This is a genomic window from Mesorhizobium sp. M0119, assembly GCF_040322615.1.
GTDB lineage: Bacteria > Pseudomonadota > Alphaproteobacteria > Rhizobiales > Rhizobiaceae > Mesorhizobium.
Window position 1 is genome coordinate 1 of sequence record NZ_JAMYTU010000018.1, and the last position, 55928, is coordinate 55928.

Sequence of the window (55928 nt, forward strand, 5' to 3'; positions counted from 1 at the left end):
CCCGGCGGCGAGCCGCCCCGGACCACCGCCCGGGGCCCGGTCCCAGCGCGCGGAATGGGCCGTCGCCCACACGGCCTCGGCTGCAGCCTTGTCGATGCGGCCGCCGAGCGCCGAGAGCGCGGCTCGGGTCTCGGCGTCGTAGACCGAAAGCCGGCCACCGCGGTGGAAATTATGCTGCCCTGCCGGTGGCCCACCGACGGCGTCGATCCGGTAGAGCGCGACCAGAAAGCCGGCCAGCGAACGGGCGAACTCAGTGAGATCGGCAATCAGTTCACCAGCCGCCGGTCTGCCGCCAAGCCAGCGATAGACGGACCAAGGCCATGGATAGCCTTCCCCGGGCGCGCCTTTGGCCAGCGGCACGGGTATCGGCAGAGGCAGGTGAGGCGCCAGGCGGGGCAGCCAGCGATGCTCCTTCTCGACCTGGGCGACATAGGCGGCAGCGCTCGGCAGCCGCACCGACATGCGATCACCCAGCCGGAACGTGCGGTTGTCCCAGCCGCCAGGCTCGACCGGCTCTACCGGCAGGTCCGCCCATTCGGGGAACTGCGCGGCAATCAGCCGGCGAACAAGTGCGGCATCTATCGGCATGCCTGTTGTTCGTTCATTGGGCGGCATCGGGCTTGCTTCGGTCTTCTGGATAGCCGGCGGTCCATATTTTTGTTTTTCGCATTCTTGCGGCGCCAGTGATTTCACTTGGCTGCAAATGCTCTAAGCTTTGCGTTCCCAGCGCCGGTCGGGCGTTTGCTGCCAGTAGGTCACGGTGTGGCCGGCCTCCTTCATTGTCTTCCAGTGCGTGCGTGCCGCCTCGACCTGAGCCGCATCGTGGCCGTCGAACAGGAACACGGCGCGCTGGTAGCCGCCAAGCTCCGGCGGCACCGCCCCATCGACCAGGAAGCGTATCTGCGCCTGGTTCGGATTGTCGGGGCCGACGGTGAGAAGCACCGGCTGCTCGGCGGGATGGGCTTCGCGGTCCGTTGCGTGGGCCAAGAACGAATCGTCCCGGAAAGTCCACAGATGCTGGTCCAGCGCGTCGCGCCGTTCCTCGGTGCCGGTCTGCACCACGGCGCGCCAGCCACGATCGATACTGCGCTCCAGGAGGCCGGGCAGCGCATCCTCCAGCGTCGATTCGGTCAGGTGATAAAACAGAATCTCGGCCATGCGTTTAGTCTACATTGTCGGAGTCCGCCCCAGCCGCTCATTGCTCGTAATGATCGCGCACCAGCCGGTCGAGCAGCCTGACGCCGAAGCCGGAAGCCCATGACTGGTTGATCTCGTTGGAGGGCGCGCCCATCGCGGTGCCGGCAATGTCGAGATGCGCCCAGGGCGTGTCCTTGACGAAGCGCTGCAGGAACTGCGCGGCGATGATGGCGCCGCCATGGCGGCCGCCGATGTTCTTCATGTCAGCATTTTTGGAATCGATCAGCTTGTCGTATTCGGCGCCGAGCGGCATGCGCCACACCCGCTCCTGCGTCGCCTGTCCGGCCGCCGTCAGCCGGTCCGCCAACTCGTCATTGTTGGAGAACAGGCCGGCATAATGCTGGCCGAGCGCGACCATGATGGCGCCGGTCAGCGTCGCCAGATTGATCATGAATTTCGGCTGGAAGCGGTCGTTGCAGTACCACAGCGCATCGGCCAGCACCAGGCGGCCCTCGGCGTCGGTATTGAGCACTTCGATGGTCTGGCCCGACATCGAGGTGACGATGTCGCCCGGTCGCTGAGCGTGGCCGTCGACGGCGTTTTCGACCAGCCCGACAATGCCGACGACACTGACCTTCGCCTTGCGCGCGGCCAGCGCGTGCATCAGCCCGGTGACGGCAGCAGCGCCGCCCATGTCGCCCTTCATGTCCTCCATGCCCGAGGCCGGCTTGATCGAATTGCCGCCGGTGTCGAAGGTGACGCCCTTGCCGACGAAGGCGACCGGGCTTTCCTTGGCCTTGCCGCCGTCCCACCGCATGACCGCGATGCGGGCGCCACGCGGCGAACCCTGCGCTACGCCCAGCAGCGAACCCATGCCGAGCTTCTTCATCTCCTTCTCGGCCAGGATCTCGACCGTGACGCCGAGCGCCTCCAGTTCGGCGATCCGGGCGGCGAATTCCACCGGTCCCAAAACATTGGCCGGTTCATTGACCAAATCGCGCGCCAGCAAGACGCCGTCGATCACCGCCGATTCATCGGCGAAGGCCTTCTTTGCAGCTGCCGGATCGGCGGTGTGAATAGTCACCTTGACCGGCTTTTTTGGCTCGCGCTTGTCGTCACCATTGTTCTTTTTGGTCTTGTACTTGTCGAAGGAATAGCTGCGCAGCAGGATGCCCGCTGCAAGCTGAACGGCTTGCCTGCCGCTGACGGCCGCACCGGGAAGATCGAGCACGACGGCCACTTCGGTTGCCTTGCGAAAAGACGCGGCAATCGTGCCGCCGAGCTTCAGCCAACCGTAATCATCGAGATTGGAGCCCTTGCCGGCACCGACCGCCACCAGCCGCTCGAGCGATGTCCCTTCCGGTGCCAGCACTTCGACCAGGCTGGCGAATTTGCCGGTGAAGTCGGCGACCGGAAAAGCCCGCTCGAGGGTCTTTGCCGGATCGCAAGCCCTGGCGGCATCGCTGAGGCCGCCCTCGTCGGCCACCAGAAAGAAAACGCTGCCCTTTTTGGGCGCGGCGAATTTGGCGAAGGCGATCGAGGGTCTCGAATTCATGATGTCCTGCTTTCGGGAAGTGCGTTGGATTATCGCGGGAGGCGTTCGATTGGGCAGATCGGACCGAAGGTGCCGTGTTGTTGCGTCAGTGACCGGCGGGTTGAAACAGCTCGATGACATTGCCCGATGGGTCTTCGAGCAGGGTCTGGGAACCGCCGACGCCCGTTATGATATCGTTGCGAAAGACAAGTCCAGCACTCTTGAGGCGCGCAACCTCTTCTTTCAGGTCCGGAACCACCAGCAGGATTCGGTTCCAGCCTCCCGGAACCGGCTGCCGGCCATCCGGCATCGCCCGTGCACCCGAACTGCCGGGTCCGCTTAGAAGGAGCCGTAAAGCGCCGCGTGTGACGGAAGCAAAAGCCGGTCGCGCGTCCTGTTCGACGGCGAAGCCAAGATATCCACAGTAGAAGTCGATCGAGGCGGCGACATCATCGACCATGTAGCGAATGCTGACTGGCGTCATGATCATTGACCTTTCGGTTCGAGCACGTTTCAACAGGCGTGTCTGTTGCGGGCGGAACAGTCGGCACAGTCCTGCTCATCATCGCTGCTTGACAATCCGCGCCGCTATCGCCCTGGCCTGAATGCGGGCATTGGCGAAACAACCGCGAATGCTCGGCCGCATGCCGGCAAACCACAGGCCGGGCAATTTCGGATCGGCATCGCCGCCGTTGAAAAGCGGAACGCCCTTGCCGTCGAGCACGCCGAGCTTGCCGACCATCTGCTCCAGACCGGTGCGATAGCCGGTCGCTGCAATGACGATATCGGGCGTGATCAACCTGCCGTCATTCAGTATGATGCCGTCCTGGGTAAATTCCCGCAATGGTGGCACCACCACGATCGTGCCTGCCTTGATGGCGCGAACCGCGCCGTCATCGGCTGCGATCGCGGTGTAGTCGGCGCTCAGACGGCTCGCACCGCCTATGGGAGCCGGCGGAAGCCCAAATTTCGTCAGGTCGCCGAAAACCAGGCGCTGGGTTGTCGCCATCACCGCATCGGCAATCCGCATCGGCAAACGCGCCATGACAGGCGAAAGCCTGTGGACGGCGATCTTGCCGATGCGTTTCGGCAGCAGCGACGGGCCGTTGCGGGCCGACAGCCAGATGCTTTGGGCGTCTGCATTCGCAAGATGATTGAGTGCGTCGAACCCCGAATTGCCGGCACCGACCACCAGCACCTTTTTGCCGGCATAGTCCTTCGCCTTGCCAAAATCGGCCGAATGGATGATCCGGCCGGCAAAATCGTTCATGCCTTTCCACGCGGGAATAAACGGCTGCCGGTCGCGCCCGGTGGCGACGACGACATGGCGCGCCAGACGACGTCCGGCGTTCGTCCGCACGGTCCAGTGATCGCCATCGAACGTGATCTCTTCAACGGCAACGCCGAATGCGATCGGCAGACCATGCGCCTGGCTGAAATCGTTCAGATGGCGAATGACGGCCGATTTGTGCGGAAAAGCCGGGGTGCCTGCGGGATAGCCGACGCCGGGCAGCGTCGAGAGATCGCGATGTGTATTGAGGTGCAGCCGCTGGTGCCGCCGATGCCAGGGTTCGGCAAGCCGGCTCTCCTTTTCCAGGACGAGCGTCGGTACGCCGGCCTTCACCAAGGCGTAGGCGGCGGCAAGGCCGGCCGCGCCGGCGCCGACCACGATCGCGCCGTCAAAGACGGTTTCCCGACCGGTTTGACTGCACAATTTTTCCGCTTCCATGCTGGGGCTCAACAGATCCTGACCCGTCTTATCACGCCGCGGCGGTCGCGACCGGCGCGACATTTGGTCGTTTTGCCGCATTTGACAAGACTTTGGCCGAAATCGCTCCCATATGCGATATCGAACCATCTACGATTCGTCGCGGCACGGCCCCGCTTCCCGCCGCAACCTGTTGTTAACCAACAATGTTCGCCCTTTCTTATCCATTGCCGCCGACACTCCGGCCCAGCGGAATTTGCGATACGGGACAGAACCCAGATCGAACCGTCAAACTGAGCCAGTTGTGCAGCCGGCGCCGGACGACTACCTTGTTCCAAGGCATGATGCCGTTCGAAATCGCCGAGAAAAGCCTTCATGAAGGTCGTTGAACGTTACATCATGCGCCGTGCTTTCGCGGTATTCGCGCTGGCGCTCGTCTGGACGCTGGCGATCGTCTGGACGACTCAGGTGCTCGCCCGCATCGACCTCGTCACCGATAGCGGTCAGTCGGCCCTCACCTTCTTCGAAGTCGCAGCGCTGATCATCCCGACGATTGTTCCGATCGTCGTGCCGTTCGCCCTGGTGGTCGCGGTCGCTCAGATACTCAGTGTGATGAATTCGGATTCGGAGCTCGCCGTCATCAATGCCGCCGGCGCTTCACGCTGGACCATCGTCAGGCCGATCATGCTTCTGGCACTCGCAGCCAGCGTTTTTTCGTTCGCCGTCGACAATGGCGTCGACCCTTACGCACGCCAGAAGAACCGCGAGTTGATTGCGTCGTCGCGTGCCGATCTGTTGTCGTTGATCATCCAGGAAGGCACCTTCCGCAAGATCGACGACGGCCTGTTCCTGCAGGTTGGCGAACGGCTTCCCGACAATCGCCTCGGCGGCATCTTCGTCGCCGATTCGCGCGAAGAAGGCGTCAATCTCGTCTATTATGCCAAGACCGGTAGCATCATCGAACGCGGCGACGAGAGGGTGCTGATGATGAATGACGGCGTCATCCATCGCAAAACCATGACCGGCGACCTCTCGGTGATCCGGTTCACCTCCTATGCCTTCGACCTGTCCGCTTTCATGTCGGCCTCATCTGACATCTTGCTTTTGCCGAAGGACCGGACGACCCAGTATCTGCTCAATCCCAGTCCGAATGACAAGCTGTACCAGCAAAAGCCGAACAGGTACCTGGCCGAGCTCAACCAGCGTTTTTCCGAGTGGTCCTATTCGCTCGTCTTCGCGCTGATCGCGCTTGCGGTCGCCGGAGATGCGCGCTCGCATCGCGAGGCGCGTGTGCACCCGCTGATCACGGCAATCGCGATTGCGCTGTTCGTGCGCTGGCTGGGGTTCTTTGCTGCCGGCAAGGCCGACAAGGTGCCGCAATATGCCTATATGGTCTACGGCGTCCCGATCGTGGCATCGGCGATCGCCATCTGGTTCATTGTTTCCAACCGGACCATGGAACTGCCGGTTGCCTGGGCAGATTGGATAACCAATCTTGCCGGCCGCTTCAGTGACGGCTGGAGCGCCATCAAGCTCCGTTTTGCCAGGCGTGGCGCATCCGGACAGGGGGCCGGCTGATGGGCTGGACTCTGGGTCGGTACTTCTTCTTTCGCTATGTGACGATCACCATCTGGTTCTTCATCGGCCTCTTGGCGCTGGTGTTCCTGATCGATTTCACCGAGCTTTCCGGCCGCACGACCGGCGTGCCGGGCTTCACCTACGCAACTGCGTTCGCCATTTCGGGACTCAGGATGCCGATGATCATGCTGCAGACGGTGCCGTTCGTCGGCCTGTTCTCGGCGATGGCGACGTTGGTGTCGCTCAACCGCAAATATGAATTGGTCATCGCCCGTTCCGCCGGCGTCTCCGCATGGCAATTCCTGCTGCCATGCAGCATCGGGGCGCTGCTGTTTGGAGCCTTGTCGGTCGGCGTCATCAATCCGATAGCCGCGCACGCCTATTCCTGGTCCGAGGAGATCGAGACCCAGCTCCGTTCGGGCAAGTCGAACAGCGTCTCGGCTGATGCCGCGCCCTGGATCAGGCAGAAAACCAACTCCGGCGACACCATCATCGGCGCGCGCGCCATTCTCAACCAAGGCCTGGAGATGGCCGACGCGGTCTTCTTCAGCTTTAGCCCGCAAGGCGACATCATCGAGCGCAAGGATGCGGCGCGCGCCTTTTTGCGGGACGGCTACTGGGAATTGCAGGACGTGAAGGTGTTCCGGGACGGCACCATCCAGTCGTTACCCAGCGATCGGCTGCCGACCAATCTCAAGCCGGAATTCGTGCAAGAACGGTTGGCGCGCCCTGAGACCATTCCCTTCTACGATCTGCCCGGCAAGATCGAGGTGGCCCGCTCCTTCGGCCTCAAGGCAAATGCCTTCGCCATGCAATTCAATTCCCTGATTGCGCTGCCTTTCCTGCTTGTCGCGATGACGCTGATTGCGGCAACAGTATCAATGCGATTTGCGAGGATGGGGCAGTCGGCAACGATGATTCTGGGTGGCATCGCGGCCGGCTTTCTGCTTTATGTCGTTTCGGTGCTGGTCAAGGCATTCGGCGTAGCGGGATTCGTACCCACTGCCGTAGCGGCTTGGGTCCCGGTTGTCGTGGCTATGTTCTTCGGGGTGACATTCCTGCTATACAAGGAAGACGGCTAGTGAGGGAGGCGGTTTTGCGCAGCCATAGGCACGCCGGTTTGGCACGCCTCTCTGCGGCGAGCGCCTTGGCATGCCTGCTCGCCGGCGTCGCCCCGGTTGCTCCGGCTTTTGCCCAGGACGTCAGTGACCTGGCAACGAAGGTTCCGAGCGGCACGCAGATGCTGCTGGCAGCCGATACGCTGGTCTACGACAACGATAAGCAGACCGTGACGGCCGTCGGCGGCGTCCAGATCGACTATGGCGGCAACCGTCTCGTCGCCCAGCGGGTCGAATACAACCGCAATACCAAACGCCTCGTCGCCAGCGGCAATGTCGAGCTCGTCAATAGCGACGGCACCAAGATCTATTCGCAGCATGCCGACATCACCGACGATTTCGCGGACGGCTTCGTCAACGCGTTGCGTGTCGAGACCATAGACAAGGCGTATTTCGCCGCCGAAAGCGCGGAGCGCATGGGCGGCGTGCTGACGACGTTCCACAATGGCGTCTACACCGCCTGCGAGCCGTGCGAGGACCAGCCCGACAAAGCGCCGACCTGGCGTATCAAGGCCAGGAAGATCATCTGGAACGGCGAGAAGAAGACGGTTCGCTTCGAGAACTCGAATTTCGAGTTCTTCGGCTTTCCGCTGGCCTATCTGCCGGCTTTCGAGATCGCCGACCCAACGGTCAAGCGCAAGAGCGGCTTCCTGATCCCCGGCGTCGCCTACAAGAGCGATCTCGGCGTCGGTGTTAAAGTCCCCTATTATTTCGCGCTCTCGCCGACCTACGATCTCACTGTCACCGGCAGCGGCTATACCAAGCAAGGTTTCCTCGGTGAGGCCGAGTGGCGGCAGCGCTTCAACAACGGTCAGTACAGCCTGAAGATTGCGGGTATCCGGCAGGAGAATCCCGACGCCTTCATCGACGACAATGGCCACAACGTGAATTCGGGTACAGCAGGCGACCCGAACAGGTTCCGCGGCATGATGGGCACCCAGGGCCAGTTCGCCATCAACCCGCGCTGGGACTTCGGCTGGGACATCCTGCTGCAGAGCGACAAGAATTTCGCGCGCACCTACGACATCGATGGCTTCAACGATAGCGTGCACCGCTCCGAGGTGTACCTGACGGGGCTCAACGATCGCAATTACTTCGATGTGCGCGCCATGCACTTCGACGTTCAGGAAGACACGCTCGCCAGCGATCCGACCGCACGCGCCGCCAAGCAGCCCTGGGTGCTGCCCTCGCTCGACTATGCCTATATCCCCGACATGCCAGTGGCCGGCGGGCAGCTGTCGTTCGACATCAACGCGCGGGTCATTGACCGCGACAGGCTCGATACGGCTCTTGCAAATTCGGGCATCCCTTCGTCCGTCAACAACGTCCGCGGCATCGACGGTCAATCCGGCCGCCTTACCGCGGAAGCGGAATGGAAGCGCACCTTCACCACCGATGGCGGGCTGCTGCTGACACCGCTCCTGGCGCTGCGCGGCGACGCCGGCTACGTCAACGCCTCCTCGGCCTCGCTTGACGCCATCAACCAGATGGCGACCAATCTCGGCGTCGAGGACGATATGCGTTCATCGCTTGCCCGCTATATGGCGACCGCCGGCCTTGAGATGCGCTGGCCGGTGCTGTTCTCGATGACCAGTTCCAGCCATGTTTTCGAACCGATGGCGCAGGTATTCATGCGTCCGAACGAGCAATATGTCGGCGGGCTGGCGGTCCCCAACGAGGACGCCCAGAGTTTCGTCTTCGACGCCACGACGCTGTTCGAGCGCGACAAATTCTCGGGCTATGACCGCATGGAAGGCGGCACACGCGCCAATGTCGGGCTGCGCTATTCCGGCGCATACGACAATGGCTGGGGCACCAATGCGGTGTTCGGCCAATCCTACCAGCTCGGCGGCCAGAACTCGTTCGGCACGCCGGACCTGGTCAATGTCGGCGCCTATTCAGGCCTTGAAACTGCAACCTCCGACTATGTCGGCCTTGTCGGCTTCAACAGCCCCAGCGGGTTTTCCGGCTCGGTCAGCGGCCGTTTCGACGAGCAAAGCTTCGAGATCCGCCGCGCTGAGGTAAAGGCCGCCTTTTCAGGCCTGCCGGTATCGCTGAGCGCCAAATACGCCTTCATCCAGGCGCAGCCGCTCTATGGCTTCTCGACCGATCGCCATGAGGTTACGCTCGGCGCCTCGACACATCTTGCTGAGAATTGGCGCGTCTTTGGCACCGGCACATATGATCTGGAGCAGAGCGTTCTGGTCAAGGACGGGGTCGGCTTTGCCTATAGTGATTCATGCTTTACCTATTTGATGACGTTTTCGGAAAGACGTGACCTGAACACCAAGGAAGTATCGCAGAACGTCGGCTTCAACCTGTCGTTCCGTACGCTCGGCGATTTCGGCTCGTCGCAACGCTCCATCGACACCATCCAATAACGGGCAGCGGTCGGCAACGGGGCGGCTGGCGGACGACATTGTTTCGCCGCATAGAGCAGGCACGAATTTTGACGGCCTGAACTGGGATAGGTTGGGCCGAATCGGGATGGAATTGGGATGCTTTCGATGAGGAAATACCTCTTTTCGGCAGGGTTCGCGCTGCTGGTGGCGTTCTCGACCACCGCAGTGACGCAGCCAGTTTTCGCCACCGAGATCAAATACGTCGTCAACAACATACCGATCACCACCGGCGACATCCAGCATCGGGCCGCTTTCCTGCGCCTGCAGCACAGAAAGGGCGATGCCGGCCAGGAAATGATCGACCAGACGCTGCGTCTGGCCGAAGCCCGGCGGCTCGGCATCCGCATCAGCGACGCGCAGGTCGATGCCGCTTATCAGCGTTTCGCTACCAGCAACAAGATGCCGCTCAAGCAGCTTGACGGCGCGATGGCGCAATCCGGCGTCACCAAGGAGCATTTCAAGGACTTTATCCGGGCGCAGATGGCCTGGAACCAGGCGCTGACCACGCGTCACCGTTCTAGCGACGGCGGCGGCGCAATGGGCGAGCAGGACCTCGTCAAGCGCATGCTCGAAAAAGGCGGTAGCAAGCCGAGCGCCACAGAGTACATGTTGCAGCAGGTCATCTTCGTGGTGCCGGCCGCCGAGCGAAGCGCGACGCTGGCCAAACGCAAACGCGAAGCCGACGCCATGCGCGCCCGCTTCAACGGCTGCAACACCACGCGCGAATTCGCCAAGGGCCTGATCGATGTCACCGTTCGCGATCTCGGCCGGGTGCTGGCGCCGCAATTGCCGGCGGACTGGGCCGAGCAGATAAAGGCTACAAAGGTCGGCGGCGCCACCACGACGCGCGAAACCGACCGCGGTGTCGAATTCATCGGCATCTGCTCGTCGCGCGAAGTGTCAGACGACAAAGCCGCGCAGATGGTGTTCCAGAGTGAAGGTTCGAGCGACAAGAACGCCGACGAACTCTCGAAGAAATATGTCGAGGAGTTGCGGAAGAAAGCCCGCATCATCGAGCGCTGAAGTCGCGATCGCCGTGCCTGACGCAGAGCTTCCGCTGGCGTTGAGCGTCGGCGATCCGTCCGGCGTGGGGCCGGACATCGCCATCGCCGCTTGGCAGGCCCGCGATAGCGCTGGCGTTCCGTCTTTTTATCTCCTTGCCGATCCGGCACTGATTGCTGGGCGGGCGCACAGGCTCGGCACCAATATCGCGATTGCCGAGACGACGCCGGCGCTAGCGCCGGGGGTGTTTTCGCGCGCGCTGCCGGTGGTGGCGCTTGCTGCCCGTTTCGTCGACAGTCCCAGCCGCCCGGATCCAGCCAACGCCGCCGGCATCATCGAGGCGATCGACCGCGCCGTTGCCGACTGCCTGGCCGGCCGCGCTGCCGCGGTCGTCACCTGCCCCATTGCCAAGAAGCCGCTCTACGATGCCGGCTTTCGCTTTCCCGGCCACACCGAATATCTGGCGCATCTGGCATCGCTTCACACCGGCACTGAAGTGACACCGGTAATGCTGCTTGCCGGCCCGGACCTGCGCACCGTGCCGGTCACCATCCACATCGCACTGGCCAAGGTGCCGAAGGCGCTGACGACCGACCTGATCGTCGCCACCGGCCGCATCGCCGCCGCCGACCTTGCAACCCGTTTCGGAATTGCCAAGCCGCGGCTCGCCATTGCCGGCCTCAACCCGCATGCCGGCGAAGGCGGCGCCATGGGCACCGAAGACGAGCGGATCGTGCGCCCGGCGATCAACCGGCTGAGGCAGGAAGGGATCGACGCCTTCGGGCCATTGCCGGCCGACACGCTGTTTCATGCTCGCGCCCGCGCCGGCTACGACGTGGCGCTCTGCATGTATCACGACCAGGCGCTGATCCCGGCCAAGACGCTGGCGTTTGACGAGGCAGTCAACGTCACGCTCGGCCTGCCCTTCGTCCGCACCTCGCCCGACCACGGCACCGCCTTCGACATTGCCGGCAAGGGCATCGCCCGTGCCGACAGCTTGATTGCGGCGCTGAAACTCGCTCGCATGCTTGCCGATACCGGGAAAAGGCCGTAGGCCCCTGAGCCCAATGAGCCCAATTCGATGGCCTTAACCCGTAGAGCCCAGCCCGATGAGCCCAGTCCGATGAGCATAGACGGCCTGCCGCCACTGCGCGAGGTGATCGAGCGCCACGGGCTGCAGGCGAAAAAGGCGCTCGGCCAGAATTTTCTGCTCGACCTTAACCTGACAAGCAAGATTGCGCGAACCGCCGGCGACCTGAGCGACGTTACGGTTATCGAGGTCGGTCCCGGCCCGGGCGGGCTGACCCGGGCCCTGCTCCTCAACGGCGCCCGGCGGGTCGTCGCGATCGAGCGGGACGAGCGCTGCCTGGCGGCCTTGGCCGAGATCGCGAACCATTATCCGGGTCGGCTCGAGATCGTAGCCGGCGATGCGCTGAAAACTGACTTTGCAGCGCTTGCCAAAGGCGTGCCGGGAAGCGGCGGGTCGGCGAAAATCGTTGCCAACCTGCCTTACAATATCGGCACCGAATTGCTGATCCGCTGGCTGACCGTCACCGAGTGGCCGCCTTTCTACACATCGATGACGCTGATGTTCCAGCGCGAGGTCGCCGAACGCATTGCAGCCAGCCCCGGCAGCGAGGCCTATGGCCGGCTCGGCGTGCTGGCAGGCTGGCGGACGGAGGCGAGGATTGCCTTCGACGTGCCGCCGCAGGCGTTCACGCCGCCACCCAAGGTGACGTCCTCGGTGGTGCATCTGGTGCCACGCGCCAGCCCCTTGCCGGCAGAGGTGAAACGGCTCAGCCGCCTCACCGAGGCGGCGTTCGGCCAGCGCCGGAAAATGCTGCGGCAGAGCGTGAAAAGCCTCGGCGGCGAGGCACTGCTCATCCGCGCCGGCATCGATCCGACCAGGCGTGCGGAGACGCTCAGCGTCGAGGAATTCGTTCGCCTGACCAACGCGGTGTGATGCCGGGACGCGTCCGCGTGGAATTTCCGCTCTCATGGCATAGATAGCCGGACAAACCTTGCCCGGAGACAAACAGTGGCCGCCTATGTCATTTCCGACGTCGCGATCCGTGACGCAGAGGCTATCGAAGCCTATCGCGCCCGCGCGGCTGCCTCCATCGCCCAGCATGGCGGGCGCTATCTGGTACGCGGCGGCGAGGTGGAAATGTTGGAAGGCGACTGGTCTCCCGGGCCGCTGATCATCGTCGAATTCCCCGACATGGACACGGCGCGGCGTTGGTATCGCTCCGCCGAATATGCCGCGGCATTGGAACTGCGCGACGCCGCGCTCAGTCGCAATCTGATCCTGGTCGCGGGGACAGCGCCTTGATCAATCCGTCTTTTCGTCGAGCAGCCCCGAGACGAAATCGAACAGGCCTGGCCGGCGATCGCGTCTGAGGCGTTCGGCCGTGACGATGCCCCGCACCTCGGCGAAAGCGCGGTCGAGATCGTCGTTGACTATGACGAAATCATATTCCTTCCAGTGCTCGATCTCGTTGCGGGCATTCTTGAGCCGCGTCTCGATGACCGCTTCCTGGTCCTCGGCGCGACGCTTCAGCCGCGCCTTCAATTCCTTCATCGATGGCGGCAGGATGAATATCGAGACGATATCGGCGCGCATCTTCTCCTTGAGCTGCTGAGCGCCTTGCCAGTCGATGTCGAACAGCATGTCGCGGCCTTCGGCCAGCGCCTGTTCAGCCGGCTCGCGCGGCGTCGCGTAGCAATTGCCGTGCACCTCCGCCCATTCGAGCAGCGCATCGGAATCGCGCAGCCGCTCGAACTCGCGCATGGTGCGGAAGTGGTAATGGACGCCCTCGATCTCGCTCCCGCGGCGTGGCCGCGTGGTGACCGAGACCGACAATTCCAGGCTGGAATCGCTCTCCAGCAGATTGCGCGCAATCGTCGACTTGCCGGCGCCTGACGGCGACGACAAGACCAGCATCAGCCCGCGGCGCCGAATGCGGGAACCCACATCCCTAGCGGTCATGGGGCTTGGCAGTCATGTGGCTTGGCATCGGGATCATTCCAGATTCTGGACCTGTTCGCGAAACTGGTCGACGACCGCCTTCAGCTCCAGCCCGATGGCGGTGACCGCGGCGGCATTCGACTTGGAACACAGCGTATTCGATTCGCGGTTGAATTCCTGTGCCAAGAAATCGAGCTTGCGGCCGATGGCGCCACCGCCGTCGAGCAGCGCCCGGCCCGACGCCACGTGCGTCTTCAGCCGGTCGATCTCCTCGCGTATGTCGGCCTTGGTGGCCAGGAACGCAGCTTCCATATGCAGCCGGCTGGCGTCCAGGTTGGCGGACGCGTCCATCAACAGGCGGATCTGCTCGGCGAGCCTTTCGCGGATCGTGGCCGGCTCGCGTGATGGATCGGCCTCGGCCCGCAGCGTCAGCGCCTCGATGGCATCGATATGGCCGGACAGCAGGGAACGAAGGGCGGCACCTTCGCGCTGGCGCGCCTGCTGCAGCCCGTTCAGTGCTGCTTCCAGCGCCGACAGTATTGCGGTATCGAGCGCACTGCGCGCCTCTTCGGTTTCGATGGTTTCGGGAATGTCGAGGACGCCGCGCAGCGCAAGCAGCCCGTCGGCCGCCGCAGGGGCTACTCCGAACTGCTCCTGCAGTCGCTTGGCCAAGCCCGCCAGATCCTTCAGGAAAGCCTCGTTGACCACGGGTTGCGCTTGAGCGCCGGCGGCGCGGCCAATGGTCAGCGTCATCTGGAAATTGCCGCGCGCAAAACGCTTTTGCACCGTCTGCCGGGCGGCCGGCTCCAGCCGGTCGAAACCTTGCGGCAGCCGCAGCCTGACCTCGACGCTCTTGCCGTTGACGGACTTGGCTTCCCAGGCAATCGAAGTGCCGTCGTGTTCGGCGACACTGCGCGCAAAACCGGTCATGCTCTGCAAGTTCATGTTGCCGTGCGTCCCCTTGCCGAATGTCCCTCAAGCCGGAACGATTTCTCCGGACAGGATCATCTGAATTTCAATGCCATAGCAGCCCTTGCACATCCACCCGGACATGCACAGGGCCAACCTGATGGCGTCCGGCCCTACTGGGCGGCGGTGGCGCCCGCATCGTCAACGATGGCTCCCGCCGGCGTGTCGGCTCCGGTATTGGTTGCCCCGGCCTTGGCGGCGTCCTGCGCCTGCTTTTTCAGCAGTGTCCGGTAGCGAGCGACATTCTCGTTATGCTCATCGAGCGTCGCGGCAAAGACGTGGCCGCCGCTGCCGTCGGCAACGAAGTAAAGATCGCTGGTCTTCGACGGATTGGCGACTGCCTCCAGAGCCGCACGGCCGGGATTGGCGATCGGCGTCGGCGGCAAGCCGTTGATCAGATAGGTGTTGTAGGGCGTCGGCTTCTGAATGTCCGACTGATAGATCGGGCGGTCGATGGGTTTGCCCTTGCCGCCGAACAGGCCGTAGATGATGGTCGGGTCCGACTGCAGCCGCATACCTTTGGCCAGCCGGTTGAGGAAGACGGCGGCTACGCGCGAGCGTTCATCGCCCTTGCCGGTCTCCTTCTCGACGATCGAGGCCAGGGTGACAAAATCCTCAACGTTGGCGATCGGCAGATCCGGCGATCGGCGCTGCCAGACTTCGTCGACCAGCTTCTTCTGGTCGGCCAGAAGCTTGTCGACCATCTGCTGGCGTGTTGCGCCGCGGGTGAAGCGCAGCGTGTCGGTGGCCAGGCTGCCCTCAGGTGGAGTGGTCGACGGCATATCGCCGGTCAGCGCGTCCTGCTCGGCGATCCGTTGCAGCGCCTGCTCGACCGTCAGCCCCTCGGGGATAGTCAGCGAATACATCACCGACTTGCCGCTCTTCAGCAGTTCCATGATATCGTGCATCGAGGCCTGCGGCTTGATCTCGTATTCGCCGGCCTTCAGGGCGGAATCATTGCCGAAGGCGCGCACGCCAAGGCGGAAAATGCGGGCGTCGCTGATCAGCCCTCGCCGCTCAAGCTGGTCGGCGATCTCCTGGACGCCGCTATTCGGCTTGACCAGGAAAGTGTCGCCATTGGCCGACGGGCCGGGCTCGTTGAACTCCTGCTTGCCGAAATACAGCGCAACGCCTGCCGCCAGAACCATCAGCATCACCGAAGAGATGACGAAGTTCATGAACACGACGAACTGGCTGCGCGAGGCACGCGAGCGCTTCGGCGGCGGCGTGCCGGCCTCGGGCCGCAACGCCTCGCTGGCCGTCTTCGGCACGATCGGGCCGGGCGTTGCTGCCCGTTGCCCGAATTCCCCGTTATCGGCCGGATTTGTGTTCATAGCGCCCTACCATCTGATCTTGCGACGAATCCCCTCGGGCAGAGTAGGGGCGAATATGGCAAAATTGACGGCAGACGGAAACCGGCGGAGCGGTCAGCCATTGTAGCGCTGGAAGACGAGCGAGGCGTTGGTGCCACCGAAGCCGAAGGAGTTGGATAGGGCCACGTCGATCTGCCGGGCTCGCGGCTTGTGCGGCACCAGGTCGATCGCCGTTTCGCGCTCCGGATTGTCGAGATTGATGGTCGGCGGCGCGATGTTGTCGCGAATGGCGAGGATCGAAAAGATCGCCTCGGCAGCACCAGCCGCGCCCAGCAGGTGGCCGATCGACGATTTGGTCGACGACATCGATATCTTCGAGGCGGCGTTGCCGACCAGCCGCTCGACGGCGCCGAGTTCGATCGTATCGGCCATGGTCGAGGTGCCGTGCGCGTTGATGTAGTCGACATCGGCCGGCGTCAGCTTCGCCCGGTTCAGCGCCGCGGTCATGCAACGGAAAGCGCCGTCGCCGTCTTCGGCAGGCGCGGTGATGTGATAGGCGTCACCGGTCAGACCGTAGCCGGTGACCTCGGCATAGATCTTGGCGCCGCGGGCCTTGGCGTGTTCGAGCTCCTCGAGCACGACAACACCGGCGCCCTCGCCCATGACGAAGCCGTCGCGATCGCGATCGTAGGGGCGTGAGGCCGTTTGTGGCGCGTCGTTGCGCTCGGTGGAGAGCGCGCGGCAAGCGGCAAATCCGGCGATCGAAAGCCTCGTCACCGGCGCTTCGGCGCCGCCGGCGACCATAACGTCGGCATCGCCCCAGATGATCAGCCGGGCGGCATCGCCGATGGCGTGCGCACCGGTCGAGCAGGCGGTGACGACGGCATGGTTGGGCCCCTTCAGCCCATGCCGGATCGAGACCTGACCGGAGACGAGGTTGATGATCTGGCCGGGGATGAAGAACGGGCTGATGCGGCGCGGACCGCGCTCCTTGAGGATCATCGCATTCTCGGCGATGCCTTCGATGCCGCCGATGCCCGAACCGATCAGCACGCCGGTGGCGCACTGTTCCTCATGCGTCTTCGGCTGCCAGCCGGAATCCTTGAGTGCCTCGTCGGCGGCCGCGATCCCGTACAGGATGAAGTCGCCGATCTTGCGCAGTTCCTTCGGCTCGAGAACGGCTTCAGGATTGAAAGTGGCATTGGAGCCGTCACCGCGCGGAATGACGTGGGCGACCTTGCAGGCAAGGTCTTCCACCTCGAATTCGGTGATGCGCTTGGCTGCGCTGCGGCCGGTCAGAAGCTCCTTCCAGCTGTGCTCGAAGCCCATGCCGAACGGCGAAAGCAGCCCAAGGCCCGTGACGACGACACGCCTCATCGCAGGTCCTCCCCGGTGATGACTGCAAATAGCGTCAGGCGGAGGCCTTGTCGATGTATTTCACCGCATCGCCAACAGTCAGGATGGTCTCGGCCGCATCGTCCGGGATCTCGACACCGAATTCTTCTTCGAACGCCATGACAAGTTCGACCGTGTCGAGGCTGTCCGCGCCCAGATCATCGATGAAGCTCGCCTGCTCCGTCACCTTGTCGGCATCGACGCCAAGGTGCTCGATGACGATCTTCTTGACGCGCTCTGCGGTGTCACTCATTTGGGCATCCTCGTCTTTTGGTTGTCTGTCTTCGTTAGCGGGCAGAATGCCGCTAATCAAGCTGAAAGATGGTCCTGCCGGAAACGCAACGGAACAGGACCGGTTTTTGCCCGAACCGCCGGGTTGCGGGCGGCATTACACGAAAAATCCCGTGCATCCAAGACGGAATGAAGCGTTTTCCCAAGTGTTAGATCATTGCCATGCCGCCATTGACATGAATGGTCTGGCCGGTGACGTAGGCTGCCTCGTTGGAAGCTAGGTAAGCGACGGCAGAGGCGACTTCGGCGCCCGTGCCCATGCGCCGGGTCGGGATCGCCGCCATGATCGCCTCTTTCTGCTTGTCGTTGAGCTTGGCGGTCATCGCCGATTCGATGAAGCCCGGGGCGACGCAGTTGACGGTGATGTTGCGGGTGGCGATCTCCTGCGCCAGCGATTTGGAAAAGCCGATCATACCGGCTTTGGAGGCGCAGTAATTGGTCTGGCCGGGATTGCCGGTGACGCCGACCACTGAAGTGATGTTGATGATGCGGCCATGCCGGCGCCGCATCATCGGATGGGTAAGCTCGCGGGTCAGCCGGAACACGGCGGTCAAGTTGACCTCGAGCACGCTATCCCAGTCGGCATCAGCCATGCGTACGAACAACCCGTCCTTGGTGATGCCGGCATTGTTGACCAGGATGTCGACGCCTTCGAGATCGGCCTCCGCCTTCTGGCCGAGCGCCTTGACGTCGTCGCGATTGGAAAGATTGGCCGGGAACAGCTTGACCCGGTCGCCCAGTTCGGCGGCCAGCGCCTCCAGTTTCTCGATACGTGTGCCGTGCAGGCCGACGATGGCGCCCTGGGCATGCAGCACGCGGGCAATCGCCTCGCCGATGCCCCCCGATGCGCCGGTGACGAGCGCCTTGCGGCCGGTCAATTCGAACATGTTTTATCCTCTTCCCAAATCGTACTGGCCAATCATAGGAGCTGGCGAGTTCGGCTATCTGTAAACGTCGCCGCGGTGGCCTATGGTTACCACCAGAATGACGAGCCGGTTATCCTGCACATCGCAAATGATGCGATAATCCCCGACGCGATATCTCCAAAAGGTTGCGAGCGGGCCCTTCAGCGGTTTGCCGAGTTCACGCGGGTTGTCGAGAACGGCAATGCGGTTTTCAATAAAATCACGGATACGGTGACGTGTCTGCGGATCCAGTTTTTCGACAAATTTTCGCGCCGAGCGGGCATACTCAAGCGTCCAGGCCACGCCAGAAGTCCTCGGCTCTCATGACGTCTTCTTCACCACGCCTGATCCGCTCAACGACTTCGGCAGCCAAGTAGTAATCCTCCAAGTCCTCCAGACCACGTTCAATGAGCTCGCGCAGATAGTAGGCCTTGCTGCGACCAGTCTTGGCCGCGAGAAAATCCAGGCGCTGCTCGACTTCAGGAGAAAGGCGGATCGATGTGGGCATGCCGCACCTTGTTGCGATACATGTATTCATGTAGCCGCAAGCACCGATGAATTCAAGCTACGTGGTCACACCAAGGCGGCAAGTACCGTCTCGACCTCCGCCGCCGATCCGATGCTGCTGGTGGCGATGTCGCGATTGATGCGCCGCGCCAGCCCCGACAGCACCTTGCCGGCGCCCACTTCGTAAAGTGTGCGGACGCCGTTGCTGCCGAACCACTCCACCGTTTCGCGCCAGCGCACGCGCCCGATCACCTGTTCGACAAGGCGGCGGGCGATCTCGTCGGGATCGCTCGTCGGGGTCACCGTAACATTGGAGACCAGCGGCACGGCGGGCGCACTCTTAGTCACGGCGGCCAGCGCCTCCCGCATGATCTCGGCCGCCGGCTTCATCAATGCCGAATGGAAGGGCGCCGAGACCTGCAGCATCAGCGCCCGCTTGGCGCCCTTCTCCGTGCATAGTTTCGCCGCCAGTTCGACCGCCGGCCTGGCGCCGGAGATCACCAGCTGGCCGCCGCCATTGTCATTGGCGATCTGGCAAACCAAGGCTCGCGCGGGATCTTTGGCGGCGCCTTGGGCGGCCACTGCGCAAGCGCCCTCGACGTCGGCCTGTTCCAGCCCGATGATCGCCGCCATGGCGCCCTCGCCGGCCGGTACCGCCGCCTGCATGGCGTTGCCGCGGATGCGCAACAGCCGGGCGGCGTCGGCGACTGAAACGAAACCGGCGGCCGCAAGTGCCGAATATTCACCGAGCGAGTGGCCGGCCACATAGGTGACCTTGCCTTTCAGGGAGAAGCCGCGCGCCTCCAGCGCCCGGATTGCGGCAAGCGACACCGCCATCAGTGCCGGCTGGGCATTGGCGGTCAGCGTCAGCATCTCTTCCGGGCCTTCCCAGATCAGCTTCGATAGATTTTCGCCGAGCGCGTCGTCGACTTCCTCGAAGATCCGCCGCGATTCCACAAAGGCGTCGGCGAGATCCTTGCCCATGCCGACAGCCTGGCTGCCCTGCCCCGGAAAGGTGAATGCGATGGCCATCGGCGGCTCCCAGCTGCTGGTTCACGTTGCCTGTGACGCAAGGCGTGCGGCCAAGTCAAGTCCAACCTTGACCTCGTAATGTCGGCCGAGTGCCTGTTTCGGCAGGCTTTTTGGCGATCACTCATGATGAAAACCGCTCACGATTTGTTTGCTGGCTCTTCTTATTTCCGCCGCAGGCGCTAGGCTTTGCGTGACAGTTCGATGACAATCGAGTGACGCTTTTGTTGCGGGCCGGGGAACTATTGAAGTGGCAAAGACCAAGCAGAGCGCAGCCGAGGCGGCGCCACAGTTTCTCGAAGGCGATCCGTCGACCGGCTATCTGCCGGCGCGCAGATGGCCTGTCATCCGCTATGGCCTTATCAGCTTGCTGGCTGCGGCCGTCCTGGTGTTTGCCATCGAACTGATCGTGCGCGGCAACTTTGCCGGCACCATCGATTTCTTTCTGCAGCCTTTCAAACCCGGCTGGACCACGATCATCATTTTTGCGCTGATCCTCATCGGCCTCGACGCCATGCTCGGCCGCAGTCATCAGAGCCTGATGATCGTCGCGCCGCTGACGTTGTCGCTGGCGTTCGTCGGCCACCAGAAGTCGCTCTATCTCGGCGATCCGCTCTATCCGACAGATTTCCTCTATTCCCGGCAGATCGTGGCACTGATGCCGCTTCTGGTACGCGATCGCCCGGGAACCGCCATTGCCCTGGCGATCGGCATCGTCGGCGGGCTGTCGCTGCTCGTCTATGGCTGGCGGCTCTGGCGCCGCCGCGTTCCGGCGCTCAGCCACAAGGGCCGCCTTGCCCGGCTGATGCTGACGGTGCCGCTGATCGCCTTCTTCGTCTCCATCATGGACTACGCCACTTTCTCGTGGACGCGCGACCGGCTGCAGATCATCCCGATCATGTGGGACCAGAAGGAAAACTATGCCTCAAACGGTTTTGCGCTCGCCTTCGCGCTGAACGTCCCGATGGCCCACGTCTCGGCGCCGCCCGGCTATTCCGACAAGGCAATCGAAGCGATCGGCAAACCGCAGGTAACGGCCTCGGTACCCGCCGAGAAGCCCGACATCATCGTCGTCATGAGCGAGTCCTTCTGGGATCCGACCAAGCTGCCCGGCGTCACCATCACACCCGACCCTATCCCCAATGTGCGGGCACTGCGCACGGGCTCCATGTTCTCGCCCGAATTCGGCGGGATGACGGCCAACATCGAGTTCGAGGCCCTGACCGGCTTTTCCAACGCCTTCCTGCCGGCGGGCAGCATTCCCTACCAGCAATATGTGCGGACACCGACCCCCTCGCTCGCGACCTTCCTGAAAAGTCAGGGCTACCGGGCGCGTGCCATCCATCCCGGAACCAACTGGTTCTGGAACCGGGGGGCCGTCTATGCCGATTTCGGCTTCAACGACTTCAAGTCCGAGGAGACGTTGCCGCCCATGCAAAAACGCGGACCGCTCGCGTCGGACGCAGCGATGACCGACGAGATCATCCACGAAGCCGATACCAGCGCCGAGCCGGTCTTCTTTTTCGCCGTCAGCCTGCAGAACCACGGACCGTATGAGCCGTATCGCTATAACAATCCGACCCACAAGGTGCAGGCGCCGATCAGCCAGTGGGCGCGTGAATCGCTGTTGAGCTACGCCGAAGGCTCTTCCGACGCGGACCGCGGCCTCGAGCGCCTGATCGAATGGGCGAAGAAACGCGAGCGGCCGACCGTCATCGCCTTCTTCGGCGACCATCTGCCGCCGCTTGGGCCGGTCTACGTCGAGACCGGCTTCCTGAAGGACAATGTTGCGCCGCGCAAGGAGGCGGCCGACCAGATGCTGCTGCACCACCAGACGCCGCTGATCGTCTGGTCGAACCGCAGCGGCCCGGCCGAGGATCTGGGCGCCGTCAGCCCGGCCTTCCTGCCCTACCATATCCTCAAGACGGCCGGCATCAGCCATCCCTATTACACCGGCTTCCTCGGCCAGTTGCGGGACCGTTATCGCGTCATCGACCGTAATTTGCTGCTGGCACCGGGAGGCGATGCCACCCCCGATTGGTCGCGTCAGAAAGAGATCGACCCGGCAATCCGCGACTTCCGTCTGCTGCAATACGACATGATGTTCGGCAAGCGCCATGCGGCGCCCGATTTCTTCCCCGAAACCACAGGCAAAGTGGCTGCGCACACGAGCTGAGCAGCGGCGGCGGGAGAGCGGCCTGTGGCCGGCGACATTGGTCTGGAAATAACGGTCGAAGACGTCCTTGCGCGTAGCGTCGATGTCGCCGAGATGCGAAGATGCAAGCCACGCCCGCCGGTGCTGGAACTTCGCATGGTGGTTAAGGTCCGGTTTCAGGAAATCCGTAAAACACCCGCCATCGAGGCCCGTTACGCTCTGGGACGGTGAAGCCGTTTGCTCTGTGGTTTGGCCTTGCTTTGCGGTCAAATTCCTGTATAGACGCCGCAATCTGCCGGTCCTTGCTGGGGGCTGAACGGAGGGCCGGAGGTTTTTCGAAACCTTCGCGTGAAGCCAGAAGCGCTTCCGCCTCCCGTGTCTCCGCTCTCGACCGTCTCGTCATGCTCCTTTCTTCCCCGCCTTCGCAAGGATTGCGGGTCAGAGAAGTTGCAGAGGCTTTTGCCGCCGGGAACCGGGAGAGAAACGAAGAAAGGCACGAACACTATGGCTCTATACGAACATGTGTTTCTTGCCCGGCAGGACCTCTCGCAGCAGCAGGTCGATGCGCTTGTCGAACAGTACAAGGGCGTCATCACCGCGAATGGCGGGTCCGTCGGCCGGGTCGAGAACTGGGGACTGAAGTCCCTCACCTACCGGGTCAACAAGAACCGGAAGGCATATTATACACTCATGGACATCACCTGCCCGCCGGCCGCGCTCAATGAAATGGAGCGCCAGATGGGCCTGTCCGAGGACGTGCTGCGTTTCCTGACCATCAAGGTCGATTCGCATGAGGAAGGTCCGTCGGCAATGATGCAGAAGCGCGAAGAGCGCTCGGAACGCGGCGGCTTCGGCGACCGCGACCGTGGCGATCGTGGCCCGCGCTCATTCGGCGACCGCGATCGCGGTGACCGTGGTGATCGTCCGCCGCGCAGCTTCGGCGATGGCGGTGCCGATCGTGGCCCGCGCCGTCCGCGCGAAGGCTTTGAAGGAGCCGCAGAATAATGGTCGACATCAACCAGATCCCAACCCGGCGCCCCTTCCACCGTCGCCGCAAGACTTGCCCGTTCTCCGGCGCCAACGCGCCGAAGATCGACTACAAGGACGTGCGGCTTCTGCAGCGCTACATCTCCGAGCGCGGCAAGATCGTGCCATCGCGTATCACCGCCGTCAGCCAGAAGAAGCAGCGCGAACTCGCCAAGGCGATCAAGCGCGCCCGCTTCCTCGGCCTGCTGCCCTACGTGGTCCGCTAACACTTCAGGCGGGCGGTTCGCCGCCCGCTTTTTCACCGGCCACGACGGGCGTAGCCGGATCGAACACCAAATCCCGGGTTGGATTTCGACAAGAGATCCTAACTGCCGCGACAGGCAGGACAGCGACACAGGCGGCGACGCCCCAGCTTCCTGACCTGTTCCAGACAACTCGGCGCCGATCCTGAGGATAGCGCCCAAGCGAAGGAACAAAACCATGGAAGTCATTCTTCTCGAACGCGTTTCCCGCCTCGGCCAGATGGGCGATACCGTCAAGGTCAAGGACGGGTTCGCCCGCAATTTCCTGCTGCCGCAAGGCAAGGCGCTGCGCGCCAACGAAGCTAACAAGAAGAAGTTCGAGGGACAGCGGGCCCAGCTCGAAGCCCGCAACCTGGAGCGCAAGTCCGAAGCCGCGCAGATTGCAGAAAAGCTCGACGGCAAGAGCTTCATCGCCGTGCGCTCGGCCGGCGAAACCGGTCAGCTTTATGGTTCGGTCTCGACGCGCGACATCGCCGAGCTGGTGACGGCGGAAGGTTTTTCGGTCAACCGCAACCAGATCCTGCTCAACCAGCCAATCAAGACCATCGGCGTCACCAATGTGGCGATCGCGCTGCACCCGGAAGTCGAGGTTACCATCACGCTCAACATTGCCCGCACGGCCGACGAAGCCGAGCGCCAGGCCAAGGGCGAAACACTGACCACCGCCGAAGCCATCTACGGCGAGGACATCAACGATAATGCGCGGCCGGAAAACTTCTTCGATCCGAATGCGGAGTTCGAAGGCGGCGAAGACAACGGCTGATCGTCATTTCGTCGGCATTCGCCGGCTAATCGCTATTCTGGACCAATGCCCGGGCCTCTACCCGGGCATTTTTATGCCAAATGGAACTTTTCGAACCCCTATATCTTGATGCAGAATAGGACAGCATGTCTGGCCGAGAGGGGACAATTGGTCATGAATATTCTGCTGAAACGCGTTCTCGACCGCCTGGTCCGCATAGGCAATCTCAAGGTGACAGGGCCGCAAGGCTCGATGGTGACTTTCGGTGACGGCAGCGGCGAGCCGGTGCACATGCACATTAAGACAAGGCATGCCGAGCGCGCAATAACCTTCGATCCGATGCTGGCGGTGCCGGAAGCCTACATGGACGGTGAACTCGACATTCTCGAGGGCGGCGTGCTGGGGGTGATGCGGATTGCCTTCCAGAACATGGGCAGCGGCGGTATCGATGCCACCTGGTCGAAGGCGATCGAAGGTCTGCGCCACGCCTTCCGGCGCCTGCAGCAGATCAACACGGCGTCGCGGGCGCGCCGCAACGTGCAGCGCCATTACGATCTGTCGGGCGACCTCTACCGCCTCTTCCTCGATGAGGACATGCAATATTCCTGCGCCTATTTCGAGCAGCCGGACATGACGCTCGACGAGGCACAAGCGGCCAAGAAGCGCCATATCGCCGCCAAGCTCAGGCTGAAGGCCGGCCAGACGGTTCTTGATATCGGCTCCGGCTGGGGTGGGCTTGGGCTCTATCTAGCCAAGGCGTTCGACGTCGACGTGCAAGGCGTGACGCTGTCGACCGAGCAGCACGGCGTCGCCACCGACCGCGTCCATGCGCAAGGCCTGCAAAACCGGGTGCATTTCGACATCAAGGACTATCGCGAGCTCAATGAGCGTTTCGACCGCATCGTCTCCGTCGGCATGTTCGAGCATGTCGGGGTCAATCATTTCCGCACCTTCTTCGACAAGTCGGCGACGCTGCTGAAGCCGGACGGCGTCATGCTGCTGCACACGATCGGCCGCTCCGGCGTGCCGTGGGCAACCAGCGCCTTCATCCGCAAGTACATCTTCCCGGGCGGCTACATCCCGTCGCTATCCGAAGTGATGCCGGCCATCGAAAAATCGGGGCTCGTCGTCATCGATATCGAGGTTCTGCGGCTGCATTATGCCGAGACACTGAAGCATTGGGGCGAGCGCTTCGCGGCCAACCGCGACAAGGCCAAGGCGATTTATGACGAGCGCTTCTGCCGCATGTGGGAGTTCTATCTTGCCGCCTCGGAAGCTGCCTTCCGCTGGCAGGATCTGGTGATCTTCCAGATCCAGATTGCCAAGAAGAACGACACGCTGCCGATGACGCGCGACTACATGGCCAGTTGCGAGAAGGCGCTGGAGATGCGCGATCTTGGACGTCGCGAAAAGGCTCCGGTGGCCAAGCCCACTCGCCGCCGCAAGGTGGCGGATCCGGAGTAGACTGCCGGCATCACGCCATTGCCGCTTGTCATTGCCGGCCGGCACGCTGAAAAGGGTCCCGTCAACGCAGGACCTTTTTTCATGACCTACCTCCTCTACGTCGCCGCCGCACTTGCCGAGATCGCCGGCTGCTTTTCGTTCTGGGCGTGGTGGCGGCTGGACAAGTCGCCGCTGTGGTTGGCGCCCGGTCTCGTCTCGCTCGTGCTATTCGCGTGGCTGCTGGCGCTGGTCGACACCAGCGCGGCGGGCCGGGCCTATGCCGCCTATGGCGGCATCTACATTGCCGCCTCGCTGGCCTGGTTGTGGCTGGCGGAAGGCGTGCACCCCGACCGCTGGGATCTTGCCGGTGCCGCGATCTGCATCGTTGGCGCCTCGGTCATTCTGCTCGCACCTCGGACTGCCTAAGCGATGGAACTGCCCGTCCCGCTTAGACAAGGCGTCGACCGCCTTCTCGAACAGGTGCCGTTGCCGATGCTTAAGCAAGCGGCAAAGACGCTGTCGGACCGCTACCGCGCAGAGTTGCGCGACGGTCGCCTGCACATGGCCGAAGACATGGCGGTGAAGGCCTATCTGGCAACGCGGCTACCGGCGACCTATGCGGCCGTTCGCGCCAGCCTCGATGCGGTGGGCGAGTCTCGGCCCGACTATGCTCCGAAGACCTTGCTCGATGTCGGCGCTGGCCCTGGCACGGTGCTTTGGGCCACAATCAATCTCTGGCCGGATCTCGAACAGGCGGTGCTACTCGAGGCCGGCGCCGCGGTACGAAGGGTCGGCGAAGCACTTGCCGCGGATTCGATCACGGCCAGGACCGCCTGGCGGACCGGCGACATCACCATCGACCTGGTCGATCTGGAGCCGGCCGAGCTGGTGACTTCAGCCTATGTGCTGGATGAGATCGCGCCGGCATCGCTGGCAAAACTCGTCGACCGGCTCTGGCAGCTGACCGCAGACACGCTGCTGGTGGTCGAGCCGGGCACGCCGGCCGGCTGGCAGCGTATTCTTGCCGTGCGGCGGCAGCTGATCGAGGCGGGCGCGCACGTGCTTGCGCCCTGCCCGCATGAGGCGCCCTGCCCGCTCGTCGCCCCCGACTGGTGCCATTTCGCCCGCCGCGTCGCCCGCTCGCGCCTACACCGTCTGGCCAAGGATGCCGAGGTGCCGTGGGAGGACGAGAAATTCATCTTTGTCGCGGCCTCCCGCCATCCGGCCGCTCCGCCTCGAGCGCGAGTGATCGCACCGCCGAAGTCGGGCTCCGGCAAGGTCTTGCTGAAGCTTTGCGAACAGGATGGGGGTGCTGCCGAGCGACTGTTCACCAAGCGCGACGGCGAGACGTTCAAGGCCGCGCGGCGACTGGATTGGGGTGATGCCTTGCCGGAATGACCGGCAGCTATTTTCCTGTTTTGTTCTCGCCTGAGAACGGCTAGGCTCGCCATCTTGATTCGAGTCAATCGAGATTCTTTCCACCGAAAGATCCTGGCTGTGAATCGCGGGCATCAAAGTTGGTTGGTTGGGGACTGATGCAGATAAGTCATCACTGACTTGTCTCGTTCTGATATCGAGAGACGGGGATCAGGACCGGGGACATCATGGCAGAGGCAGCACGAAAATTCGGCGTGGCGGAAACACCGCTCTATCGCGAGGCGCCGAACAATATCGAGGCCGAGCAGGCGCTGCTCGGCGCCATACTGGTCAACAACGATGCCTTCTACCGCGTCTCCGACTTCCTGAAGCCCGGCCATTTCTACGAGCCGCTGCATAGAAAGATCTTCGAGGTCGCGGCCGAGCTCATCCGCATGGGCAAGATCGCGACGCCGATCACGCTGAAGACCTTCCTGCCGGCCGACGAGAAGGTCGGCGACATGACGGTGGCGCAATATGTCGTGCGGTTGGCGGTCGAGGCCGTCACCGTCGTCAACGCCACCGACTATGGCCGCGCCATCTACGATCTGGCGACGCGGCGCGCGCTAATCACTGTCGGCGAGGACATGGTGAACATCGCCTATGACGCGCCGGTCGACATGTCGCCCTCCGACCAGATCGAGGATGCCGAGCGGCGCCTGTTCGAATTGGCCGAAACCGGCCGCTACGATGGCGGCTTCGAGAGCTTCACCGATGCCGTCAAGACCGCCGTCGACATGGCCAATGCGGCTTATATGCGCGACGGGCATTTGTCGGGCGTTGCTACCGGCTTGCGCGATCTCGACCGCCGCATGGGCGGCCTGCAGTCGTCCGACCTGATCATCATTGCCGGCCGCCCCGGCATGGGCAAGACCTCGCTCGCCACCAATATCGCCTTCAACATCGCCGAGGCCTATGTCCCGGCGCAGCAGGCGGACGGCTCGTTCAAGGCGGCCAATGGCGGCGTCGTCGGCTTCTTTTCGCTCGAAATGTCATCCGAACAGCTGGCCACCCGCATTATTTCCGAACAGACGGAAATCCCGTCGTCGAAAATCCGGCGCGGCGAGATCAGCGAGATGGATTTCGAAAAGCTGGTCGCCTGCTCGCAGACAATGCAGAAAATCCCGCTGTTCATCGACCAGACCGGCGGCATTTCTATCGCTCAGCTGTCGGCCCGCGCGCGTCGCCTGAAGCGCCAGCGCGGCCTCGACGTCATTGTTATCGACTATATCCAGCTGATGCAGGGATCGAGCGCGAAATCCTCGCAAAACCGCGTCCAGGAAATCACCGAGATCACCACCGGCCTCAAGGCACTAGCCAAGGAGCTGGCGGTGCCGATCATCGCGCTGTCGCAGCTGTCGCGCCAGGTCGAGAGCCGCGACGACAAGCGCCCGCAGCTTTCGGATCTGCGCGAATCGGGCTCCATCGAGCAGGACGCCGACGTGGTGCTGTTCGTCTACCGCGAGGAATATTACCTGAAGAACCGCGAGCCGAAGCCGGGCACCGACGAATACATCAAATGGGAACACGAGATGAACGAGATGCGCGGTAAGGCCGAGGTCATCGTCGCCAAACAGCGCCACGGCCCAACGGGATCGGTCAGCCTCGCCTTCCAGGGCGAATTCACCCGCTTCTCGGACCTTGCGGAAGAGCATCATTTGCCGGATCGGTTCGAGTGACCTCTTGATACAGGTCTCATTCCTTCGCACCCCCCTCTGTCCTGCCGGACATCTCCCCCTCAAGGGGGGAGATCGGATGTCATTTCGGCTTTCGGCAATCGTCAATGCTGCTAGATGTACGGCAATATCGGAGCTGCCAATCTCCCCCCTTGAGGGGGAGATGTCCGGCAGGACAGAGGGGGCCGCTGTCCCGCTGACCTGTCTTTCAATTGCCGCAGGCCGCGCCTGATGGCCAAATCCCGCATTCAGTTCATCTGTCAGAATTGCGGATCGGTGCATCAGCGCTGGGCTGGCAAATGCGATGCCTGCGGCGAGTGGAACACGCTGGTCGAGGAAGGTACGTCAGGCGGTATCGGCTCCGGCCCGGCCAATACGCGCAATGCACGCAAGGGCCGCGCGGTGGTGCTGACCAGCCTCTCCGGCGACATCGAGGACGCGCCGCGCATCGTCTCCGGCATCGGCGAACTCGACCGGGCCACCGGCGGCGGCTTCGTGCGCGGCTCGGCGCTGCTGGTCGGCGGCGATCCCGGCATCGGCAAGTCGACGCTGCTCACCCAGGCCGCGGCCGCGCTGGCGGCAAAGGGCCACCGCATCGTCTATGTCTCGGGCGAAGAGGCGGTCGCGCAGATCAGGCTGCGCGCCCAGCGGCTCGGCGTCGCCGACACCCCGGTCGAGCTCGCCGCCGAAACCAATGTCGAGGACATCCTCGCCACCATCGCCGATGGCAAGCGGCCGGATCTGGTCATTCTCGATTCGATCCAGACGCTGTGGACCGATATGGCCGATTCGGCGCCCGGCACGGTGACCCAGGTGCGTGCCGCCGCCCAGGCGATGATCCGCTACGCAAAATCCACAGGGGCGGCGATCGTTCTGGTCGGCCACGTCACCAAGGAGGGCCAGATCGCCGGACCGCGCGTCGTCGAGCACATGGTCGACGCGGTGCTCTATTTCGAGGGCGAAGGCGGCCACCACTACCGCATCCTGCGCACGGTCAAGAATCGCTTCGGGCCAACCGATGAGATCGGCGTCTTCGAAATGTCGGACAAGGGCTTGCGGGAAGTCGCCAACCCGTCCGAGCTTTTCCTCGGTGAGCGCCATGCGAAGTCGCCGGGTGCCGCGGTTTTCGCCGGCATGGAAGGCACACGGCCGGTGCTGGTCGAGATCCAGGCGCTGGTGGCGCCATCGACGCTGGGCACACCGCGCCGCGCCGTCGTCGGCTGGGACGGTGCCCGGCTGTCGATGATCCTGGCGGTTCTGGAAGCCCATTGCGGCGTCCGCTTCGGCACGCACGACGTCTATCTCAACGTTGCCGGCGGCTACCGCATTTCGGAGCCGGCGGCCGACCTGGCGGTGGCGGCGGCACTGGTTTCCTCGCTCACCGGTCTTGCCCTTCCCGCCGATTGCGTCTATTTCGGCGAAATCAGCCTTTCGGGTGCGGTGAGGCCGGTTGCGCATGCGCAGCAGCGCCTCAAGGAAGCCGAAAAGCTGGGTTTCGGACGCGCGGTTCTGCCCTTGGGCAGCGAGGAACTTGTTGGTGGTAATGGGGTCGGGGGGATCGGAGCCGGCGCTTTCCAGCCCACCGAGCTTGCCGATCTCGTGGCGCGCATAGCCGGCTCTCGGCGCAGCCGCGCCGACGAGCAAGAGTGATGCGGCTCGTCGAGTCGTGAAAAAGAGATCGGAGTGGGGCGAAAAACATGCCGATTACGCTGCTTGACGGAATTCTCGTCGGCTTCACCCTGGTCTCGGCGATGCTCGCTATGGTTCGCGGCTTTTCGCGCGAGATCCTGTCGATCATCTCCTGGGCAGCCGCCGCGGCCGCCGCCTTCTTCTTCTACAAGCCGGTGCTGCCTTACATTCAGCCCTATGTCGACAACGAAAAGGCCGCCATGGCGGCGGCCGCCGGTATCGTCTTCATTGTCGCGCTGATCGTCGTTTCGGTCATCACCATGAAGCTCGCCGACTGGATCATCGATTCCAGGATCGGCGCGCTCGATCGTACACTTGGCTTCCTCTATGGCGCGGCGCGCGGCATCCTGGTCGTCGCTGTCGCGCTGCTTTTCTTCAATTGGCTGGCCGGCGCCAAGGCTCCAGGCTGGATTGCCAACGCCAAGTCAAAGCCGTTGCTCGAATCGATCGGCGCCAAGCTCGAAAGCCTGCTGCCCGAGGATCCGGAAAACGCCATCCTCAACAAGCTCAATCCGAATCAGCCGGCCACCGAGACGCCTCTGGCCCCCGACGCGCCTGCAGCGGAAGCCCCTGCCGCCGGCGACGACGCCACTGCTCCGGCACCCGACGACAGCGATGCGCCGCCGGCCGACAATGCGCCCGCGACGCCGGCACCTGCAAACCCGGCGCCGGCAAACTGATTTCGACAGACTTGCGAGGCTCAAGACTGTCGATCATGTGAACGCCGCACGACGTGCGTTGCTTTCGATGCGCTATGACCTTATATGGCGACTTTAGCGGAGCTTGAGCCCCAATGGCAGCCTCAGTGGCAGACGCAGACGACGTGCTTTCCGCCGAAGCCGACGACCATTTCCACGACGAATGCGGCGTGTTCGGCATTTTCGGCCGGCAGGACGCCGCAGCCATTGTAACGCTCGGTCTGCATGCGTTGCAGCATCGAGGCCAGGAAGCGGCCGGCATCGTTTCCTATGACGGCACCCAATTCCATGTCGAACGCCATGTCGGCCTGATCGGCGACACCTTTACTAAGCAGCGTGTCATCGACAGCCTGCAAGGCAACCGTGCCATCGGCCACACACGCTATGCCACCACCGGCGGCGCCGGTCTGCGCAATATCCAGCCTTTCTTCGCCGAACTTGCCGATGGCGGCTTTGCCGTCGCCCATAACGGCAATCTCACCAACGCCATGACCGTTCAGCGCGCCCTGCAGAAGCAAGGCGCCATCTTCTCTTCCACCTCCGACACCGAAACGCTCCTGCACCTGGTTGCCACCAGCAAGGAGCGCGACCTGAATTCGCGCTTCATCGATGCGGTGCGCCAAGTCGAAGGCGCCTTCTCGCTGGTGGCGATGACGTCCAAGAAGATGATCGGGTGCCGCGACCCGCTCGGCATCCGCCCGCTGGTGCTCGGCGATCTCGACGGCGCCTGGATTCTCGCCTCCGAGACCTGCGCGCTCGATATTATCGGTGCGCGTTTCGTGCGCGACCTGAAGCCCGGCGAAATGGTCGTCGTCACCAGCAAGGGCATCGAAAGCCTGTTCCCGTTCGAGCCGCAGAAGACCCGCTTCTGCATCTTCGAATATGTCTATTTCGCGCGGCCGGATTCGTCGGTCGAAGGCCGCAACGTCTATGAAGTGCGCAAGCGCATCGGCGCCGAGCTGGCGCAGGAAAGTCCGGTCGAGGCCGACATCGTCGTGCCGGTGCCGGATTCGGGCACGCCGGCGGCGATCGGCTTTTCGCAGGCCGCGGGCATTCCGTTCGAGCTCGGCATCATCCGCAATCACTATGTTGGCCGCACCTTCATCCAGCCCGGCGATTCGATCCGCCACATGGGTGTCAAGCTCAAGCACAACGCCAACCGCCGCATGATCGAAGGTAAGCGCGTGGTGCTGGTGGACGATTCGATCGTGCGCGGCACCACCAGCCAGAAGATCGTCCAGATGGTGCGCGATGCCGGCGCCAAGGAAGTGCATATGCGCATCGCTTCGCCGCCGACGCGCGCCTCCTGCTTTTACGGCGTCGACACACCGGAAAAGTCGAAGCTGCTGGCGTCGCGCATGTCGGTGGAGGAGATGGCCGAGTTCATCCGCGTCGATTCGCTCGGCTTCCTGTCGATCGACGGGCTCTACCGCGCCGTCGGCGAGGCCGGCCGCGACAACGAGCAGCCGCAATTCTGCGACGCCTGCTTCACCGGCCAGTATCCGACCCGGCTTGCCGACTTCGAAGGCTCCGACAATGTGCGCACGCTGTCGCTACTGGCGGCGGGCGGGTCTTAGGATCACACCACTATCGTGAATGTCGCCGGTGTGAAGACGTCTTCGGGATCGCTTTGTCGCACCCCCCTCTGTCCTGCCGGACACCTCCCCCACTTGGGGGGAGATCGGCTTTCATTTCCACTTTCGCCAATCTCCAATCTTGCAGGTCGAGCGGCGTCGGCGCGACAGGCCAATCTCCCCCACTTGGGGGGAGATGTCCGGCAGGACAGAGGGGGGCGACGTAGAGCGCTAACCGTCGGAGTTGCCCAGTGACCCCTCCCCTCGATCTCTCCGGCCGCGTAGCGGTCGTCACCGGCGCCTCGCGCGGCATCGGCTATTTCATCGCCAGGGAGCTTGCCGCCGCCGGTGCGCATGTAATTGCGGTTGCCCGCACCGTCGGTGGGCTGGAAGAACTCGACGACCAGATCAAAGCGGGCGGCGGACAAGCGACGCTGGTGCCGCTCGATCTTGCCGACATGGCGGGGATCGACCGGCTGGGCGGCGCCATCCACGAGCGCTGGGGCAAGCTCGACATACTGGTCGCCAACGCCGCTGTGCTCGGCGTCATCGCCCCGATCGGCCATGTCGAGGCCAAGACATTCGAGAAGGTGATGACCATCAACGTCACCGCAACATGGCGGCTGATCCGCTCGGTCGACCCGCTGCTGCGGCTTTCCGATGCCGGCCGCGCTATCGTGCTGAGCTCCAGCCTTGCCCACTCTGCACGCGCCTTCTGGGCGCCTTATGCGGCGTCGAAGGCGGCGGTCGAGGCCATGACGCGCTCCTGGGCGCATGAAACCGAAAACCTGCCGCTCAGGATCAACGCCGCCGATCCAGGGGCGACGCGCACCGCGATGCGGGCGCAGGCCGTACCCGGCGAAGATCCTGAAACGCTGCCGCACCCTTCGGAGATCGCCAAGCGTATCGTGCCGCTGGCTAGCCCCACGCTCAAGGAGACGGGGCTGATCTTCCAGGCCAAGTACAACCGCTTTGTCGCCTACCGGCAGCCGGAGTAAGCGGCCTAACATCACGCGGCTGTGATGCCGTGGCTTAAGGCCGCGCTTTGGCCCAGCTTTCGCCGCTGGGCCGGAGTTGCTAGGATCATGCGACTCCCAAAACAAGCAGAGCGAGGAAATACCCATGGCGGCACCGAGCGTAGCGTTAGTCTGGTATCTGGTGATCGCCGGCCCGCAAGGCGGCATGGTCGTGTTGCCCAGCACATTCGACACCCGCGAACAGTGCACCTTCGCCATAACCGAATACCAGAAGCAACCGACGCCGGCCGGCTGGTCGGTGCAGTGCGTGCCGAGCGCCTCGCCCTTCGCCGACGAGGGCGACGCCGAGGAGCCGTCGGCGCAGTAGGCGCGTGATCTCCCCCCTTGAGGGGGAGATGCCAAGTTTTGGCAAAGAGGGCAGGCCAGAGGGGGTCGCCACGCGTGAAGCGCCGGCCTCCATCTGCTGGAGCGGGCCGAGCCCGGTCGGACCAACCCCCCTCTGCCCTGCCGGGCATCTCCCCCTCAAGGGGGGAGATCAGCAGCCTCAGCGTCGTGCGCTTACCGTCAGCTCCGGCTTCTGGCTGATGGTCTGGAACACCACGCAGTAGCGCTCGGTCAGTTTGAGCAGCGCATCGACGCGCTCCTGCGGCTCGTCCGTGTCGAGGCCGAATGTCAGCCGGATGGCACGGAAGCCAACCGGCGCATCCTTTGCCACACCAAGCGTGCCGCGAAAGTCGAGATCGCCTTCGGCTTCCACCGTGGCGGCCCCAAGCTTGAATTCCAGCGCCGTCGCTACCGCCTTCAGCGTGACGCCGGCGCAAGCCACCAGCGCCTCCAGCAGCATGTCGCCGGAGCAGAGTTCGAGCCCGGTGCCGCCGGTCGCCGGATGCAGCCCGGCAATGGCGATCGCCCTGCCTGTCTCGACCTTGCAGGCGATCGATTGGTCGTCGATCGAGCCTTTGGCGCGGAGAGTAATCAGCGCGCGCGAGGCGTCGTCGCGATAGGCCTCCTTCAGCGGCGCCTGCATGGCCTTCAATGCGATCGCATCCATTTCGTCGTCTCCTATAGTTGCCTGGCTTCGCTGCTTAACGGCTGTGCCGCCTGCCCCAAACGCAAGCGCGCGCTGGCGTAGCGCTTAGCAGGGTTTCGCCCGTATAGCCTGACGATACGGAGGCATCCAACGCTTTCACACCGTCTCTCGCAACACATTCGTAAGGCCGCCGGACAATGGCCGACATCGCCATCCTGGAAACGCGCGAAAGGCTTTCGCCGGCATCCTGTTCACCGGGGCTGCCGGTCTGCTGTTTCGATGCACGACGCCTCGATCAAGCTGACACTATGGTGTCAGGACGGGGCAGAGTAGGCTGGTGAGATGACGGAATTGCTGGACATGCCAGGCACAGTGGAAAGCGCCCGCGAACGTACCCTCGGCATCATCCTGGTCTCGGCATCGGCGGCCGTCTTCGGCCTCACCGGCGTGCTGACCAAATCGATCCATGCCGACCCGCTGACCATTACCTGCTGGCGCGGCTTCGTCGGCTCGATCCTGATCAGCCTCTATGTGCTATGGCGCCGCCAGCGCTCCGGCGGTCGCGACAGCCTGCGGCTCGGCTGGCGCGGCTGGCTGCTGGCGATCGAAGGCGCGCTCGCCAGCATCGCCTTCATCTCGGCGTTCAAATTCACCTTTGTCGCCAATGTCGCGATCATCTATGCCACGGCTCCGTTCGTCACCGCGCTGCTGGCCCTCCTGTTGGTCCGCGAGCCGTTCCGGCTGCAGACGCTTGCCGCCGCCGCCGTGTCACTATGCGGGGTCGCGATCATGGTCTGGTCCGGCTTCGGCACCGGCCATTTGTTCGGCGACGGGCTGGCGCTGCTGATGACGATCGGCAGCGCGCTCTACATGATCATGGTGCGCGCCTTCCGCGACACGCCGGTGGTGTGGGCGGGTGCGGTGTCGGCATTCCTTCTGTTCGTGCTCGGCTGGTTCGTCGCCGATCCGCTGGCTGTCTCGGCCAGGGACGCTGTGCTTCTAGCCACCTTCGGCTCCTCGTTCGCGCTGGCTTCGATCCTGTGGACGGAGGGCACCCGGCTTATTCCGGCGGCCGAGTCCGGATTGCTGGGTTCAGCTGAAGTGCCATTCGCGATCCTGTTTGCCTTCCTGTTCCTGGCGGAGATCCCGCCGGCAGGCAGCATGGTCGGTGGCGCCATCGTGCTTTGCGCGGTGTTCGCTCACGCCGGCCGCGACTGGCTGATGGCCAGGCAGCGCGCAGCGGATGCATGACCAATCCCTCGCCGCGTTCGAGCGCGAGTTGGTGGTCCGATCACGAGAAATCCGGTCCTGAAAATTAATTTGAAAAGTCATGGAACCATCATAAGGCTCAGGCATTATGGCTGCGACGGGCCACCCCAAGTCCCCCCAAACCCCTCGGCCCGTCTTACTCAGAAGCCGACCGCAAGGTCGGCTTTTTCTTTGCTGGCTCAATTGGCCAAGGCCAGGTTGCCGCTGAACAACGCGGCCAGATCCTGCGCCGGCCGGTCGGCATCCTCACGCAAGCGGACGGCGAATTCGGCGACCGGCACCGGCGGCAGATCAAGATCGCGCGGCGCCTCGACGATGCCGGAATGAGCGAAGCGCGCCGTCCTCAACGTCAAGGCGATGCCGGCGTGCACCGCCGTGCGCAGGCCGGCAAGGCTGGCACTGCCGGCAGCAATGCGGTAGCGACGGCCGGCAGCATCGAGTGCACTGGTCGCCGCTTCGCGAAACCCGCAATGGGGATCGAGCAGCGCCAAGGGCAGCTCGTCGTGGCGGGTGGCCAGCCCGTTCTGTGAGCAAAGCCAGATCATTGGTTCCTTGAGCACACCGACTTCGTCGCGTGTCGGCACCTGCCGCATGGCAATGGCCAGATCAAGGGTGCCGGCCTGCAAAGCCTGCGCCAGTTCGGCGGAACGGCCGACGCGCAATTCGATCCTGACGCGCGGATGGCTGACAGCGAAAGCCCTGAGCAGCTGCGGCAAGCCGCTATCGGCGAAATCCTGCGTGGTGCCGATGGCGACGCGCCCGTCGGCGTGCGCCCCTTTGAGGGCCAGCCACGCCTCGCGGTGCGCGGCAAGGATGCGACGCGCGTGAGCGATCAGATCCTCGCCTGCCGGCGTCAGGCCGCGCCCTCGCCCCTGCGGCACCAGCAGCGGTTCGCCGACAACATCCTCCAGCCGCTGCATCTGCGCGGTCACTGCGGACGGCGAGCGACCGACGATCGACGCGGCCCGCGCCAAGGAACCGCCATCGACGAAAGCGAGGAAAGTCTTGAGGAGGTCAGGATCGAACATCTGCATAATTTGATATTATCAAAGTGTTTATCAAAAACAATTCGATTTTTTTGATCAAAGGACGATGGCATGATTTTCTCGACGGCGAAGAGGCGCCGCTTGAAACCGAGGAGAAGAAATATGCCGATCATCAATGTCAGCGTTACCGGCAAGCCCGATGCCGCTTTGTCCGCCGCCATTGCCAAGGAAGTGACCGAACTGACGGCCACGCATCTGCGCAAGGACGCGACGATTACAGCTGTTGCCATTTCCTATCACGACCCCGAGCACTGGTTCGCCGGCGGCAAGTCGCTGGCCGAGCATGGCGCCAACACGGCTTGGCTCGACATCAAGGTTGTCGACGGCACCAACACCAAGCTCGAACTGGAGGCGTATCTGCAGGCAATTTTCGCCGCATTCGGCCGGCTGCTGGGCAAGGTGCATGAGGAAAGCTACGCCCTCGTGCATGAAGTGCCTGCGGCCGCCTATGGCTTTGGCGGCAAGACGCAGGAATTCCGCTTCATCAGCGGAAGGATGAAAGCGGCGTAGCTGCGATAGGCAGCCGAGCCCAATTAAAGATAGGAGAGAAGGAAAAATGGAGCCGCATTGACGTTGATCCAACTTCGGCTAGGTTCTCACCCGAAGCGGCCACTGAAGAGCCGCGACGTGAGATCGTTGGGAGATGCGGCGATGATCCTGACACTGGCGCTGCTTGCGGGTCTTGTCGCGGCCTGTCTGCTGATCGGCGTGGTGGAGAAGTTCCGCCTCGGCCTGCGCTTGAGCCAGGCGCTGCTCTACGTGCCGTTCAAGCTCGCCTACCGGATCAGCGACGAGCGCATCAAGATTGCCCGCAAGTCGGCGGCCCCCGTCATCTACGTCATTTGGCATCAGTCACGCATCGAGCCGGCGCTGATGCTGTCGCTGCTGCCGGAGGACACGCTGCACATCCTCGATCAGGCTTCGGCCGGATCGCCGTGGCTGGAGCCGTGGCGCGAGCTCGGCCGCACCATCGCCTTCAACGCCGAGCATGTCTTCGTCAGCCGCAGATTGGTGCGGGTGCTGAAGGGCAAGGGCCGGCTCGCCGTTTACCTGCCGGATGCAGTCGAGCCCGACGTCAAGTCGTTTCGGTTGTTTCGCGCCATCACCCGTATCGCCATGCAGGCCGACGCCCGCATCGTGCCGGTCTTTGTTGCCGGCGCACGCAGCCTGCCGGCTTCGCTGACGCCGGCGGACAAGGCGCCGCGCCATTGGTTTCCGCAGCTGTCGATCAGCGCGCTGGAGCCGATGACCATCGCCGAGCTGGTGGCGCGGAACCCAGATCAGGCCTCCAACACCAATGCGCTGTTTGACCGCTTCGCCGAGGCCAGGCTTTTCGGCAGCGATCTCGATCGCGGCCTGTTTCTCGCCATGCGCGATGCCGCCGACCGTGTTGGCGCTTCGCACCCAATTATCGAGGACGTCATTGGCGGTGCGCTGAGCTACCGGAAAATGTTCATCGGCGCCAGGGTTTTGGGCCGCCGCTTCGAGGCAATAACAGCGCCGGGCGAAGCGGTTGGGCTGCTCCTGCCCAACGCCAATGGCGTCGTGCTGTCGTTCGTCGGACTTTTGTCGGCTGCGCGGGTGGCAGCGATGATCAACTATACCGCCGGCCCGGCGAGCGTCACCGCCGCCATCCGCACGGCGGTGATCCGGACCGTGGTCTCCTCACGCGCCTTTGTCGAAAAGGCCAACCTCGCCGACATAGTCGAGGCGGTGGAAAAGGGCGGGGCGAAACTGCTATGGCTGGAGGATGTTCGCGCAAGCGTGACCGTGCTGGACAAGGCCGCAGCCGCCTTGCTGTGGCGCTGGCCGTTGCAGCGCCAGGATGCGGCCAAGCCGGCGGTGATCCTGTTCACCTCCGGCTCGGAAGGCACGCCCAAGGCCGTGGTGCTGTCGCACCGGAACCTCCTTGCCAATGCGATGCAGGCGGAAGCCCGCATCACTATCTCGCCGGCCGACATCCTGCTCAACGTGCTGCCGGTGTTCCACTCGTTCGGGTTGACCGGCGGCACTATCCTGCCGCTGGTCACCGGAGTAAAGCTGTTCCTCTACCCGTCACCGCTCCACTACAAACTTATTCCGGAGGTGGCGCGCAAGGTCCGGCCGACGGTGATGTTCGGCACCGACACGTTCCTCGCCAACTATGCCCGCACCGCCAAGGACGGCGATTTTTCCAGCCTGCGCTTCGTCGTGGCCGGTGCCGAAGCGGTAAAGCCGGAGACGCGCCGGGTTTATCGCGAACGCTTCCAGGCCGAGATCATCGAAGGTTTTGGCTTGACCGAGGCCGCACCGGTGGTTGCCGTCAACACCGCCATCCACGGCCGCGACGGCACGGTCGGGCGGCTGCTGCCGGCCATGCGCATGAAACTCGAACCGGTCGAAGGCATCAGCGACGCCGGCCGGCTGTGGCTCGACGGGCCGAACCTGATGATGGGCTACATGACTGGCGACCGGCCTGGCGAGCTGCAGCCGCTCGAAGGCTGGCACGACACCGGCGATATCGTTTCGGTCGATCGCGAAGGCTTCATCACCGTTCGCGGCCGCGCCAAGCGCTTCGCCAAGATAGCCGGCGAGATGGTATCGCTTGGTGCGGTCGAGATGCTGGTGCAGTCGCTGTGGCCGGAAGAGCATCACGCCGTGGTTGCGGTGCCAGACAAGCGGCGCGGCGAGCGCCTCGTTCTCGTCACCACCGCCGACAATGCCGATCCCGACGAATTGCGCGAATTCGGCAAAAAGGCCGGCGCGGCCGAACTGATGGTGCCGAACGACATCGTCAAGGTCGAGGAGATCCCTGTACTGGGCTCCGGCAAGACCGACTATGTCTCGACTAGAAAGCTGGCACTCGAGAGGCTGGGACTGAGCGCAGCCGCCTGAGGTTTGCTGTCGAGAACTCTAGAGGACCACCACCGACAACAGCAGAATGGCGCCGACGGCCATCATCAGCAGGCCCGGCCAGTTCTGCGACAGGCCGAGAAAACGGAGCCCGCGCCGCCGCGGCTCCAAGGTTGGACCTGGTGTTGCGAGATTAGGCGTCGCGCTATCCGGCGCGGTGGAGACAGCGGTCGGCTCACTGAGCCGCCCGCGCATGATGGCTGCTACCGCCATATAGACAAGGCCGGCGACAGTCAGTAACACGCCAATGAGGATGACAGCCATTTCTCCTCGTTTTCCGATGGTTCTGCCGCCCGATGCGGCAGCTTGCGCGACGCTGACGACGTATCACGAGCAGCCGCTCAAACGGATCTACCGACACAAACGGTCAGGCGCCCAGCAAGTTCCGAAAACGCGGCGATGCCCTCCACAGCGCCGCGTCCCCTGCGAGCCGCTCCCTGATCTAAACTGGTGACCCTTTTCGTGCACTGCCAGGCGCAGGAGGAATTGGCACCAAATCTGTCAGCCAATGTCCGAGGACGGCACCTTCTCGCCTTCGCGCTTGGCGCGTCTCGAATAGGCCCGCACGCTGAACGGCAAGAAGAGCAGATAGCCGGCAACCGAGGCCGTCAGCGTGTACCAGGGATAGGTCATCAAAAGCAGGACGTAGAGGACGACTGCGAGGATGATCGGCAGCACCCTGTCGCCTGGTATCCTGACGCTCTTGCCGGAATAGACGGGCAGTCTGCTGACCAGCAGGAACGCCACCAATATTGTAAAGCCGGTGGCAATGAAGGCTGCCAGGCGGCTGGGTTCAAGGCCAAGCCTGAGGAAGAACAGATAGAGCGGCAGCATCACCAGCACCGCACCCGCCGGCGCCGGCACGCCAACGAAATATTCGGTCTGCCACTGCGGACGGTCGAGCTCTTCGTCGAGCACGTTGAAGCGGGCAAGCCTCATCCCACAGGCGATGGTGAACAGCAGCGCCGCGATCCAGCCCGGCGAACCTGCCCTGTCGAGCAGAAAGGCATAGAGCACCAGCGCCGGTGCCACGCCGAAATTGACGATATCGGCCAGCGAATCCATCTGGGCGCCGAATTTGGAAGTCGCCTTCAGCATTCGCGCCAGACGGCCGTCGATACCATCGAGGAAGGCGGCGAGCAGCACCATCACCACCGCCGGCTCGAAGCGGCCCTCGAAGCCGAAGCGGATGCCCGACAGGCCGGCGCAGATGGCGAGCACCGTGACCAGATTGGGCAGCACCATGCGCATCGGGATTTCGCGAATGCGAGGGCCACCGCCGCCATGCGCCTCGAATTTCTTGAACGGCGGCGCCACCGGTCAGGAGACCCGCACGAGCGGCGTTGCGGCAACGCCGCCGAATTCCGCCAGCACCGTCTCACCGCCAACCGCGGTCTGGCCGACGGCGACACGCGGCGTCGCGGTCGAGGGCAGGAATACATCGACGCGCGAGCCAAAGCGGATCAGCCCGAAGCGCTCGCCGGTGCCGATGGCGCCGCCGGACTCGGCCCAGCAGACGATGCGCCGCGCCACCAGGCCGGCGATCTGCACCGCGGCGACCGATCCATTGGGGCTTTCGATGACCAGCCCGTTGCGCTCGTTCTCGGTGCTTGCCTTGTCGAGTTCGGCATTGAGGAATTTTCCTGGCCGATGCTCGATCCTGGAAATTCGGCCACGCACCGGGGAGCGGTTAACGTGGCAGGAAAAGACGTTCATGAACACCGAGATGCGGGTCATTTCACCGCCGCCGAGGCCAAGCTCGCGCGGCGGCACGGCCGGGCCGACCGCCGAGACGATGCCGTCGGCAGGGCTGACAACCAGCCGGTCGTCGATCGGCGTGACACGCTCGGGATCGCGGAAGAAATAGGCGCACCAGGCGGTCAGGATGAGACCGATCCAGAACAGGGTCGAGGAGAAATAGCCCAGAAAGAGCGTCGCCGCGCCGAACGCAGCGATAAAGGGATAACCCTCGCGATGGATCGGAACGAACGCATTCTTGATCGTGTCGACGAGGCTCATGGGATGAGGACAACCTTGGTTCCAAGTCCGGCCTCAATAGCGGAAACACCCCGCGGTCGCAACGCGACAATGGGAGCGCTTGGAGGTGGCGGTCGTCGCCGTCTCAGAACGGCCAAGCGAAATCCACTCAGGCACCCGCTGCCGCCGCTTGGTCGAAATACTCCTCGAGCTCGCGCCGATCGGCCTCCGCCAAGCTCTCTTCGTGGGTGCCGCGTAGCACGCCGCCTTTCGGGGTCGACTGGAGGAGGAATACATACTCGTCGGCCATAACCACCCAGTTCACAACCGCGCCGCCTTCCCTAGGCACAACCGAGTTCGCAGAGACGACAGCATCGGTCGGATCGAACCCGGCTCTGCGCAGCAAGAGGTCGACAGCGACCGGCGCATGATAGGCTGCGGCCAATTCGAGCACCATTTCTATTGCCTGCGCTTCAACACGGCCAAGTCTCTTGCCGACGCGCGGGGCGCCGGCAGCGAATGGATTCTCGCCCGGACGCGCGACGGACGGATCCTCCGGGGCGATATATTCATAGACGGCCGCATGCGCGGGCGTGGCGACGGCTAGACGCGGCTCCTTGGCATTGGTGCGCAGCTGAAAAGCCAACAGTTTTTCGCCCTCGACGTCCAGCACCCTTGCCATGCCGAGCGCCAGCTTGACCTCGGGCCTAGGCGCCTCGGCGCATGCAAGGCCGACGCCGACATCACGCCAGCCCGTCATTTGGTTGACCAGCTTGCCAACAGAACGATGGAGTAGCCTCGGCTCGCGCCGGGGATTGGTCACGGCCAGCTGATGGATGGCTTCTCCGTAGTCGGCATCCTCAACGATTGCGAGTTCAGGCCATGAGTTTATCCAGCGAGCCGATAAAGCGAGCATCGATGCGGCCTGATCGGCTTGGTAGAATAGACGGTCGAGCGTACTGAGCTTATCGTCAGTACCTCCTTCGAAGCCTGTCTGTTCCTCAGTCTCCTCGGGGTGCTCCGCGACCCAGGCAGCCATTTGGTCCAAAGTCGCCAGTTGTCCGTGCGCACCCATCTCAGCGAGGGCGGTGCGTGCGTCGGCAATGACGGTGTCGAGTTCTTCGCCAGAATTATAGATGAACTGGCTATGGCCGCCATTGTTGACCTCAGCCAAATAGTCATCGGCATGACAGGCCTGCATTGCCTTGGGGCTGATTTCGGTGGAACGGTAAAGGCCTTGCGAGACCATGGCTTCGACGAATTCTCTGACGGCTACAATGAGACCGAAAGGATTGTCGGCCGCGTCTTCCACGACTGAGCGCGGCACGATCACCGAAGATGATGGCTTGCCTGGGAATGACTGCTTGGACCGAGCCGGTGAAATGGTCGCTGATCGCTGAAATTTCTTCTTGGCCCAGCGGGAAAATCTTTCGAACACGCCAAACGCCCTTCATGCTTGCCACAACAGGATTTCTGCGGGCCAACGTGATTCTTGCATTTGACTTTCCCGTCCGCAAGCACCGACCGGTTATACTTCATTGAAGAAGGATGAGTGGAGGCGCACGGCGCATCGCGCGGTTCCGTGCGGCTACTCAGGTCAAATATAAACGACGCCGTCGCCATCCTCATTGTCGGAACGCAGCACTCTCGCCCGTCCTTGGCAAGACAGCGCCTCTCATCGGCCTTTCAGCCATGACGATTTGCGCAAACCCGGAGGTTCTCGGCCCATGCAGAAATCAGCAGCTAGGCAAGTGCAAGTGATGATGAACGGCTTGGCCTTCGGCGAGTCGCCGCGCTGGCACGATGGCCGGCTGTGGTTCTGCAACTGGGGCACAGGCCAGATCATCGCCGTTGACGCCCTGGGCAACAGCGAGATCGTGCTCACCGTGCCGGCGACCCTGCCCTATTCCATTGACTGGCTTCCGGACGGGCGCCTGCTTGTCGTCTCCGGCCGCGAAGGGCTGATCCTCAGGCAGGAGGCAGACGGGACATTGGTCACCCATGCCGATCTGAGACAACTATCAAAGAGCCCGTGGAACGAGATCGTCGTCGATGGACGCGGCAACATCTATGTCAATGGTGGTGGGCCTGCTCCGGTTCCCGGCCAGCATTTCGGCCCCGGCACCATCGTGCTGGTCGCGCCTGACGGCTCGGTTCAGCAGGTGGCTGAGAACCTCGCCTTCGCCAATGGCATGGCGGTGACGCCTGACAACAAGACGCTTATCGTTGCCGAGTCCCACGCCAGCCGGCTGACCGCCTTCGACATCGCTGCCGACGGCCACCTTTCCAACCGCAGGATCTGGGCCAATCTCGGCAACGGTTTTCCCGACGGCATCTGCCTCGATGCCGAAGGTACGGCCTGGTACGCCGACGTTCCGAACCGGCATTGCGTGCGGGTGCGCGAGGGCGGCGCGATGCTCGAAAGCGTCGATGTCGACCGCGGCTGCTTTGCCTGCATGCTCGGCGGCAGCGAGGGAAAAACGCTGTTCATCGTCGCCGCCGAATGGCGCGGCTTCGAACATATGATCAGCGATGCCCGTACCGGCCAGGTGCTCAGCATCGAGGCTACCGCGCCGGGCGCGGGCTGGCCGTAGAAGAGCTTACACCCCGGGAATCCGCTGATAGTTGGCGATATCGGCCTTGACGCCAAGTCGCGCAATGGTCTCCTGAGGATTGAAGCCGATGCGCTCATGCGCAGCCTTGATGATCGGCACGACCTTGTCGACAGCGGCCTGCCTTTCCCATTCGACAATGGTCACGAGGTTGAACTCGCCCGGCCCCGAGAATTGCTCAAGCAGGAAATCCTGGACGAACCCTTGCTGCTGGCGCAGCAATTCATGCGTCATCCGGACCTTGGCAAGAATCTCCTCGCGGGCGTTGGCCGGAACAACAAACTTGTCCACCCGGAATACGCTGCCGCCACTAACTGCCTGATTTATCTCACTCATATCGATTGTCTCCGTTTTGAACGACGCATCTTGCTGCGATCCAAAACGGTCTACGATCTCAACTTAAGTTGAGGTCAAGCACGAATTTTCAGCTCACCTCCGAGGTGCGGCGGCGGACGACGACGCCGAACTCGTCGCTTTCGCGGGCAATGCGCAGCCGCTCCTCGGCCTCGCTTGCCTCGCGCTGGCGGTCCCACATGGATGCATAAAGGCCGCGCTTGGCCATCAAGGCGGCATGGGTGCCGCGCTCGGCGATCTGGCCGTCCTGCAGGACGATGATCTCGTCGGCCGAAATCACTGTAGACAGCCGATGGGCGATGACGAGGGTGGTGCGGCCCTGGCTGACCAGGTCGAGTGCCGCCTGGATCTCCTGCTCGGTGTGGCTGTCCAGCGCCGAGGTCGCCTCGTCGAGCATCAGTATCGGCGGTGCCTTCAAGATGGTGCGGGCAATCGCCACCCGCTGCTTCTCGCCGCCGGACAGTTTTAACCCGCGCTCGCCGACCATTGAGCGATAGCCGTCGGGCAGCCGCTCGATAAACGGTCCGATCTGGGCCAGTTCTGCCGCCTTGCGCACATCCTCCTCGCTGGCGCCGATGTGGCCGTAGCGGATGTTGTAGGCGATAGTGTCGTTAAACAGCACCGTGTCCTGCGGCACCATGCCGATGGCGGCGCGCAAGCTCTCCTGTTTGACGTCGCGAATGTCCTGGCCGTCGATCAGAATCTTGCCGCGCTGAATGTCGTAGAAACGAAACAAAAGCCGCGAAATGGTCGACTTTCCGGCGCCGGAGGGGCCGACGATGGCCACCGTCTTGCCGGCCGGCACCTCGAAGCTGATGCCCTTCAGGATCTTGCGGTTGGGGTCGTAGGAAAAGTGTACGTCACGGAACTCGACCTTGCCGGCATCGACGACCAGTGGCTTGGCGCCCGGCCGGTCGACGATCTCGCGCTTGACGTCGAGCAGATCGAACATGTTTTCGATATCGGTCAGGCCCTGGCGAATTTCGCGATAGATCATGCCGATGAAATTCAGCGGCACCGAAAGCTGCATGAGCATGGCGTTGACGAAGACGAAATCGCCGACGCTCTGTGTGCCTGCCTTCACCTCGAGCGCCGACATCACCATAACGACGGTCATGCCGATGCCGAAGATCACACCTTGGCCGAAGTTCAGCCAGCCAAGCGAGGTCCAGGTCCTGGTCGCCGCCACCTCATAGCGCGCCGTGGACCGGTCGAAGCGCTCGGCCTCCATGGCTTCGTTGTTGAAATATTTGACTGTTTCGTAGTTGAGCAGCGAATCGATCGCCTTCGTGCTGGCTTCATTGTCGCTATCGTTCATCTCGCGGCGGATCGAAATACGCCAATCGCTCGCCCTGACGGTGAACCAGACATAGAGCCAGACCGTGACCGCGATCACCAAGACGTAAAGCCAGCCATAGGTGACGGCGAAGATGCCGGCGGTGAGCGCGAATTCGACGATTGTCGGCGCCGTGGCCAGCATGGTGAAGCGGACGATCGTCTCGATGCCCTTGGTGCCGCGCTCGATGACGCGCGACAGTCCGCCGGTGCGCCGTTCGAGGTGGAAGCGCAGCGACAGTTCGTGCATGTGCACGAAGGTGCGGAAAGCGAGGCGACGCACCGCATGCTGGCCGACCCGTGCAAACAGGGCGTCGCGCAACTGGTTGAAGCCGAGTTGCACCAGCCGCACGGCATTGTAGGCGACGACCAGCATGACCGGCGCCAGCAGGAAGGTCGGCAGCGGCGGCGCAGATTTGCTATCGCCGGCCAGTGCGTCGGTCGCCCATTTGAAGAAATAGGGTCCGGCCACCAGGGTCAGCTTGGCAACGACCAGCAGTACGGTTGCCCACACCACCCGTGCCCTCAGATCGGCGCGGTCGGCCGGCCACATATAGGGCCAGAGATTGCGCAACGTTCTGAAGGTCGAGCCGGAATCGGCGGAAACGGTTTTCTCGGCCATTCTTGTTTACCTTTATGATTTTTAGCGGCCGGAGCAGCAGGAATCGACCAGCGCGGCCAGCGATGCCGAAACATCGGCGAGCGCGGCACGGTCGAGCTCATAGCGCGAGCGTGGGCGGTCAGGCTCGAAGCGGATAAGCCCGGCTTCGACCAGAATCTTCAGGTGTTGAGAAACGGTGGACTGCGCCAGGTCGAGTTGCTCGACGACCTCGCGGCAGCAGCAATAACTGCTGGCGGAAAGGTGTTTGAGAATGTCGATCCGCGCTGGATGCGAAAGGGCCGCGAGCTGGACAGCGACGGCGCGGCTATCCGGCGTGCAGTTGGCCGGCGCGTGTTCATCTGCCGCGCGGCGTCGGTCCGTTACGAGGGGGGATTCGGTCATCGTCCATCGGCGATAAACGATGACTGGCCCTGCCGCAAGCTATCCTGATGGGCAGAACGCTACTCGGCCTTGGCTGGCGCCGTCGTCATCTGGTCACCCATTGCCTTGAGATCGGCGGACTCGCCTTCCTTCGATTTCTGCGGCACCTTGAACACCTGCCCCGGCCAGATGCGGTTCGGATTGCTGATCTGGTCCTGGTTGGCGAGATAGATGGTCGAGTAGCGCATGCCCTGGCCATAGACCCGCCGCGAAATCCGCCACAGCGTGTCATGGCGGCGGATAATGACTGCGCCATCGGCATGTTCGAGCTTTGGAGCCACGGTCTCGGGAGTTTCGCCCGAAGGCGTTGTGGCGGCCATTTCGGCCGGGGCCTCGGTGGCAGGAGTGGGCGCAGTTGCGGGCGTTTCGGCGGCTGTTGCCGGTGTAGCCGGCGCGGCTTTGGTCGCCGGAGCATTCGGCTCGGCTGGTTTTATCTCGGCAGGCTTTGGCTCGGCGGGCGCGACGGCGGCAACCGCCTCGCCCGGCTCGCGTTCGAACGGCACGGCGGCACGAGCCACCACCGTCACCCCGTCGGCGTCGAGCGCGTCGACATGGATGGTGTAGGTGCCGACCGGGATGTCGCGTGTCGCTTCGACCAGGAAGTGGCGGTCGGGCGAGGTCTTCGCGTCGCCGAGCAGGATATCGTTGGCATAGGCGCGCACCTTGCGGCCGGGATCGGCGACGCCGGCAACGAAAATCTTGTTGCCGTCGATTTCGACGGCTTCGACGACGATCTTGGGCTCCGCCGTGGGGGCAGCAGGCGCTGCCGGTGTGGCGGGCGCTGCCGGAGCCGGTGCGGCTGCAATGGCGGCCGGGGCGGCTGGCGCCGGCGCGGCGGCGGCCGGCAGTTCGGTGCCGGTGGCAGGCGGCGAGGCACCAGATTTTGCCTCAGGAGCCGGAACAGTGAGCAGTTCGGACGGCTTGCCCGGCTCCTCGACCATTGCCAGAACTTGGCCGGTGGAATTCTGGGGGATCGAAACAACGGCGGTCTGCGCCGAGGCGATCACGACATTGCCAGCCGTAGAGCGCAGTGTGATCGTGTAGTCGCCGGGCTTCAGCGGATCGTCGAGAATAATGGCAAAGGCGCCGTCGGGACCGGCGACCGTCGAGCCGAGCACAGTCGAACCGTTGAGAATCTCGACCTTGGCGTTGGGCGCCGCATAGCCAGCGACGACGATCGAGCCGTTGCTTTCGACGCGCACGATGTCGAAGGTCGGCACGATTGCACCTGCTGCGGCCGGCGCGGCGGGCGCTGCCGCATCGGTGGACGCGGCGGGCGCAGGCGGCAGCCGGCCCTCGGTCGCCGGAGCGGCCGGTTTCGAAGCCGGCGGCGTCAGCGCCGCGACCTCCGCAGGCGGTGTGGAATTGAGATACGGGTCGAGTGCGCCCGATACATAGGCGGTTCCGGCCGCGGCGACAGAGCCGCCAGCCGCGAACAAAAACGCCTTCAATGGATTAATTGCCATGTTTCCCTGCCCCTTAGCCACCTAATTTCGGTCTAGCCTGTTTTACCAAAGCCGACAAGAAAAAGCCCGCCCCAGGGCTTGACCATGCCAATAGTCCCTATCACCAATCATAACATGAACACGATTCGATCTGTCTGCGTCTATTGCGGCTCGTCCCCGGGCCGAGATGAGACCTATATCAAGGCCGGACACCTGCTTGGCCGCTCGATCGCCAAGTCCGGCCTGCGTCTGATTTATGGCGGCGGCACTAAAGGGATCATGGGTGCCGTCGCTGAAGGGGCATTAAAGGCTGGCGGCAAGGTAACGGGCATCATTCCACGTTTTCTGATCAACCGGGAGGCGACCGAAACCGCGCTTAACCGGCTTGACGAGCTCGTCATCACCGACAACATGCACGAGCGCAAACACAGGATGTTCGAGAAATCCGACGCCTTTGTGGCGTTGCCCGGCGGCATCGGCACGGTCGAGGAGATCGTCGAGATCATGACTTGGGCGCAGCTCGGCCATCATCGCAAGCCGATCGTTTTCGGCAACGTCGGAGGGTTCTGGGATCCGATGCTGGCGTTGCTCGACCACATGGCGACGGAGGGCTTCATCCACACGGCGCAACGGGTCAAGCCGCTGGTGGTCGAGGACCCGGAAGCAATCGTCGCCGCCATCATGGTGGCGGGATCCTCCGTCGACGCACCGACGGAGGGCGTGCAGTCGGTGATTGATAAGATGTAGAGTGAATAGTGAATAGTGAATAGTGAATAGTGAATAGTGAATAGTGAATAGTGAAGTACAAGACTTCCAAATCGGCGCCTGTCTATCCCCTACTATTCATTATTCACTATTCACTCCTTCCCTACTGCCTTCCTTAAATCCGCGATGACCGCACGCTTGTCCTGACGCCGCCAGGCGAGATGGATCGAGACCCTGCGTTCGAACCACGGCAGATCACGAAACACGATCTGAGGCGGCGCAGCACTCCGCAGGCTGGCCTGCACCGTCGCCAGCCCAAGCCCGGCGCTGACCAAGCCCAACGACGTCAACGGATCGGTCGTCTCATAGGCTATGTCGGGCAGGAAACCGGCCTTCGCACAGGCGGCGAGAAATTGGCTGCGGTTGGTGTCGTCAGGCTGGCGCACCACCGTGATCCAGGTGCGTCCGTCCAGTTGCTGCGGCAGTATCTCCGCGATATCGGCCAATGGATCGCTTTCCGGCATCGCCAGAACCAGCGGCTCGCGCATGATGAGCATGGCGGCGATGTCGGGATCGTCGGCAGAAGGAGGCGTGTAGACGAGGCCCAGATCGAGCGATCGTTCGCGCAGTGCTTCGATCTGCGCGTCGGAACGCTGGCCCTTCAGTTGAAGATGAAATTCGGGCCGGTCGCGGCGAAACTGGCGCAGCATCCGAGCGACAAGCCCGGCATGTACCGCGCCTTCGACATAGCCGATGGCGAGACGGCCGACCGTACCGCCGGCGAGATTGCGGCCGAGCTCCTCCAGCCGTCTTGCATGGGCCAGCAGCGCACGCGCCTCGGTAAGAAAGGCGCGGCCTTCGGGATTGAGATGAACACGCTGCCTCGCCCTCTCGAACAATGCGACGCCCAGCTGCTCCTCCAGCTGCATGATCTGACGGCTAAGCGGCGACTGCGAAATGTGTAGCAATTCGGCGGCACGCCCGACATTGCCGGTTTCGGCCACCGCGATGAAATAGCGGAGCTGGCGGAGGTCGAACATTGTTGCTCCGTTGCTAAAGTCCCGTGAGGTCTCAACTTTAGCCTAATCAGTCTTGGACTGTCTGGTCAGCCGAAGCGAATATTTTCGCCATTCCAACGGCCAACATCAGGAGATTCCGATGCAGTTCTTTGCCCTTCTTGTGCGCAACACCGAAAAGTTCACCGACGCCGATTTCGCGCCGCTGCTGCCTGGCGAGGCCGAGCAGCGCCGCACGCTCTATGCCGAAGGCGCCGTGCGCCAGGTGTGGAATCGAGGCGACATTCCCGGCAGCGGCATGATGTTCGAGGCCGGCAGCGATGCCGACGTGCGCAACCATCTCGCAACTTTACCGCTGGTCAAGGCCGGCATGATGGACATCGCCGCGGTAGTGCCGCTGCAGCCCTATCCCGGCTTCGGGCCGAAGCGCTGAGCGATCGTGAAAGAGGCGGCTGCCGGCATTAAGACCGGCCAGCCGCCTTTCTTCGTTAGGCGGCTCGAGCGGATGCGGCAACGGTCTTGCGCGCCGAAGAAAACATCGACCAGGAGTACATCGCCAGCGCCGTCCAGATCAGCCCGAAGGCTATGGCCTGAACGCTGCCGAAGGGTTCGCCGAAAATCAGCACCGCGATTAAAAAGACGATCGTCGGCGCGATATATTGCATGATGCCGATGGTGGAGAGGCGCAGCAGCCTGGCGCCGAACGCAAACAACAGCAGCGGCACGGCGGTGACCGGACCGCAGCCAATCAGCAAGGCGGTGTCGTTCAGCGAGCTGGAGACGAAATGATCCTGTCCTGTGGCGATCAGGAAGATGATGTAGCCGAGTGCCGGCACCGACAGCAGCAGCACTTCAAGCAGGAAGCCCTGGCTCGGGCCGATTGGCAGCGTCTTGCGGAAGAAGACATAGGCGGCAAAGGAAAAGGCCAGCACCAGCGACACCCAAGGCAGCTTGCCGGCGTCGATGGTCAGCACCGCGACCGCGATTGCCGCCAGCACCACCGCCGCGATCTGCAGGCGGTCGAGCCGCTCGCCGAGCAGCAGCGCGCCGACAACGACGCTGACCAGCGGGTTGATGTAATAGCCAAGCGCGGTCTCGATGGTGCGGTCGACCGCGATCGCCCAGACATAGATGCCCCAGTTGACCGAGATCAGCGCCGCCGTCAGCACCGCCATCGAAATGATGCGCGGCGAGCGAACTGCCGCTTTGAAATCAGCAGTGCGGCCGGCCCAGACCAGGACAGCGGCCGCGATCGGCACCGACCAGACGATGCGGTGGGCGATGACTTCGGCCAGTGGCAGATGCGCGACAGCCTTCATGTAGAAGGGCAGCAGCCCCCAAAGCAGGTAGGCGCCGAGCGCCAGCAGAAAGCCGCGACGAGCTTTGGAATCGGCCTCGATTTGAAGTGCTTGGGTAGCCATGGCCCAAGGCTATGCGCCAGCGGCTTGCCCAAAACCATCGCAAACTGCTGATGGATCAATGGAGTCTCGCTGATGGTTCAACGCTACTCCGCCGCCGCCAATCCCGCCATGTCGCGGTTCTTCATCAGCTTGTAGACGATCGAATCCATCAGCGCCTGGAACGAAGCATCGATGATGTTTTCGGAGACGCCGACCGTCCACCAGCGCGCACCGGTGCCGTCATGCGATTCGATCAGCACGCGGGTGATCGCCTCGGTGCCACCATTGAGGATACGTACCTTGAAGTCGGCCAGCTCGAGATCGGCGATTTCGCTCTGGAATTTGCCGAGATCTTTGCGCAGCGCAATGTCGAGCGCGTTGACCGGGCCATGACCTTCGGCCACCGACATCTTCTCCTCGCCCTCCACCAGCACTTTCACGATCGCTTCCGAGACCGTCTTCAGCTGGCCGTTGGCGTCGAAGCGGCGCTCGACCATGCAGCGGAACGAGGTGACGCGGAAGAATTCCGGCAGGCCATGCAGCATCTTGCGTGCCAGAAGCTCGAAGCTGGCGTCGGCACCTTCGTAAGCGTAGCCCTCCGCCTCACGTTCCTTGACCACGGCGATCAGCGCGTCGAGGCGATGGTCATCGCGGGGCATGTCGATGCCGCGCCGCTTCAGCTCGGCGAGGAAATTGGCCTTGCCACCCTGGTCCGAAACCATGACGCGGCGGCGGTTGCCGACAGTCTCTGGCGGCACATGCTCGTAGGTCGCCGGCTCCTTGGCCAGCGCCGAGGCATGGATGCCGGCCTTGGTGGCGAAAGCGGAGGCACCGACATAGGGCGCCTGCGCTTCCGGCGCACGGTTCAGCAACTCGTCAAAGGCGCGGGACAGGCGCGATACACCGGTCAACGCCTCTGCCGAAATGCCTGTGGCAAAGCGGCCGGAAAAGGCCGGCTTCAACGCCAATGTCGGCACGATCGAGATCAGGTTGGCGTTGCCGCAGCGCTCGCCGATGCCATTCAGCGTGCCCTGGATCTGGCGCACGCCGGCCTCCACGGCGGCAAGCGAATTCGCCACCGCCTGGCCGGTGTCGTCATGGGCGTGGATGCCGAGATGGTCGCCCGGTATGCCGGCCGCGATCACCTTTTCGACGATGGCGCGCACCTCAGAGGGCTGCGTGCCGCCATTGGTGTCGCACAGAACCGCCCAGCGCGCGCCGGCTTCATAAGCCGTCCTGGCGCAGGCCAGCGCATAATCGGGGTTGGCCTTGAAGCCGTCGAAGAAATGCTCGCAGTCGACCATCGCCTCCTTGCCGGCAGTGAGCGCCGCCTCGACCGAGGCCTTGATCGCCTCGAGGTTCTCCTCATTGGTGCAGCCGAGCGCGACGCGGACATGGTAGTCCCAACTCTTGGCGACGAAGCAGATGGCGTCCGACTTCGATTGGACCAGCGCGGCAAGCCCAGGATCGTTCGAGATCGACACTCCTGCCCGTTTGGTCATGCCAAAGGCAACGAACTTGGCATCGGCCGTGCGACGCTCGGCAAAGAAGGCCGTGTCGGTTGGATTGGCGCCGGGGTAGCCGCCCTCGACGTAGTCGATGCCGAAGTCGTCGAGCAGCTTGGCGATGGCGATCTTGTCCTCGACGGAAAAGTCGATACCCGGCGTCTGCTGACCATCGCGCAGCGTAGTGTCGAACAGATAAAGGCGCTCGCGAGCCATGGTCATTTCCCGGCAAACTTGTCCGTTGCGCGGATCAGCCTGTCGAGGATGCCCGGCTCCGAATAGGCGTGGCCGGCGCCTTCGATCAGATGGAAATCCGCTTTCGGCCACGCCTTGTGCAGCGCCCAGGCGTAGCGCGCCGGGCACGGCATGTCGTAGCGGCCGTGAACGATGGTACCCGGGATATCCTTAAGCTTCCATGCATCGCGCAGCAGCTGTCCCTCTTCAAGCCAGCCGGCATGGACGAAATAGTGGTTCTCGATGCGGGCGAAAGCCAGGGCATAATCATCCTGGCCGAAGGGACCGCTGGTTTCCGGTTCCGGCAGCAGCGTGATCGTCTCGCCCTCCCACAGGCTCCAGGCGCGGGCGGCCTCGACCTGCGCCACAGGATCGCTGCCGACCAGCCGTTTGCGGTAGGCCGCCATCATGTCGCCGCGCTCAGCCTCCGGGATCGGCGCCAGAAACCGCTCCCACTTGTCGGGGAACATCTCTGACACGCCGAACTGGTAGTACCATTCGAGTTCGGCGCGGGTCAGCGTGTAGATGCCGCGCACGACCAGTTCGCTGACCCGCTCGGGATGGGTCTCGGCATAGGCCAGCGCCAGCGTCGAACCCCAAGAACCGCCGAACACCATCCATTTGTCGAAGCGGCACATTTTTCGCAGGCGCTCGATGTCGGCGACCAGGTGCCAGGTGGTGTTGGCTTCAAGCGAGGCATTGGGCGTCGATTTTCCGCAGCCGCGCTGGTCGAACAGGATGACATCGTACAGCTTCGGATCGAACAGCCGCCGGTGCTTTGGCGAAATGGTGCCGCCCGGCCCGCCATGCAGGAAAACAGCCGGCTTGGCACCGCGGGTGCCGGAGCGCTCCCAATAGACCTGATGGCCATCGCCAACGTCGAGCATGCCGGACTCGAAGGCTTCGATCTCGGGATAGAGGGTGCGGAATTCGCCGCTCATAATTTCAGGCCCTGCTGCGGCCAGTTGGCCGTCTCGTGATCGGGATGCTGGAAGGAGATGATGGATTCCTGTCGCGCGTAGAAATCCGGGTCGTCATGGATCGGCGCGTCGAAGATCGTCTCGACCCAGGGCAGCCTGGCGGCGTAGTTGACCTGGATCTGCGGCGCCAGATCGGAACGGTCGTCGAAGGCGCCGACGGCGATCTCGAGCGCGCCGGGCTGGCGGTAGGTCAGCGGTGTGCCGCAGCGGGCGCAGAAGCCGCGATCGATGTTGACCGACGACTGAAAGTAACTCGGCTCCTCGCGCAGCCATTCGACGCCGTCGCTCGGCACCGTCACCAGCGCGCCGAAAAACGAGCCGAACTGTTTCTGGCACATGCGGCAATGGCAAATCGAGGGGCGGCCGAGCGCGCCGTGGATGCGGAAGCGCACGGCGCCGCACTGGCAGCCGCCGGTACGAACGGTTTCGGTCATGATCTTTCCTCCGGCGGCCATTGTTCGGTGTCGTGGTCGGGATGTTGGTATGAGACGAGATCGGCGAGATAGGAGGCCGACGAGACGTCGGCCATCGTTTCCTCACCGGGCAATTCGTGGACATGATCCACATAGGGGAGCTTGGCTTCGACACCCCATTGGATTGTCGGGGCGATCTCCTCGGGGTGGTCGAATGCAGCGATGGCGAGCGCCACGCCGTCGGGCGCTTCGAAGGTCAGCGGCGTACCGCATTCGGCGCAGAAACCGCGCAAAGCCGCATTGGACGAGCGGAAGCGTTTGGGCTCACCGCGCGTCCAGTCCAGCCTTGCGCCGCGCACCGAGACCAGCGGCAGGTAGAAATTGCCGCTCGCCTTCTGGCACATGCGGCAATGGCAGACGGAAGCATCGCCGAGCGCGCCTTCGACGCGGAAGCGCACCGCGCCGCACTGGCAGCCGCCTGAATACACCGGTTTGTTGTCGAGGCTCATCGCGCATTACTCCGGAGCATGGCAGACCGCCTCGATATTGTTGCCGTCCGGATCGAAGACGAAGGCAGCGTAATAGTTGGGGTGGTAGTGCGGTCGCAGGCCCGGCCCGCCATTGTCCTTGCCGCCGGCGGCGATCGCAGCGGCGTGAAAGGCTTCGATCTCGGCGCGGCCGCGCGCGGTGAAAGCGACATGCTGATGATCCTTCGGCTTGTCCTTGCCGGCATGCAGCCAAAACACCGGCCGGTCGCGGCCGTAACCGCCGCCGACCTTGGCGCCACCGGTGTATTCCTGCGGCACCATATAAAGCAGCGAGGCGCCGAGCGGCGCCATCGCCCTGTCGTAAAAAGCCTTCGACGCGTCGAAATCCGAAACGGTGATGCCGAGATGATCGATCATCTTTTTACCTCCCAGGTGGTGATGCGTTCGCCGGTGACGGGGTCCTTGCCGTCCTTCAACTGGATGCCTTGCGCCAGCAACTCGTCGCGGATGCGGTCGGCGTCGGCCCAGTTCTTGGCGGCGATCAGCGCGAGCCGTTTGGCGATTCTGTTGTTGATTGTCTCCCTAAGCTGCTCGATATCCACACCTGCGCTAGCAGCTCTCTTACTAGTCCAGGACTGGATTGATTGATGTTCGAAGCCGAGTACATCGA

The 55928-nt window shown here is 63.2% G+C and carries 59 protein-coding genes (1 of these 59 running past the window's edge); 27 read left to right on the top strand and 32 right to left on the bottom strand.

The features are described 5' to 3' along the window. From NKJ40_RS17825 to NKJ40_RS17845, 5 genes are all read right to left on the bottom strand, one after another. A partial coding sequence (locus NKJ40_RS17825) for a phosphotransferase (RefSeq protein WP_352467150.1) occupies nt 1–588 on the bottom strand: 588 nt, incomplete at its 3' end. A 120-nt stretch (nt 589–708) separates the two neighbouring features. Next, nucleotides 709–1158 (bottom strand): DNA polymerase III subunit chi, encoded by a 450-nt coding sequence (locus tag NKJ40_RS17830; RefSeq protein ID WP_352467151.1) that lies wholly within the window; start codon nt 1156–1158, stop codon nt 709–711. A gap of 37 nt (nt 1159–1195) precedes the next feature. Beyond that, nucleotides 1196–2692, bottom strand: coding sequence for a leucyl aminopeptidase (locus NKJ40_RS17835; RefSeq protein WP_352467153.1), 1497 nt, complete (start codon nt 2690–2692; stop codon nt 1196–1198). An 85-nt stretch (nt 2693–2777) separates the two neighbouring features. After that, on the bottom strand, nt 2778–3161 hold the full coding sequence (locus NKJ40_RS17840) for a VOC family protein (RefSeq protein WP_352467154.1): 384 nt from the start codon (nt 3159–3161) through the stop codon (nt 2778–2780). A gap of 72 nt (nt 3162–3233) precedes the next feature. After that, nucleotides 3234–4400 carry a flavin-containing monooxygenase gene (locus NKJ40_RS17845; protein ID WP_352467155.1) on the bottom strand — a complete coding sequence of 389 codons (1167 nt, stop codon included), beginning with the start codon at nt 4398–4400 and terminating at the stop codon, nt 3234–3236. A 354-nt stretch (nt 4401–4754) separates the two neighbouring features. Here NKJ40_RS17845 and lptF point away from each other — a divergent pair, with 354 nt between their 5' ends. The 7 genes from lptF to NKJ40_RS17880 all read left to right on the top strand — a co-directional run bounded on the left by lptF (nt 4755) and on the right by NKJ40_RS17880 (nt 12811). After that, entirely contained in the window at nt 4755–5957 is a 1203-nt protein-coding gene (gene lptF, locus NKJ40_RS17850; protein WP_352467156.1) for an LPS export ABC transporter permease LptF, read from the top strand. After that, nucleotides 5954–7039, top strand: a complete 1086-nt coding sequence (lptG, locus tag NKJ40_RS17855) for an LPS export ABC transporter permease LptG (RefSeq protein ID WP_352467241.1) — start codon at nt 5954–5956, stop codon at nt 7037–7039. The genes lptF and lptG overlap by 4 nt, the downstream gene beginning before the upstream one ends. Further along, nucleotides 7039–9456: an LPS-assembly protein LptD gene (locus NKJ40_RS17860; protein WP_352467157.1), complete on the top strand. Its 2418-nt coding sequence runs from the start codon at nt 7039–7041 to the stop codon at nt 9454–9456. Before lptG ends, NKJ40_RS17860 begins: the two co-directional genes overlap by 1 nt. A gap of 117 nt (nt 9457–9573) precedes the next feature. Next, nucleotides 9574–10500, top strand: a complete 927-nt coding sequence (locus NKJ40_RS17865; RefSeq protein ID WP_352467158.1) for a peptidylprolyl isomerase — start codon at nt 9574–9576, stop codon at nt 10498–10500. 13 nt (nt 10501–10513) lie between these two features. Beyond that, nucleotides 10514–11533, top strand: a complete 1020-nt coding sequence (pdxA, locus tag NKJ40_RS17870) for a 4-hydroxythreonine-4-phosphate dehydrogenase PdxA (protein ID WP_352467159.1) — start codon at nt 10514–10516, stop codon at nt 11531–11533. 69 nt (nt 11534–11602) lie between these two features. Further along, nucleotides 11603–12442, top strand: coding sequence for a 16S rRNA (adenine(1518)-N(6)/adenine(1519)-N(6))-dimethyltransferase RsmA (gene rsmA / locus NKJ40_RS17875; protein WP_352467160.1), 840 nt, complete (start codon nt 11603–11605; stop codon nt 12440–12442). Nucleotides 12443–12517: 75 nt separating this feature from the next. After that, nucleotides 12518–12811, top strand: a complete 294-nt coding sequence (locus NKJ40_RS17880; protein ID WP_352467161.1) for a DUF1330 domain-containing protein — start codon at nt 12518–12520, stop codon at nt 12809–12811. Here the strand turns inward: NKJ40_RS17880 and gmk are convergent, their stop codons facing one another. The 9 genes from gmk to fabD form a co-directional block, all read right to left on the bottom strand. Then, nucleotides 12812–13468 carry a guanylate kinase gene (gmk, locus tag NKJ40_RS17885; RefSeq protein ID WP_023677701.1) on the bottom strand — a complete coding sequence of 219 codons (657 nt, stop codon included), beginning with the start codon at nt 13466–13468 and terminating at the stop codon, nt 12812–12814. Nucleotides 13469–13501: 33 nt separating this feature from the next. Then, nucleotides 13502–14392 (bottom strand): YicC/YloC family endoribonuclease, encoded by an 891-nt coding sequence (locus tag NKJ40_RS17890; protein ID WP_352467162.1) that lies wholly within the window; start codon nt 14390–14392, stop codon nt 13502–13504. A gap of 137 nt (nt 14393–14529) precedes the next feature. Continuing rightward, nucleotides 14530–15750 (bottom strand): endolytic transglycosylase MltG, encoded by a 1221-nt coding sequence (gene mltG / locus NKJ40_RS17895; protein ID WP_352467163.1) that lies wholly within the window; start codon nt 15748–15750, stop codon nt 14530–14532. A 93-nt stretch (nt 15751–15843) separates the two neighbouring features. After that, the gene (gene fabF / locus NKJ40_RS17900) at nt 15844–17106 is read right to left on the bottom strand and encodes a beta-ketoacyl-ACP synthase II (RefSeq protein WP_352467164.1); all 1263 of its coding nucleotides are present in this window, start codon (nt 17104–17106) and stop codon (nt 15844–15846) included. 34 nt (nt 17107–17140) lie between these two features. Then, nucleotides 17141–17377: an acyl carrier protein gene (locus tag NKJ40_RS17905; RefSeq protein ID WP_006203723.1), complete on the bottom strand. Its 237-nt coding sequence runs from the start codon at nt 17375–17377 to the stop codon at nt 17141–17143. A gap of 187 nt (nt 17378–17564) precedes the next feature. Beyond that, the gene (gene fabG / locus NKJ40_RS17910) at nt 17565–18302 is read right to left on the bottom strand and encodes a 3-oxoacyl-[acyl-carrier-protein] reductase (RefSeq protein ID WP_292663869.1); all 738 of its coding nucleotides are present in this window, start codon (nt 18300–18302) and stop codon (nt 17565–17567) included. Nucleotides 18303–18356: 54 nt separating this feature from the next. Continuing rightward, nucleotides 18357–18623 carry a type II toxin-antitoxin system RelE family toxin gene (locus NKJ40_RS17915; protein ID WP_352467165.1) on the bottom strand — a complete coding sequence of 89 codons (267 nt, stop codon included), beginning with the start codon at nt 18621–18623 and terminating at the stop codon, nt 18357–18359. Continuing rightward, complete coding sequence (gene relB / locus NKJ40_RS17920; protein ID WP_352467166.1) at nt 18607–18828, bottom strand: type II toxin-antitoxin system RelB family antitoxin; 222 nt, start codon at nt 18826–18828, stop codon at nt 18607–18609. The genes NKJ40_RS17915 and relB overlap by 17 nt, the downstream gene beginning before the upstream one ends. A 65-nt stretch (nt 18829–18893) precedes the next feature. Further along, on the bottom strand, nt 18894–19859 hold the full coding sequence (gene fabD / locus NKJ40_RS17925; protein ID WP_352467167.1) for an ACP S-malonyltransferase: 966 nt from the start codon (nt 19857–19859) through the stop codon (nt 18894–18896). Between the two features lie 247 nt (nt 19860–20106). Between fabD and NKJ40_RS17930 the strand changes: the two genes are divergently transcribed. The 14 genes from NKJ40_RS17930 (at nt 20107) to NKJ40_RS17995 (ending at nt 33882) form a co-directional block, all read left to right on the top strand. Continuing rightward, nucleotides 20107–22032 (top strand): LTA synthase family protein, encoded by a 1926-nt coding sequence (locus NKJ40_RS17930; RefSeq protein WP_352467168.1) that lies wholly within the window; start codon nt 20107–20109, stop codon nt 22030–22032. A 24-nt stretch (nt 22033–22056) separates the two neighbouring features. Beyond that, the gene (locus tag NKJ40_RS17935; protein ID WP_352467169.1) at nt 22057–22242 is read left to right on the top strand and encodes a hypothetical protein; all 186 of its coding nucleotides are present in this window, start codon (nt 22057–22059) and stop codon (nt 22240–22242) included. Nucleotides 22243–22515: 273 nt separating this feature from the next. Continuing rightward, nucleotides 22516–23016, top strand: a complete 501-nt coding sequence (gene rpsF, locus NKJ40_RS17940) for a 30S ribosomal protein S6 (protein WP_023677709.1) — start codon at nt 22516–22518, stop codon at nt 23014–23016. Then, nucleotides 23016–23264: a 30S ribosomal protein S18 gene (gene rpsR, locus NKJ40_RS17945; RefSeq protein ID WP_006203718.1), complete on the top strand. Its 249-nt coding sequence runs from the start codon at nt 23016–23018 to the stop codon at nt 23262–23264. Before rpsF ends, rpsR begins: the two co-directional genes overlap by 1 nt. A gap of 214 nt (nt 23265–23478) precedes the next feature. Next, a complete protein-coding gene (rplI, locus tag NKJ40_RS17950) occupies nt 23479–24063 on the top strand; it encodes a 50S ribosomal protein L9 (protein WP_254820243.1) in 585 nt (194 codons plus the stop codon). Nucleotides 24064–24216: 153 nt separating this feature from the next. Beyond that, nucleotides 24217–25506: a cyclopropane fatty acid synthase gene (locus tag NKJ40_RS17955; protein ID WP_352467170.1), complete on the top strand. Its 1290-nt coding sequence runs from the start codon at nt 24217–24219 to the stop codon at nt 25504–25506. An 81-nt stretch (nt 25507–25587) separates the two neighbouring features. After that, entirely contained in the window at nt 25588–25911 is a 324-nt protein-coding gene (locus tag NKJ40_RS17960; protein ID WP_352467171.1) for a YnfA family protein, read from the top strand. Nucleotides 25912–25914: 3 nt separating this feature from the next. Further along, nucleotides 25915–26883, top strand: coding sequence for a small ribosomal subunit Rsm22 family protein (locus NKJ40_RS17965; RefSeq protein ID WP_352467172.1), 969 nt, complete (start codon nt 25915–25917; stop codon nt 26881–26883). Between the two features lie 206 nt (nt 26884–27089). Beyond that, complete coding sequence (locus tag NKJ40_RS17970) at nt 27090–28580, top strand: replicative DNA helicase (RefSeq protein WP_023677714.1); 1491 nt, start codon at nt 27090–27092, stop codon at nt 28578–28580. A gap of 228 nt (nt 28581–28808) precedes the next feature. Continuing rightward, entirely contained in the window at nt 28809–30227 is a 1419-nt protein-coding gene (gene radA / locus NKJ40_RS17975) for a DNA repair protein RadA (RefSeq protein ID WP_352453216.1), read from the top strand. A gap of 47 nt (nt 30228–30274) precedes the next feature. After that, nucleotides 30275–30946: a CvpA family protein gene (locus NKJ40_RS17980; RefSeq protein ID WP_023677716.1), complete on the top strand. Its 672-nt coding sequence runs from the start codon at nt 30275–30277 to the stop codon at nt 30944–30946. 125 nt (nt 30947–31071) lie between these two features. Continuing rightward, complete coding sequence (gene purF, locus NKJ40_RS17985; RefSeq protein WP_023677717.1) at nt 31072–32541, top strand: amidophosphoribosyltransferase; 1470 nt, start codon at nt 31072–31074, stop codon at nt 32539–32541. 248 nt (nt 32542–32789) lie between these two features. Then, a complete protein-coding gene (locus NKJ40_RS17990) occupies nt 32790–33536 on the top strand; it encodes an SDR family NAD(P)-dependent oxidoreductase (RefSeq protein ID WP_352467173.1) in 747 nt (248 codons plus the stop codon). A 124-nt stretch (nt 33537–33660) separates the two neighbouring features. Beyond that, the gene (locus NKJ40_RS17995) at nt 33661–33882 is read left to right on the top strand and encodes a hypothetical protein (protein WP_292662211.1); all 222 of its coding nucleotides are present in this window, start codon (nt 33661–33663) and stop codon (nt 33880–33882) included. A 177-nt stretch (nt 33883–34059) separates the two neighbouring features. Here the strand turns inward: NKJ40_RS17995 and NKJ40_RS18000 are convergent, their stop codons facing one another. Next, nucleotides 34060–34566, bottom strand: coding sequence for an OsmC family protein (locus tag NKJ40_RS18000; RefSeq protein WP_352467174.1), 507 nt, complete (start codon nt 34564–34566; stop codon nt 34060–34062). Nucleotides 34567–34887: 321 nt separating this feature from the next. Here NKJ40_RS18000 and NKJ40_RS18005 point away from each other — a divergent pair, with 321 nt between their 5' ends. After that, entirely contained in the window at nt 34888–35796 is a 909-nt protein-coding gene (locus NKJ40_RS18005; RefSeq protein WP_502903728.1) for a DMT family transporter, read from the top strand. 197 nt (nt 35797–35993) lie between these two features. Here NKJ40_RS18005 and NKJ40_RS18010 read toward each other — a convergent pair whose 3' ends face one another. Continuing rightward, a complete protein-coding gene (locus NKJ40_RS18010) occupies nt 35994–36848 on the bottom strand; it encodes a LysR substrate-binding domain-containing protein (RefSeq protein ID WP_352467175.1) in 855 nt (284 codons plus the stop codon). A gap of 114 nt (nt 36849–36962) precedes the next feature. Between NKJ40_RS18010 and NKJ40_RS18015 the strand changes: the two genes are divergently transcribed. After that, nucleotides 36963–37370: a tautomerase family protein gene (locus NKJ40_RS18015; protein ID WP_352467176.1), complete on the top strand. Its 408-nt coding sequence runs from the start codon at nt 36963–36965 to the stop codon at nt 37368–37370. A gap of 141 nt (nt 37371–37511) precedes the next feature. Beyond that, complete coding sequence (locus NKJ40_RS18020) at nt 37512–39734, top strand: AMP-binding protein (protein WP_352467177.1); 2223 nt, start codon at nt 37512–37514, stop codon at nt 39732–39734. Between the two features lie 18 nt (nt 39735–39752). On the opposite strand, the gene NKJ40_RS18025 is transcribed toward NKJ40_RS18020, so the two are convergent. The 4 genes from NKJ40_RS18025 to NKJ40_RS18040 form a co-directional block, all read right to left on the bottom strand. Further along, nucleotides 39753–40016 (bottom strand): hypothetical protein, encoded by a 264-nt coding sequence (locus NKJ40_RS18025; RefSeq protein WP_352467178.1) that lies wholly within the window; start codon nt 40014–40016, stop codon nt 39753–39755. Between the two features lie 237 nt (nt 40017–40253). After that, nucleotides 40254–41069, bottom strand: coding sequence for a CDP-alcohol phosphatidyltransferase family protein (locus tag NKJ40_RS18030; protein ID WP_023719846.1), 816 nt, complete (start codon nt 41067–41069; stop codon nt 40254–40256). 3 nt (nt 41070–41072) lie between these two features. Continuing rightward, a complete protein-coding gene (locus tag NKJ40_RS18035) occupies nt 41073–41771 on the bottom strand; it encodes a phosphatidylserine decarboxylase (protein ID WP_352467179.1) in 699 nt (232 codons plus the stop codon). 127 nt (nt 41772–41898) lie between these two features. Then, nucleotides 41899–43056, bottom strand: a complete 1158-nt coding sequence (locus NKJ40_RS18040) for a DMP19 family protein (protein ID WP_352467180.1) — start codon at nt 43054–43056, stop codon at nt 41899–41901. 400 nt (nt 43057–43456) lie between these two features. Between NKJ40_RS18040 and NKJ40_RS18045 the strand changes: the two genes are divergently transcribed. Further along, the gene (locus tag NKJ40_RS18045; protein WP_352467181.1) at nt 43457–44323 is read left to right on the top strand and encodes an SMP-30/gluconolactonase/LRE family protein; all 867 of its coding nucleotides are present in this window, start codon (nt 43457–43459) and stop codon (nt 44321–44323) included. Nucleotides 44324–44329: 6 nt separating this feature from the next. Here NKJ40_RS18045 and NKJ40_RS18050 read toward each other — a convergent pair whose 3' ends face one another. The 4 genes from NKJ40_RS18050 to NKJ40_RS18065 form a co-directional block, all read right to left on the bottom strand. Then, nucleotides 44330–44677 (bottom strand): antibiotic biosynthesis monooxygenase, encoded by a 348-nt coding sequence (locus tag NKJ40_RS18050; RefSeq protein ID WP_352467182.1) that lies wholly within the window; start codon nt 44675–44677, stop codon nt 44330–44332. Between the two features lie 88 nt (nt 44678–44765). Beyond that, the gene (locus NKJ40_RS18055) at nt 44766–46652 is read right to left on the bottom strand and encodes an ABCB family ABC transporter ATP-binding protein/permease (RefSeq protein WP_352467183.1); all 1887 of its coding nucleotides are present in this window, start codon (nt 46650–46652) and stop codon (nt 44766–44768) included. A gap of 21 nt (nt 46653–46673) precedes the next feature. After that, on the bottom strand, nt 46674–47033 hold the full coding sequence (locus NKJ40_RS18060; protein WP_352467184.1) for an ArsR/SmtB family transcription factor: 360 nt from the start codon (nt 47031–47033) through the stop codon (nt 46674–46676). 59 nt (nt 47034–47092) lie between these two features. Next, a complete protein-coding gene (locus NKJ40_RS18065) occupies nt 47093–48538 on the bottom strand; it encodes a LysM peptidoglycan-binding domain-containing protein (RefSeq protein WP_352467185.1) in 1446 nt (481 codons plus the stop codon). Nucleotides 48539–48652: 114 nt separating this feature from the next. Between NKJ40_RS18065 and NKJ40_RS18070 the strand changes: the two genes are divergently transcribed. Next, nucleotides 48653–49264, top strand: coding sequence for an LOG family protein (locus NKJ40_RS18070; RefSeq protein WP_254820219.1), 612 nt, complete (start codon nt 48653–48655; stop codon nt 49262–49264). A gap of 110 nt (nt 49265–49374) precedes the next feature. Here NKJ40_RS18070 and NKJ40_RS18075 read toward each other — a convergent pair whose 3' ends face one another. Then, nucleotides 49375–50262 carry a LysR family transcriptional regulator gene (locus NKJ40_RS18075; RefSeq protein ID WP_352467186.1) on the bottom strand — a complete coding sequence of 296 codons (888 nt, stop codon included), beginning with the start codon at nt 50260–50262 and terminating at the stop codon, nt 49375–49377. A gap of 118 nt (nt 50263–50380) precedes the next feature. On the opposite strand from NKJ40_RS18075, the gene NKJ40_RS18080 reads away from it, so the two are divergent. Further along, on the top strand, nt 50381–50671 hold the full coding sequence (locus NKJ40_RS18080; protein WP_352467187.1) for a muconolactone Delta-isomerase family protein: 291 nt from the start codon (nt 50381–50383) through the stop codon (nt 50669–50671). Nucleotides 50672–50726: 55 nt separating this feature from the next. Here NKJ40_RS18080 and rarD read toward each other — a convergent pair whose 3' ends face one another. From rarD to cysS, 7 genes are all read right to left on the bottom strand, one after another. Next, entirely contained in the window at nt 50727–51659 is a 933-nt protein-coding gene (rarD, locus tag NKJ40_RS18085) for an EamA family transporter RarD (protein WP_352467188.1), read from the bottom strand. Between the two features lie 83 nt (nt 51660–51742). After that, entirely contained in the window at nt 51743–53365 is a 1623-nt protein-coding gene (gene cimA / locus NKJ40_RS18090; protein WP_352467189.1) for a citramalate synthase, read from the bottom strand. Beyond that, the gene (pip, locus tag NKJ40_RS18095; protein ID WP_352467190.1) at nt 53362–54318 is read right to left on the bottom strand and encodes a prolyl aminopeptidase; all 957 of its coding nucleotides are present in this window, start codon (nt 54316–54318) and stop codon (nt 53362–53364) included. The genes cimA and pip overlap by 4 nt, the downstream gene beginning before the upstream one ends. Beyond that, on the bottom strand, nt 54315–54791 hold the full coding sequence (locus tag NKJ40_RS18100; protein WP_352467191.1) for a GFA family protein: 477 nt from the start codon (nt 54789–54791) through the stop codon (nt 54315–54317). Before NKJ40_RS18100 ends, pip begins: the two co-directional genes overlap by 4 nt. After that, nucleotides 54788–55279, bottom strand: a complete 492-nt coding sequence (locus tag NKJ40_RS18105; protein WP_352467192.1) for a GFA family protein — start codon at nt 55277–55279, stop codon at nt 54788–54790. The genes NKJ40_RS18100 and NKJ40_RS18105 overlap by 4 nt, the downstream gene beginning before the upstream one ends. A 6-nt stretch (nt 55280–55285) precedes the next feature. After that, nucleotides 55286–55675 carry a VOC family protein gene (locus NKJ40_RS18110; protein ID WP_352467193.1) on the bottom strand — a complete coding sequence of 130 codons (390 nt, stop codon included), beginning with the start codon at nt 55673–55675 and terminating at the stop codon, nt 55286–55288. Then, nucleotides 55672–55928, bottom strand: the end of a protein-coding gene (gene cysS, locus NKJ40_RS18115; protein ID WP_352467194.1) for a cysteine--tRNA ligase. It continues 1225 nt past the right edge of the window; 257 of the gene's 1482 nt are visible here — the last part of the coding sequence; its start codon lies off the right edge, out of view; it ends in the stop codon at nt 55672–55674. Before cysS ends, NKJ40_RS18110 begins: the two co-directional genes overlap by 4 nt.

What these genes read in the sequence shown, in the direction of transcription:
- NKJ40_RS17830 (WP_352467151.1), bottom strand. Translation starts at nt 1,158, where the DNA reads ATGGCCGAGATTCTGTTTTATCACCTGACCGAATCGACGCTGGAGGAT.
- NKJ40_RS17835 (WP_352467153.1), bottom strand. Translation starts at nt 2,692, where the DNA reads ATGAATTCGAGACCCTCGATCGCCTTCGCCAAATTCGCCGCGCCCAAA.
- NKJ40_RS17840 (WP_352467154.1), bottom strand. Translation starts at nt 3,161, where the DNA reads ATGATCATGACGCCAGTCAGCATTCGCTACATGGTCGATGATGTCGCC.
- NKJ40_RS17845 (WP_352467155.1), bottom strand. Translation starts at nt 4,400, where the DNA reads ATGGAAGCGGAAAAATTGTGCAGTCAAACCGGTCGGGAAACCGTCTTT.
- lptF (WP_352467156.1), top strand. Translation starts at nt 4,755, where the DNA reads ATGAAGGTCGTTGAACGTTACATCATGCGCCGTGCTTTCGCGGTATTC.
- NKJ40_RS17865 (WP_352467158.1), top strand. Translation starts at nt 9,574, where the DNA reads ATGCTTTCGATGAGGAAATACCTCTTTTCGGCAGGGTTCGCGCTGCTG.
- rsmA (WP_352467160.1), top strand. Translation starts at nt 11,603, where the DNA reads ATGAGCATAGACGGCCTGCCGCCACTGCGCGAGGTGATCGAGCGCCAC.
- gmk (WP_023677701.1), bottom strand. Translation starts at nt 13,468, where the DNA reads ATGACCGCTAGGGATGTGGGTTCCCGCATTCGGCGCCGCGGGCTGATG.
- NKJ40_RS17890 (WP_352467162.1), bottom strand. Translation starts at nt 14,392, where the DNA reads ATGAACTTGCAGAGCATGACCGGTTTTGCGCGCAGTGTCGCCGAACAC.
- mltG (WP_352467163.1), bottom strand. Translation starts at nt 15,750, where the DNA reads ATGAACACAAATCCGGCCGATAACGGGGAATTCGGGCAACGGGCAGCA.
- fabF (WP_352467164.1), bottom strand. Translation starts at nt 17,106, where the DNA reads ATGAGGCGTGTCGTCGTCACGGGCCTTGGGCTGCTTTCGCCGTTCGGC.
- NKJ40_RS17905 (WP_006203723.1), bottom strand. Translation starts at nt 17,377, where the DNA reads ATGAGTGACACCGCAGAGCGCGTCAAGAAGATCGTCATCGAGCACCTT.
- fabG (WP_292663869.1), bottom strand. Translation starts at nt 18,302, where the DNA reads ATGTTCGAATTGACCGGCCGCAAGGCGCTCGTCACCGGCGCATCGGGG.
- relB (WP_352467166.1), bottom strand. Translation starts at nt 18,828, where the DNA reads ATGCCCACATCGATCCGCCTTTCTCCTGAAGTCGAGCAGCGCCTGGAT.
- fabD (WP_352467167.1), bottom strand. Translation starts at nt 19,859, where the DNA reads ATGGCCATCGCATTCACCTTTCCGGGGCAGGGCAGCCAGGCTGTCGGC.
- rpsF (WP_023677709.1), top strand. Translation starts at nt 22,516, where the DNA reads ATGGCTCTATACGAACATGTGTTTCTTGCCCGGCAGGACCTCTCGCAG.
- rpsR (WP_006203718.1), top strand. Translation starts at nt 23,016, where the DNA reads ATGGTCGACATCAACCAGATCCCAACCCGGCGCCCCTTCCACCGTCGC.
- rplI (WP_254820243.1), top strand. Translation starts at nt 23,479, where the DNA reads ATGGAAGTCATTCTTCTCGAACGCGTTTCCCGCCTCGGCCAGATGGGC.
- NKJ40_RS17955 (WP_352467170.1), top strand. Translation starts at nt 24,217, where the DNA reads ATGAATATTCTGCTGAAACGCGTTCTCGACCGCCTGGTCCGCATAGGC.
- NKJ40_RS17960 (WP_352467171.1), top strand. Translation starts at nt 25,588, where the DNA reads ATGACCTACCTCCTCTACGTCGCCGCCGCACTTGCCGAGATCGCCGGC.
- NKJ40_RS17965 (WP_352467172.1), top strand. Translation starts at nt 25,915, where the DNA reads ATGGAACTGCCCGTCCCGCTTAGACAAGGCGTCGACCGCCTTCTCGAA.
- NKJ40_RS17970 (WP_023677714.1), top strand. Translation starts at nt 27,090, where the DNA reads ATGGCAGAGGCAGCACGAAAATTCGGCGTGGCGGAAACACCGCTCTAT.
- radA (WP_352453216.1), top strand. Translation starts at nt 28,809, where the DNA reads ATGGCCAAATCCCGCATTCAGTTCATCTGTCAGAATTGCGGATCGGTG.
- NKJ40_RS17980 (WP_023677716.1), top strand. Translation starts at nt 30,275, where the DNA reads ATGCCGATTACGCTGCTTGACGGAATTCTCGTCGGCTTCACCCTGGTC.
- NKJ40_RS17995 (WP_292662211.1), top strand. Translation starts at nt 33,661, where the DNA reads ATGGCGGCACCGAGCGTAGCGTTAGTCTGGTATCTGGTGATCGCCGGC.
- NKJ40_RS18000 (WP_352467174.1), bottom strand. Translation starts at nt 34,566, where the DNA reads ATGGATGCGATCGCATTGAAGGCCATGCAGGCGCCGCTGAAGGAGGCC.
- NKJ40_RS18005 (WP_502903728.1), top strand. Translation starts at nt 34,888, where the DNA reads ATGACGGAATTGCTGGACATGCCAGGCACAGTGGAAAGCGCCCGCGAA.
- NKJ40_RS18010 (WP_352467175.1), bottom strand. Translation starts at nt 36,848, where the DNA reads ATGCAGATGTTCGATCCTGACCTCCTCAAGACTTTCCTCGCTTTCGTC.
- NKJ40_RS18015 (WP_352467176.1), top strand. Translation starts at nt 36,963, where the DNA reads ATGCCGATCATCAATGTCAGCGTTACCGGCAAGCCCGATGCCGCTTTG.
- NKJ40_RS18020 (WP_352467177.1), top strand. Translation starts at nt 37,512, where the DNA reads ATGATCCTGACACTGGCGCTGCTTGCGGGTCTTGTCGCGGCCTGTCTG.
- NKJ40_RS18025 (WP_352467178.1), bottom strand. Translation starts at nt 40,016, where the DNA reads ATGGCTGTCATCCTCATTGGCGTGTTACTGACTGTCGCCGGCCTTGTC.
- NKJ40_RS18035 (WP_352467179.1), bottom strand. Translation starts at nt 41,771, where the DNA reads ATGAGCCTCGTCGACACGATCAAGAATGCGTTCGTTCCGATCCATCGC.
- NKJ40_RS18045 (WP_352467181.1), top strand. Translation starts at nt 43,457, where the DNA reads ATGCAGAAATCAGCAGCTAGGCAAGTGCAAGTGATGATGAACGGCTTG.
- NKJ40_RS18050 (WP_352467182.1), bottom strand. Translation starts at nt 44,677, where the DNA reads ATGAGTGAGATAAATCAGGCAGTTAGTGGCGGCAGCGTATTCCGGGTG.
- NKJ40_RS18055 (WP_352467183.1), bottom strand. Translation starts at nt 46,652, where the DNA reads ATGGCCGAGAAAACCGTTTCCGCCGATTCCGGCTCGACCTTCAGAACG.
- NKJ40_RS18060 (WP_352467184.1), bottom strand. Translation starts at nt 47,033, where the DNA reads ATGACCGAATCCCCCCTCGTAACGGACCGACGCCGCGCGGCAGATGAA.
- NKJ40_RS18065 (WP_352467185.1), bottom strand. Translation starts at nt 48,538, where the DNA reads ATGGCAATTAATCCATTGAAGGCGTTTTTGTTCGCGGCTGGCGGCTCT.
- NKJ40_RS18070 (WP_254820219.1), top strand. Translation starts at nt 48,653, where the DNA reads ATGAACACGATTCGATCTGTCTGCGTCTATTGCGGCTCGTCCCCGGGC.
- NKJ40_RS18075 (WP_352467186.1), bottom strand. Translation starts at nt 50,262, where the DNA reads ATGTTCGACCTCCGCCAGCTCCGCTATTTCATCGCGGTGGCCGAAACC.
- NKJ40_RS18080 (WP_352467187.1), top strand. Translation starts at nt 50,381, where the DNA reads ATGCAGTTCTTTGCCCTTCTTGTGCGCAACACCGAAAAGTTCACCGAC.
- rarD (WP_352467188.1), bottom strand. Translation starts at nt 51,659, where the DNA reads ATGGCTACCCAAGCACTTCAAATCGAGGCCGATTCCAAAGCTCGTCGC.
- cimA (WP_352467189.1), bottom strand. Translation starts at nt 53,365, where the DNA reads ATGACCATGGCTCGCGAGCGCCTTTATCTGTTCGACACTACGCTGCGC.
- pip (WP_352467190.1), bottom strand. Translation starts at nt 54,318, where the DNA reads ATGAGCGGCGAATTCCGCACCCTCTATCCCGAGATCGAAGCCTTCGAG.
- NKJ40_RS18100 (WP_352467191.1), bottom strand. Translation starts at nt 54,791, where the DNA reads ATGACCGAAACCGTTCGTACCGGCGGCTGCCAGTGCGGCGCCGTGCGC.
- NKJ40_RS18105 (WP_352467192.1), bottom strand. Translation starts at nt 55,279, where the DNA reads ATGAGCCTCGACAACAAACCGGTGTATTCAGGCGGCTGCCAGTGCGGC.
- NKJ40_RS18110 (WP_352467193.1), bottom strand. Translation starts at nt 55,675, where the DNA reads ATGATCGATCATCTCGGCATCACCGTTTCGGATTTCGACGCGTCGAAG.